General features: G+C 53.8%; 49 protein-coding genes and 1 pseudogene (1 of these 50 running past the window's edge). 3 read left to right on the forward strand and 47 right to left on the reverse strand.

Annotated elements, in window-relative coordinates; all coding sequences use genetic code 11:
- Positions 1-170 precede the first annotated feature (170 nt).
- The 23 genes from tssE to tssB all read right to left on the reverse strand — a co-directional run bounded on the left by tssE (position 171) and on the right by tssB (position 27858).
- Complete coding sequence (gene tssE, locus ACI2I2_RS19720) at positions 171-626, reverse strand: type VI secretion system baseplate subunit TssE (RefSeq protein WP_404659456.1); 456 nt, start codon at positions 624-626, stop codon at positions 171-173.
- Complete coding sequence (gene tssJ / locus ACI2I2_RS19725) at positions 616-1155, reverse strand: type VI secretion system lipoprotein TssJ (RefSeq protein ID WP_404659549.1); 540 nt, start codon at positions 1153-1155, stop codon at positions 616-618. Before tssJ ends, tssE begins: the two co-directional genes overlap by 11 nt.
- Positions 1136-2239 (reverse strand): type VI secretion system baseplate subunit TssG, encoded by a 1104-nt coding sequence (gene tssG, locus ACI2I2_RS19730; RefSeq protein WP_404659457.1) that lies wholly within the window; start codon positions 2237-2239, stop codon positions 1136-1138. The genes tssJ and tssG overlap by 20 nt, the downstream gene beginning before the upstream one ends.
- Positions 2194-3957: a type VI secretion system baseplate subunit TssF gene (gene tssF, locus ACI2I2_RS19735; protein WP_404659458.1), complete on the reverse strand. Its 1764-nt coding sequence runs from the start codon at positions 3955-3957 to the stop codon at positions 2194-2196. Before tssF ends, tssG begins: the two co-directional genes overlap by 46 nt.
- 53 nt (positions 3958-4010) lie before the next feature.
- Positions 4011-4385 (reverse strand): hypothetical protein, encoded by a 375-nt coding sequence (locus ACI2I2_RS19740; protein ID WP_404659460.1) that lies wholly within the window; start codon positions 4383-4385, stop codon positions 4011-4013.
- A 136-nt stretch (positions 4386-4521) separates the two neighbouring features.
- Positions 4522-4995, reverse strand: coding sequence for a hypothetical protein (locus ACI2I2_RS19745; RefSeq protein ID WP_404659462.1), 474 nt, complete (start codon positions 4993-4995; stop codon positions 4522-4524).
- A gap of 73 nt (positions 4996-5068) precedes the next feature.
- A complete protein-coding gene (gene tssA, locus ACI2I2_RS19750; RefSeq protein ID WP_404659464.1) occupies positions 5069-6667 on the reverse strand; it encodes a type VI secretion system protein TssA in 1599 nt (532 codons plus the stop codon).
- Entirely contained in the window at positions 6667-10086 is a 3420-nt protein-coding gene (locus ACI2I2_RS19755) for an ImcF-related family protein (protein ID WP_404659466.1), read from the reverse strand. Before ACI2I2_RS19755 ends, tssA begins: the two co-directional genes overlap by 1 nt.
- A complete protein-coding gene (locus ACI2I2_RS19760) occupies positions 10073-11227 on the reverse strand; it encodes a hypothetical protein (RefSeq protein ID WP_404659468.1) in 1155 nt (384 codons plus the stop codon). The genes ACI2I2_RS19755 and ACI2I2_RS19760 overlap by 14 nt, the downstream gene beginning before the upstream one ends.
- A gap of 3 nt (positions 11228-11230) precedes the next feature.
- On the reverse strand, positions 11231-11497 hold the full coding sequence (locus ACI2I2_RS19765; RefSeq protein WP_404659469.1) for a PAAR domain-containing protein: 267 nt from the start codon (positions 11495-11497) through the stop codon (positions 11231-11233).
- A 55-nt stretch (positions 11498-11552) separates the two neighbouring features.
- Positions 11553-11981 (reverse strand): hypothetical protein, encoded by a 429-nt coding sequence (locus tag ACI2I2_RS19770; RefSeq protein WP_404659470.1) that lies wholly within the window; start codon positions 11979-11981, stop codon positions 11553-11555.
- A gap of 170 nt (positions 11982-12151) precedes the next feature.
- Entirely contained in the window at positions 12152-12913 is a 762-nt protein-coding gene (locus ACI2I2_RS19775; protein WP_404659471.1) for a hypothetical protein, read from the reverse strand.
- Positions 12897-14807, reverse strand: coding sequence for a lipase family protein (locus ACI2I2_RS19780; RefSeq protein ID WP_404659473.1), 1911 nt, complete (start codon positions 14805-14807; stop codon positions 12897-12899). The genes ACI2I2_RS19775 and ACI2I2_RS19780 overlap by 17 nt, the downstream gene beginning before the upstream one ends.
- A gap of 14 nt (positions 14808-14821) precedes the next feature.
- Positions 14822-17356 carry a type VI secretion system Vgr family protein gene (locus tag ACI2I2_RS19785; RefSeq protein ID WP_404659475.1) on the reverse strand — a complete coding sequence of 845 codons (2535 nt, stop codon included), beginning with the start codon at positions 17354-17356 and terminating at the stop codon, positions 14822-14824.
- Between the two features lie 305 nt (positions 17357-17661).
- Positions 17662-18129: a putative T6SS immunity periplasmic lipoprotein gene (locus ACI2I2_RS19790; protein WP_404659477.1), complete on the reverse strand. Its 468-nt coding sequence runs from the start codon at positions 18127-18129 to the stop codon at positions 17662-17664.
- On the reverse strand, positions 18123-18695 hold the full coding sequence (locus ACI2I2_RS19795; protein WP_404659478.1) for a type IV secretion protein Rhs: 573 nt from the start codon (positions 18693-18695) through the stop codon (positions 18123-18125). The genes ACI2I2_RS19790 and ACI2I2_RS19795 overlap by 7 nt, the downstream gene beginning before the upstream one ends.
- Before the next feature lie 14 nt (positions 18696-18709).
- A complete protein-coding gene (gene tssH, locus ACI2I2_RS19800; RefSeq protein WP_404659479.1) occupies positions 18710-21382 on the reverse strand; it encodes a type VI secretion system ATPase TssH in 2673 nt (890 codons plus the stop codon).
- A 163-nt stretch (positions 21383-21545) separates the two neighbouring features.
- Positions 21546-22037 carry a type VI secretion system effector Hcp gene (hcp, locus tag ACI2I2_RS19805; protein ID WP_404659480.1) on the reverse strand — a complete coding sequence of 164 codons (492 nt, stop codon included), beginning with the start codon at positions 22035-22037 and terminating at the stop codon, positions 21546-21548.
- Between the two features lie 3 nt (positions 22038-22040).
- Entirely contained in the window at positions 22041-23762 is a 1722-nt protein-coding gene (locus tag ACI2I2_RS19810) for an OmpA family protein (protein ID WP_404659481.1), read from the reverse strand.
- A 3-nt stretch (positions 23763-23765) separates the two neighbouring features.
- Positions 23766-24419, reverse strand: a complete 654-nt coding sequence (gene tssL / locus ACI2I2_RS19815; protein WP_404659483.1) for a type VI secretion system protein TssL, short form — start codon at positions 24417-24419, stop codon at positions 23766-23768.
- Positions 24416-25753, reverse strand: a complete 1338-nt coding sequence (tssK, locus tag ACI2I2_RS19820) for a type VI secretion system baseplate subunit TssK (RefSeq protein WP_404659485.1) — start codon at positions 25751-25753, stop codon at positions 24416-24418. The genes tssL and tssK overlap by 4 nt, the downstream gene beginning before the upstream one ends.
- A gap of 18 nt (positions 25754-25771) precedes the next feature.
- On the reverse strand, positions 25772-27322 hold the full coding sequence (gene tssC, locus ACI2I2_RS19825) for a type VI secretion system contractile sheath large subunit (protein ID WP_404659486.1): 1551 nt from the start codon (positions 27320-27322) through the stop codon (positions 25772-25774).
- A 38-nt stretch (positions 27323-27360) separates the two neighbouring features.
- Positions 27361-27858: a type VI secretion system contractile sheath small subunit gene (gene tssB, locus ACI2I2_RS19830; RefSeq protein ID WP_404659487.1), complete on the reverse strand. Its 498-nt coding sequence runs from the start codon at positions 27856-27858 to the stop codon at positions 27361-27363.
- Between the two features lie 461 nt (positions 27859-28319).
- Here tssB and ACI2I2_RS19835 point away from each other — a divergent pair, with 461 nt between their 5' ends.
- Together ACI2I2_RS19835 and ACI2I2_RS19840 are read left to right on the forward strand one after the other, a co-directional pair.
- A complete protein-coding gene (locus ACI2I2_RS19835) occupies positions 28320-29444 on the forward strand; it encodes a hypothetical protein (RefSeq protein ID WP_404659489.1) in 1125 nt (374 codons plus the stop codon).
- A gap of 108 nt (positions 29445-29552) precedes the next feature.
- Entirely contained in the window at positions 29553-30158 is a 606-nt protein-coding gene (locus ACI2I2_RS19840; protein WP_404659490.1) for a DUF2913 family protein, read from the forward strand.
- Positions 30159-30216: 58 nt separating this feature from the next.
- On the opposite strand, the gene ACI2I2_RS19845 is transcribed toward ACI2I2_RS19840, so the two are convergent.
- The 4 genes and pseudogenes from ACI2I2_RS19845 to ACI2I2_RS19860 all read right to left on the reverse strand — a co-directional run bounded on the left by ACI2I2_RS19845 (position 30217) and on the right by ACI2I2_RS19860 (position 32221).
- Entirely contained in the window at positions 30217-30762 is a 546-nt protein-coding gene (locus tag ACI2I2_RS19845; protein WP_404659550.1) for a DUF2971 domain-containing protein, read from the reverse strand.
- Positions 30763-30825: 63 nt separating this feature from the next.
- A pseudogene (locus tag ACI2I2_RS19850) lies at positions 30826-31008 on the reverse strand (hypothetical protein); the annotation flags it as partial.
- Complete coding sequence (locus ACI2I2_RS19855; protein WP_404659491.1) at positions 31005-31595, reverse strand: hypothetical protein; 591 nt, start codon at positions 31593-31595, stop codon at positions 31005-31007. The pseudogene ACI2I2_RS19850 and the gene ACI2I2_RS19855, both read right to left, overlap by 4 nt.
- 14 nt (positions 31596-31609) lie before the next feature.
- A complete protein-coding gene (locus ACI2I2_RS19860; protein WP_404659492.1) occupies positions 31610-32221 on the reverse strand; it encodes a DNA-binding protein in 612 nt (203 codons plus the stop codon).
- A 1017-nt stretch (positions 32222-33238) separates the two neighbouring features.
- Between ACI2I2_RS19860 and ACI2I2_RS19865 the strand changes: the two genes are divergently transcribed.
- Positions 33239-33781, forward strand: a complete 543-nt coding sequence (locus ACI2I2_RS19865; protein ID WP_404659551.1) for a hypothetical protein — start codon at positions 33239-33241, stop codon at positions 33779-33781.
- Between the two features lie 109 nt (positions 33782-33890).
- Here ACI2I2_RS19865 and ACI2I2_RS19870 read toward each other — a convergent pair whose 3' ends face one another.
- The 20 genes from ACI2I2_RS19870 to traC form a co-directional block, all read right to left on the reverse strand.
- A complete protein-coding gene (locus tag ACI2I2_RS19870) occupies positions 33891-34676 on the reverse strand; it encodes a DsbA family protein (RefSeq protein WP_404659493.1) in 786 nt (261 codons plus the stop codon).
- A gap of 16 nt (positions 34677-34692) precedes the next feature.
- Complete coding sequence (gene traI / locus ACI2I2_RS19875; protein ID WP_404659494.1) at positions 34693-39969, reverse strand: conjugative transfer relaxase/helicase TraI; 5277 nt, start codon at positions 39967-39969, stop codon at positions 34693-34695.
- Complete coding sequence (traD, locus tag ACI2I2_RS19880; RefSeq protein WP_404659495.1) at positions 39966-42467, reverse strand: type IV conjugative transfer system coupling protein TraD; 2502 nt, start codon at positions 42465-42467, stop codon at positions 39966-39968. Before traD ends, traI begins: the two co-directional genes overlap by 4 nt.
- Positions 42468-42609: 142 nt before the next feature.
- Entirely contained in the window at positions 42610-43341 is a 732-nt protein-coding gene (traT, locus tag ACI2I2_RS19885) for a complement resistance protein TraT (RefSeq protein WP_404659496.1), read from the reverse strand.
- Between the two features lie 154 nt (positions 43342-43495).
- Entirely contained in the window at positions 43496-44269 is a 774-nt protein-coding gene (locus ACI2I2_RS19890) for a hypothetical protein (RefSeq protein WP_404659497.1), read from the reverse strand.
- A 4-nt stretch (positions 44270-44273) separates the two neighbouring features.
- Positions 44274-47357 carry a conjugal transfer mating-pair stabilization protein TraG gene (traG, locus tag ACI2I2_RS19895; protein ID WP_404659498.1) on the reverse strand — a complete coding sequence of 1028 codons (3084 nt, stop codon included), beginning with the start codon at positions 47355-47357 and terminating at the stop codon, positions 44274-44276.
- A complete protein-coding gene (gene traH / locus ACI2I2_RS19900; protein WP_404659499.1) occupies positions 47357-48730 on the reverse strand; it encodes a conjugal transfer pilus assembly protein TraH in 1374 nt (457 codons plus the stop codon). Before traH ends, traG begins: the two co-directional genes overlap by 1 nt.
- A 106-nt stretch (positions 48731-48836) precedes the next feature.
- Positions 48837-49448 carry a conjugal transfer protein TraF gene (traF, locus tag ACI2I2_RS19905; protein WP_404659500.1) on the reverse strand — a complete coding sequence of 204 codons (612 nt, stop codon included), beginning with the start codon at positions 49446-49448 and terminating at the stop codon, positions 48837-48839.
- Complete coding sequence (locus tag ACI2I2_RS19910; protein ID WP_404659502.1) at positions 49445-49663, reverse strand: hypothetical protein; 219 nt, start codon at positions 49661-49663, stop codon at positions 49445-49447. Before ACI2I2_RS19910 ends, traF (ACI2I2_RS19905) begins: the two co-directional genes overlap by 4 nt.
- A gap of 3 nt (positions 49664-49666) precedes the next feature.
- Positions 49667-50056, reverse strand: coding sequence for a hypothetical protein (locus ACI2I2_RS19915; protein WP_404659503.1), 390 nt, complete (start codon positions 50054-50056; stop codon positions 49667-49669).
- An 11-nt stretch (positions 50057-50067) separates the two neighbouring features.
- Positions 50068-50853 carry a type-F conjugative transfer system pilin assembly protein TraF gene (traF, locus tag ACI2I2_RS19920; RefSeq protein WP_404659505.1) on the reverse strand — a complete coding sequence of 262 codons (786 nt, stop codon included), beginning with the start codon at positions 50851-50853 and terminating at the stop codon, positions 50068-50070.
- A 2-nt stretch (positions 50854-50855) separates the two neighbouring features.
- Positions 50856-52733, reverse strand: coding sequence for a type-F conjugative transfer system mating-pair stabilization protein TraN (traN, locus tag ACI2I2_RS19925; RefSeq protein ID WP_404659506.1), 1878 nt, complete (start codon positions 52731-52733; stop codon positions 50856-50858).
- Positions 52730-53344 (reverse strand): type-F conjugative transfer system pilin assembly protein TrbC, encoded by a 615-nt coding sequence (gene trbC, locus ACI2I2_RS19930; RefSeq protein ID WP_404659508.1) that lies wholly within the window; start codon positions 53342-53344, stop codon positions 52730-52732. Before trbC ends, traN begins: the two co-directional genes overlap by 4 nt.
- A gap of 11 nt (positions 53345-53355) precedes the next feature.
- Positions 53356-54357 (reverse strand): conjugal transfer pilus assembly protein TraU, encoded by a 1002-nt coding sequence (traU, locus tag ACI2I2_RS19935; protein WP_404659509.1) that lies wholly within the window; start codon positions 54355-54357, stop codon positions 53356-53358.
- Between the two features lie 115 nt (positions 54358-54472).
- Entirely contained in the window at positions 54473-54679 is a 207-nt protein-coding gene (locus tag ACI2I2_RS19940; RefSeq protein ID WP_404659511.1) for a hypothetical protein, read from the reverse strand.
- A gap of 30 nt (positions 54680-54709) precedes the next feature.
- A complete protein-coding gene (locus ACI2I2_RS19945; RefSeq protein ID WP_404659512.1) occupies positions 54710-55669 on the reverse strand; it encodes a hypothetical protein in 960 nt (319 codons plus the stop codon).
- Positions 55670-55671: 2 nt separating this feature from the next.
- Positions 55672-56043: a hypothetical protein gene (locus ACI2I2_RS19950; protein ID WP_404659514.1), complete on the reverse strand. Its 372-nt coding sequence runs from the start codon at positions 56041-56043 to the stop codon at positions 55672-55674.
- Positions 56040-56672, reverse strand: coding sequence for a type-F conjugative transfer system protein TraW (traW, locus tag ACI2I2_RS19955; protein WP_404659515.1), 633 nt, complete (start codon positions 56670-56672; stop codon positions 56040-56042). The genes ACI2I2_RS19950 and traW overlap by 4 nt, the downstream gene beginning before the upstream one ends.
- Complete coding sequence (gene trbI, locus ACI2I2_RS19960) at positions 56669-57124, reverse strand: type-F conjugative transfer system protein TrbI (protein ID WP_404659516.1); 456 nt, start codon at positions 57122-57124, stop codon at positions 56669-56671. Before trbI ends, traW begins: the two co-directional genes overlap by 4 nt.
- Positions 57106-57671, reverse strand: partial view of a type IV secretion system protein TraC gene (gene traC, locus ACI2I2_RS19965; protein ID WP_404659518.1) — the 3' portion only. The gene runs 2056 nt beyond the window's last position; only the last 566 of its 2622 coding nucleotides appear in the window; its start codon lies beyond the right edge, outside the window; it ends in the stop codon at positions 57106-57108. Before traC ends, trbI begins: the two co-directional genes overlap by 19 nt.

Below are 57671 nucleotides of genomic sequence, written 5' to 3' on the forward strand. Positions count from 1 at the left end.
TGTCGGTAAAACGTGATTTTTTCATAGAGATCTCCCCGGTTCAGATTACGAGAAAATTCTACTTATCAACACCCCGGATTTTCGGGGGGATTACCCTTTGGGGGCGTTGATTCTGCAATTTTTTCAAAAACTGGGCTTTTGCCGACATGGTGTTATTCTCTGTCAGGAGGTCAGAGGCGGGTCTGAGCATCAAGATAATGCTGCTGTTTGAGGTGGCGGATCAGAACTCTTCCTTCCGGCATAAATTCCGTACCGTAGCGCACCAGCCCCACCCCTTTTAGCTCAGCATCGATGGCATAACGCAGCTCACCAGGAATTGTCTGCTCGAGCAGGACCACCTGAATACTTTTCAGCCGGGGTTCATATTTCAGCAGTACGCCAGCGAGAGTATCAATCAGAGAGTGCTCGGTACCGGGCAGTCCCTGAATGATGGTCGTCATATCTGGCAGACCATAGTTCGGCAGGTGAGCGAGCGTGCCGGCGCGACAGTTAAGGATGCGCTGCATATTATCCAGCACCGACAGGATCACCTGGTTTTCCTCACTCACCTGATGCAGGTCGAGACCGCCGCTAAAGTTGCCAAACAGGGTCTCGTACAGTGACGGACGTGGCGTATTATTCCTCATCTTTCAGCGCCTGCAGCGTCAGCCGGTTGTTGCCGGCCTCAATAACCCTCGCTTTATCCGGATCCAGGTCATCAAGTGAGAGCACAACCCGCCAGGTGTTGTTAACCTGATCCGGCGACATAAACATTCCCGCCACCGCCACATATTGCGCGTTTTCGTCCATCGGCATGTCCATTAATACCGCGCCGCCCGGCTGCAGGCGAAGATCTTTTTCAGCCAGCAGGTCCGCTTTTATGGCCTGACTGTCATTTGCAAACAGCGACGGGTAGTCCGTGCTGTCAAACGTCTTGCGGTCTTTCAACTGATAAACACGGACCACCGTGGACAGTGCCACACCGCCGGCATTTTTATTAATGGCTTCGCGAGCCCGGATATCCAGATGCAGGCTTTTCACCTGCTTGTAAAAAATTGATTTGGTCACGGCCACAGTGCCGTCGGTGACGCTCTGGGTCAGCCCGCAGCCGCTCAGCAGTATGGATAACCCCACAGCCAGCGTAGCCAGTGAAGTTTTAGTCGCGGTAATCGCCATGTTCATCCGTCTCCCTGCGATGAATATTTACCTGAACCCGCTCATAGCGGCCCAGGCTGATGGTTATGGTTTTGGGGTGTGCTGAAGTACTGGCCGGATTCAGTGGTCGCATCACAGCCGTACGTCCCAACTGCACGGCTCCCGCCCGGGCCTGGCTGCTCATTGTCGCATTGGGCAGAAAACGACGCTCCACGCATAATTGCAGACGCACGCTCAGACGTGAGCCGAGATACACATGCAGCAGTGCCATTAAATCGCCGTGCAGCTCGCCACCGGGCAACCAGCCCTGGACTTCTTCCGGGTCGGTTGTGGTAAGCTGCATCAGGACCTGGCTGTTCACGTCCGTGGTGTAGTTGCCCATCACCGGGCGATTTTTCAGGGTCACCGGCTGACTGACGCTCATGGTCAGTGGACTTTTGAGCGGAATACGACGTTTGTCGTGGTGCCAGATTTTTGCCCGGGTGTTGGGAGCCAGCAGGCGCACCAGTGAAGCCAGCCCCTCCGCGGTGCGTCCCGGTAACAGCATGACCGGCAGCAACGCGAGAAATCGGGAGACGGGGGCCGCTATATGCTCCGCACAACCCTCTGTACCGAGTCCCACCAGGCCCAGCAGGTACTGCGAGATATTGTCCTTCCCGCCTGCTTCAAACGACGCCGGCCAGTTATATTTCCGCCAGATAAGGTAATACTGGCTAATCAGCCGGTGGTTGAAGATATCCAGAAAATCTGCTGTTGCTTCATACCCTTCCCGACGCTGGGTAATGTCATCGATAAAGTGCGTGGGCAGCGGTGACTCCACACCATACAGCCCGGTAAAGGTAATGCGAATGGTGGGCGGCAGATGCGGATGTTCCGGGTGCTCAAAGCCTTTGATTTCTGAGGCCGGAAAGCCCATCCCCGGATGCGGGCGGAAACGTATCGGTTCATGACGCACCTGCCAGGTACTGCCCGTGACAGGTTTGTCGGGCTGACACTGTTCAAGAAGCTGGCAGAAACGGTAAAAATTAATCGTCGGCAGCCGGTCACCCAGCTGCGCTATCAGCCTGGCAGGCGCGGACTGTGGTTCTCTTTCCACCGGATGCATTTTCCTTCTGGCTGAACAATCAGCGTGAGCTGGTTAAACTGGTTCATGTCGGCATAGAGGGCAAAGAAGCGGTTCAGCATCTCACCGAACAGATGAATATCGCCCTCGCCCGTGAACCCGTTGCTGTCGAGGGTGACTTCGATATCGAGCCCCTGCAGCAGGAATCCCTGCTCAAAGCGTTGCAGACGATGGTGCTCTACCTGCGAAATGGCCTCCAGCCGACGGGTATTGAGTTCGTCTTCCTGCCAGTTATAGAGCGCCAGGGTGTTACGCAGCACCTCGGCGTTGTCCATCATGTTCAGAAAACGGGTCCCCAGATGGCCCAGCACCCGCCAGTGAAACTTATCTTCTGCTGGCGGATACACTGGCAACGTGGGTTTGCAGAGGTTACGCACCGTAAGGTGCGTGTCGACAACCTGCTCACAGCGGTCAAGCAGCGTACTGGTGAGCGCCCGGCGCGGAAGCTGGCCGTTGGTGCCGGTTATTTGCAGTGAGACCGCTTCACGCTCGAAAAGCCGGTCATCTTCCCACTGATGTCCACCCAGGATTAGCCAGGTATCATGCAACCCGGTGACACCCCTTTTCACACGGGTGTGGTAATAGCGTGGAGGCGCATGGCGTCGCATCATCCCCCCCTTGTGGCGGAAACTGCTGAACGGCACATACTCCGCATCCTGGGTGCGGTTAGAGCCGATGACCGAATCCACAGAGTAAATCTCGGTGTGGCCGTCCTGCAGCCGTTTGGGGCGTAACAGATATTCACTTTCCAGGCCTGAGATGGTCAGCGGGTCGGCTTCCAGCGTAAACAGGTTAATCACCGGCACGCAGTGCAGGCGAATATCGTCACTGGTGACCGGCAGGTCGGATGGCCAGGCGCTGCTGAACACCACTTCAATATCGAAATACTCCGCCCCTGCCGGCGGCGTGATACCCTCAAGGCCACTGAGGTGGACAAACATAAACTTGTCACGGAAGGTGAAGTATTCCAGCAGCAGCTGGTAGCCACTGAACGCCGTGTCCCCTTTCGGCCACAGGGTATCTTCATCACGAAAGCCGCCCGGCGAAAAATACCCGTCAAGCCGGATGCGGTCAGCCTGCCCGGGCAGGCGCATATACAGGGCCGCCTGACGCTTGGTCAGCATCAGATGCAACTGGCTGCTGACCGGGGCATCAGCCCCGAGATACAGACTCAGGCGACTGAGGTCGGCCTCTGACCAGTCCGCCTGGCTGCTGCAGGCAAAACGCATGCGCAACAGTGAGCGCCCGTCAGGCTCGGTGGTCATGGTGATACCTGAGATGTTCAGCGGATTAAGCATCATATCCCGGGTGGTGCGGTAGCGGCAGACGGTGTTCTTCGGCCCTACGGGTCGAGAGTAAACCTCAAGGCCCGCGGGCACCACTTCCGCCATTTTCATCGCATGCAGCGCCGGGGTGAAGGCAACGACAGAGAGCGACGGAATGGTCTGCAGATAGTGTGGCCAGAGCATACTGACCAGCCCTTCAGTCAGTTCCGGCAGGTCGTCATCAATTTTTTCGCGCAGACGTCCCATCGAGAAGGCAAACCCTTCAAACAGGCGCTCCACATAAGGGTCTGGGGTACCGGCCTTATCCAGGTCCAGCATCGCGGCCCGGTCCGGGTGAGTTTGCGCGAACTCTTTTGCAGCTTCACGCAGGTAGCGTAATTCCGCCTCGTAATGGCGCAGGGTTAAATCTTCCATGGTGTTCCAGGCAAGTGAGTTAAAGCAGGGGGACTGATCAGCGACTGCACAAATTAATCATGTGAAGCCGTGGCCAGTACATTTCCATCATTGTCGCGGTAAATAGCACCGCCATCTGCGTCGGCCAGGGTGGCGCTACCAAGAATGTCCCCGGACGGTCCCCTATAAATAATGTGCTTATCATTTTCGGCTGTTGATGTGCCTGCAAGATGCCCGTACTTGTTGCGGTAAGTCGTGCTGCCATCCTTTTCCTTTATCGAGGTCCCGAGTAACTGCCCGAATTCATTTGTGTAAGTGGTTTTTCCCCTTGAGTCGGTGGCCTCATCAATCCGGTGAAAACCGCCGTCCAGATAAAATACCGAAAATCCGTCAAATGAATGTGCCAGTGGAGCAAATAAAAAACAAACGACCAGAAGATATTTCAGCATAGTAGTGTGCCTTTTTGGTGATGCGCAGGTAGTGTAATTCCGTTTCGTAATGGCGTAGGATTAAATTTTCCATATCCCCCTCGTTCCAGAAGTAGCCCGGCCTGTGTCAAATATGTTTTATATTGATGATTTCACTTTATTCACCGTGATGTATTTCACGTGGAAAAGTTATTTCCAGCTCACATGGTTTTTCTGTGGCAAACAGAATCGTTCTGCCCTGGCGATCGCTTACCCCTGTATAGGTATCATTTGGCTGGCATTTATTGGTTATTTTGTAAGTGGTGAAAGGTTTCACCTTGCCGTCAAAGGAGGTGGTGGTAAAGCCTTCAGAATAATCATAGAAATGCCACATTGGCTCAACCGTATAATCGTTTTCGGTAATATGACCTGAAACAACAAACTCCCCCGTATCGCCATTGCTGTCCAGAACACCTATCGCAATATCTTTTTGCTCCTTCACCAGTCTGGCACCTTGAGGCAATTTTTTTATCTCGTGACCAGAAAAATCAATGCGATAATATTTAATATCGCTCCATCCCTTATGAACATTCACAGAGGAAGTACACCCTGATAAAAATAAAATAGCAGCAATAAAATAAATACACTTCATGAAATTATTCACCTTTTGATAATCGTTAGCTGTTTTCTTTCAATGGCAAAGATATAAAGCAGCCAATTCCTGATCAGGAAGCACACAGCACCGCTGCTCTTGATGGATCGACAGCAATCAGCCCGGCCAGCAATGCGTCCATTTTCGGGCTGAGACGTGTTTTATCTGCCTCGCTGCGCCCGGCTTTGATTCGGAGCAGTTTCAGGTGACGGGCTCTGACCTCAAACAACAGTTCCGGCTCCCAGTCCTTCAGGGTGACGCTGCCGGCCTGTTCGCCCAGTTCGGCAAACAGATGCACCGCCAGTTCATGCTTTCCGTACTGCTCAGCAATCCGTCCCATCAGCAGACGCAGCAGCCAGCGCTGGCGCGTCGTCGTGATACCGGGACGGTTTTGTAACCAGATCAGTGCCGTATCCAGGCCTTCACCATCAGCCAGCGCCACCGCTTCCGGCTCCAGGGCCAGAATGTCATCATCCTGCCCTGCAGGTTGTGCGGCGGGCGTGTCTTCGCCCCACCCGCCCACCGAATCCAGAACATGCTGGCGGATCCAGTTCAGGGTCACTTCATCTGCAAACGGTGTACCATCGCTGAACGCCAGGGTTTCGAGACCGGCCAGGCGGGTCAGCAGCCCTTTCAGGTCAGCGGCAATGATGTCGGCCAGCGTGTCCTGGCCGTTTTTCATCAAGGCCTGGTGGATATACCACTGCAAATCCAGCCACAGATGGTTGGCACCACGGGAAAAGGCGCTGTCTGCGGCCTCGAGTAACTCGGTCCAGCTCTGCTGTAGATACAGACGCTTGAGCAGCGAGCGCTGGTCTGCCCTTGGCGGTTCGATACGCGTACGATCCTGCTCATCCGGTGCCGGGATTTTTCGCAGCGTGTCATGACGCAGACTTTTCATCAGATGATGGGCAGGCAGCCAGCCTTCCGGCTGTTCACGCAGATAATCCGCCAGGGTGCGACCCTGGGTCAGCAAATCCTGCCCGGAGGTGATTCGCCCGATGGCCGGCGCATCGCTGTGACTGGCAGCCGAAGGTGTTTCGTTGGTACTGGCATTCTGCGGCACCACCGCATCCACGCCACCGGCTTTCATCAGCCGGTTTTCCAGCGCGCCGTACAGTGCATTCAGCTGCGGACGGGCATCATCCGCTTCATCATCGGTAAGTCCGGCAATCAGCAGCAGGGCACCAGCGGTGCGCTCCGCCTCTTCCCTGACCACTTCCGGATACAGGGAAAGGCTGTCGGTCATGCGTGAACCCGCCAGCCACTCCAGCGCCGCCTTACGGCTGCGGTCACGCTGCGGATGCAGTTGTGAACCAAAACGTTCCAGCAGACCGGCCAGCAGTTCAAGTCCGTCGGCAAGCCCCTTCTCACCCTCCCGGTGCAGCTTCGCCCAGCAGTAGTACGTTGCGACACGGATGTCTTTGGCGGTGGTGGTCAGCAGCTTTTCCGCCAGCCGGTAGATGAGTTCGGTGTCGGCCCCGGAGAGCTTATTGACCTCTTCACGCATCTGCTGGAAGTCATCGTCATAGCCCGGGTCATCACCTGCCGGGGTACTTACTGAAACAGACTGTAACCAGTTGTCCCACAGTGCAACACGTGCACGGGTGGCAGCCGTGAGTGGCTCTTTTTCTGCCTGACAGGCGTTGAGTAAGGATTCCAGCGTGCTCATTAATACACCTCCGCAGCGCCGGTATCACCCACAGCGGCCATGTCAGATGAAGCCCCGCCGGTACTGAAGATGGTTTCCGGCAAATGGAAATTACGCAGTTTCAGCAATACCAGAGGCCCCTCTCCCGCTTCGGTTCGCAGGGTATAGTTCAGCGCCCGGCCATCCTGGGCCTTCCAACTCAGACTGTAACTGCTGCCCACGCCCGGATAAGCCTTCACGCTGGCTTTATCAAGCAGACGGATCAGCCCCCAACTGCCGGGAATGTCCGCGTACTGGCGGGTGCCCGCCTGGGTGCTTATCCAGCTCAGATTGGCTCCCGGTGCTTCGGTATCCGCAGGCCAGGTGAAACGCTTCCATGTCGGTAACTGGTTGACGTAGGTCAGCTTCTGGCTGTCGATAATCATGTCGGTCTGCATCACACCGTCAGCCGTACCCGGGCGCAGTTCAAAACTCATTCCCGCATTGCCTTCGGTGAAAGCCACGTCTGAAATGTGACTCAGTGTATTGATGGCATTGAGAAATGCCGGGTTAAAGGCCAGCCCCTGTGAGTTGATGCTGTCCGGCACCCAGTGATTGCCTTCCTTGTGCAGGACACCTTTCAGGCGGGTCTGCAGGAATTGCGCAATTCGTCCGGAATCCGCGTTGAGGTATTTGGCGAGCAGCGGCAGGGAAACATCACTGCTGGCGTTATTAAACGGATAACGTCCGCCAAAGGCACTGTTCCACTCAGCCACCACCGCCTGCTGCCACTGGGCGTTAAGGCTGTCGGCTGCCGGGGTCAGCACCTGCTGCCAGGCCTGCTCCATCGGGTTCACAAACACCGTGCGTCCAAAGCCGCTCCACTCCTGCCCCAGCCCGGCAGCAATCAGGCTGCCGTAGTCGCGGGTTTCGGTGAGGTCCACGGCTTTGCCCTGGAACACGGTCTGGGCGATGGTCTGGGTCATGGCCTGCGGGTCGGCGGCATTGGTCACCTGCTGCAGGCGCAGACGCACCTGGGTCACGCGGGTCAGATACGACTGCAGGCTCATCTCCTGCGCCCCAGTGCGATTCTTGTCCATCAGCGCCAGCACCGGACCAAATGTCGCGTCCAGCGGACCGTGAACCCCAGCACTCTGGTCAATGGCATCCTTCTTGTCACCGCCCAGCAGGTTTTTCGCCGATTTCACCAGCGAGTCAGAAATCGCCTCGCCGGTCTGCCCGGTACGCCCCTGGGTGTTCAGGGTATTCATCAGTGCCACCAGAGGCGACTGGCGCACATCGGCCATCAGGGTCAGCTGGTCAATGGAATCCGAGAGCGTCGCGGCACGGTTCCAGCGCAGGCTGTTAAGAAATTCCAGCCACGCCCCGCCAAAGTCCGCAAAGTAGCGCTCCGTCAGCCGCTTTTTCAGCGCTTCCGGCGAGGTTTCATCCTGTGACTGCGTCTGACGCTTGCTGTCGGTCAGTACCCAGTCGAGCTCGTCGCGGCGCTCTTTTACCACTTTGTCAATTGCGGGCTGCACCGCCTGCTCCCAGGCCTGACGGGTGAACATCCCCGGCACGATGTCGGTGGTGTTGAACAGGCGGGAAGCATCGGTGTCCCCGGTCATGTCTTCGAGACGCATATCGACATACAGATGGGCTACCTGCGAGAGCATCTTCTGGTACAGGGTGGATTCGCTGTTGCGCATCCCCATCAGGCGAACCAGCAGGGAACGGGACTGGCTGACCATGCTTTCATCAGCACGGAATTTCCATTCAGGGTGCGCCATGAGCTGTGCACCGTAAAAGGCCAGCAGCGAGGGAGCCGCCCCCTGCCAGATGCCGTCTTTCACGCCATCACGCTTCGGCCAGTCCTGCATCAGCGCACGGCTGAACCAGGCGGCGTCCATATGCTCCGGGCGGGCTAGCATCAGGTACAGCTTCAACTGGTCATAGGTGGCTTTGGCCATCTGTTCGCGTAGCGGGCTGCCAGGTGGCAGGGCATTAAAGGTATTCAGCTGGCGTTGCAGATGCTCTGCTGCCGCATCACGCAGCAGCGGTTGTGCACTGTCCTGATAGCGGGGCCAGAGTGCTGCCAGGAGCGCGGTATTCTGGCTGAGACCGGCACGCTCATACCACGGCACACCATGCTCTTCACGATATTGCAGGCGGGCCAGAGTTTTCTGCAGTTCAGACAGCGCATGCAGGCGCGCGGCAAGAGACTGATTCGGTTGTGCGGCAAGGGCCGCCTGGGCATTGGCGCCATCAATCTGGCTGCGGTTACTGATATAGGACACGCCCATCCAGGCCGCCCAGGTGACCATCAGCAGCCCGGCAACGCAGGCCAGCACTTTGCCCCACGGAAGGCCCGGTTTATGCGGACGCAACGCGCCGGGCAGAGAACGCACCGAATCCGGCAGCACATCCCAGCGTCGGTCCATACCCCAGTGATGCGCAACGCTGCGTTCTGTGCCCGCGGAGGGCTGACTGAATACAACACCTGCCAGTGGCAGCGGCCGGTACGGATTGAGCATCACCGCCAGCGGCTCTGCCACACTCTGCGGTTCACGGATCAGCTGGTCGGCCAGCGCCAGCAGGAAATTGTGTTTAACGTCATTACTGGTCTGCTGAATCCCCTGTGTGGTCAGGCCCGGCGTCAGCGCGGACAGTTGTTCGGACAGTTGCTCAACACGACATTTTGCCGGCAGCAGGCACCCCGTAGCCTGGACTGCGCGCCCCTCCGGAGAACCTGCCCGAAGATGCAGGGACCAGACATACAGCGGGAGTTTCCAGCCCAGCGCCGACATACGGTCACTGACGGCCTGCGCCAGTGTGTCCATCGTACTGGCAGAGGGAACCGGTAGCGGCGGTGCTAAGCCAGGGGCAGCTAACTGGTCGAAGGCAGAGGTCACCCAGACCATACCGTCCACCGGGCGGCGGCGCAGTTTACGCAGTGCGGTCAGCCAGGCGCTGTCGGCAGGGGTATTCAGGTCACCGCCCCATAACAACAAGGTTCCCTGGTCTTCCTGCCAGAGCTGCCCGGTCAGACCCGGCGTCAGTTGCTCCACCTCGGCCACCGTTCCGGTGACAAGCAGGATACGGATTTTACGACCCCAGCGCCGACCGTAAAGATTGCGCATGGCCTGGCGAATGGTTGTCACCGTGACATTGCGGGGGGCGGTCTGCTTAACGCGACCTTCATTTCCAGGTAACTGGTTTTTCCGTTGAGCCTGAAAGCGGTGCCAGCGCTCCTGGATTGCCTGACGTATGATTGCGCCATGGCGAATGAAGAGAATTAAAATCATCGCCCCGGCAAATCCGAGCCATTTTGAACCCAGAGTATCAAGGCCAACCCTGTCGCCGTAATGCCAGATAACCCAGGCCACAGCAGCACTGATAAGGGTTGTCAGTCCAAAACGGCCCCAGTTACCACGCCATACGGAATCCTCAACTGCTTTCATTCTCGTTCCCTGTCGTCACGGTATTAATAAAACGCTGTCCTTCACTTTCAGATAACATCAGGCAGTCTGTTTTCAGAACCTGCACCGCATCGCTGGCAACTGCAGTCATAATCCAGGGGGAGAATGGCCCGCAGCGACCGGCGTAAGTCTCCAGCCAATGTAACTGTTCTGTTTTCCAGTGCCCCTGATATGGCTCGCTGGCCTGGAGGATTGTGGCAAATGACCGCCCCCAACGCACCTGGTCACCAATAATGTGCTGAGTGTTAATCGCCTGGCTCTGAGTGGAAAAGTAAAGATCGAAATCATTGAGGGGATCATCATCTTCCATGGACATAGGCCGGAGTAGACGAACATCGTGTTTTAATTCGTATTTAGTCGCGACATCATCCGTCGTCAGCAGCAGCGCAGCCAGCGCATCACTATAGCGCTCCCCTCCATGCATCTGCTGCACCAGAATAAGTTCTGCTGAAATTTCTGGGGTTTTTATTCGACGTTCAACAGCATCAAAAGAAAATTCACTCATCACCATAAGCGGAGGAAGCATTCGCTCAGTGGGCATCAGGTAGCGCCAACAATCTTCAAGGCTGGCCCTTAGCTCAGTTTCTTTATCAAGGGAATCTGTCAAAAGAATAACATTCAAATTGATATCAGGGGGGAGCCTCTCCAGGGCTGTTTTTACACCCTCAAGCTGTATCAGTGACGCGTTTTTCCCTTTGTCTAAGACAATCCGTTTTGCGAGCCCATTAAATTCCTGGAGCTCTGAATTTTTGGGAACAAACAAGGCTGCAGTCAGTTTTTCAGGCAAAATGACTTCACTGTGGATGACGGCAAGGTAGCGCCCTGCCCATTCAGTCCACTGCTGTTGAGAGTAGTCCGCTTCTTTCGATTCAAACTCATGCTTATCAACAGCATTGTTATAAAGCCAACTTCTCAGACAAATACAAATAAACCAGAAAAGAAGAGGCGAACCGGACAATATCCAAATGTTGTAGTCCTGGCCTGGCCCCAGAAATTGGTTGGCATGCAAAACAAAAATAAGCCCACCCGCTGTCATTGCGGCAAGGCCACCAATAAGCCATACGAGGAGAGAAGGCTCTTCTGGCATCGGAGCCACTGAAGATTTTTGACGCTCCCAGATCATTAATTATCCTATAGCGCAATCCGGCGCACTGGAGATTACCTGACAACCACATTCGCAACGACAACTATCCACGACCACCGCTTTTCCATCTGATGACCATTCAGGTGATCCTTCAATGATGGCATTAGTTCCATGTCCGTCTTTTGGGCAGCTAATCTTGTCTCCAACCAAAACGACCCTCTTATTATTGACAACCATGGTCGATGAGGCAGATATCACTTCCCCCCCATGAGTGGTATTATCACCGAGCAGCACAAAGCCTTTTGACATTTTAAACCTCATTATTTTCATGGAGAATAATAAAATAGCAAGTAGTCAGAATGATTTATCTCTCGCTTAAAATTTCACACCGTTTAATTTCGATATAGTGCCCAACCATCATGATAAATGGCGCAGATATCCACATCCAAAAACCCAAACCATAAGAGATTACAGGTCTCTCACGACCACCTGTATCTATAATAATACTTTTAACTCCCAGGAAGGAAATGGCCAATAAAAATGACACCAGAGACAATATAAACAATAAATTATTTTCCTTTCCCCTGATGACTCCAATCAGTGATGCAATATAAAATGGATTAGCTAACCAAGAAAATGATGCACCAGGATCAACAAAAAAACCGAACCCTCCAGTTATAAGTAAAGCAAGACCATCACTTGATCCTGTATCCGTGCTAAATGAAGGAAAATATAAAGCAGAGCAAAAGCACAACACTGATAGCCCGAAGAAAAATGATGAAAAGAATTTCATATGTCACCCTGAATTTAGAATAACAGAACAATCGCTTGGATTTAATTCTCTTTCTTTGTGTTACATGTTATAAATATAACAAACCAGAGTTCAACCTGAAATATCTCAGTATCTAGCAGTCACATGAAAAAATTTAACCTAACAGTCTAGGTGTTAATTATAAAAAATAATTAATCATTGTTTTTTGAAAGCAACTGAAGTTTTTTATAATTTGGGAAATATGGTCCATTATCGACGGTTCCGTCTGGATACAACACTGACATATACATCCCGACCTTTTGCACTTTCGGCTCTGTGGCGCGTAAAGTTTTTGAAGAATGAAGTCTTGGCTCAAAAACCACCTCTTTTGCTGATGTTGATTTATAAATCACATCTGGCGAGGACCTAATAATGGAATACTCTACCGGGCTACTGCTATCTCTGCGCTTTGTAATTAAAGGAAAGTAATCTCCCTTCAGTTTGACATTTCCATTAATAGCCTCGTACGATCCACTTAGCCGCTGAGGTGAATTATTATCAAATACAACAATTTCTTTAATTGGAATATTTTCACTCTTTTCATCGTTACCTGATGGGAGTACCTTCAAGCTAAACCCTAGAGTTACATTACTTAATTTCCAATTACACCGCCCACCACCATCACGTGGAATTTCTAGATTAAACATACTGTCGTCTGATGCATGATTGAAATCTTTCTTGACAAAATGATATCCTGGTTCTTTTACTACATCTCCATTGGAATTCTTACGGTTCTTCAAGCAAGTGCTTGAACGATACATAATTTCCAAAGGCAGTATTTTACTATCCGCTGGCATCTTTGCAACTACAGAAACCGTTTCACCATCAGGTGGAGGGTTTAATGACTCATCTTTATCACATCCTAACAAAAGAAAAGGTAAGATGAATGTCATATCCCTAATTAATATTTTCATATTCTTCCTTTGCCGTATTTTTAAATCTGACCAATGCAGTCACCCAACTACTCTCGGACTTCGATATCTCTAATGCTTTTGGTAACATATCTTGCAAAGATAGAAAGATTTTATTCCTTTCTACTTCATGTTTTGAGGTGTTTTCTGTTGATTTAGATGCATTGTCAACAGTACATGAAAATTTATCTCTATTCACTTTACGTTCCATTTGCCGCTCAGGATCTACCAACTCAATCAACTCATTTTTGATATAGGGCATGTATTTATTTGACATGGAGTGATTTGCTGGGTTTGTCCAAGAGTCAAGATCTGGATTACTATTTTTAGGAAAATAACGCCTCAAGCTTTCAGGAGACAAACATTTTACGAAATTATTTTGATCATCAGCTGTAGTGCAAAACATTTGCTCATTAAGTTCTGGGACAAGATAAAGTTTACATTTGTAAAATGAGACTTCCCTTATCGACATATATGGATTGCTAACATCCATACCTATAAGCGGCATTGGTCTTTTTGAATACTTAACAATAGACTGCTCAGCCTTAAAAAAACAGACAGTACTACCATGATGCCAATAAGGATCACCAAACTTTATCCCCGTGCCTTGAATTTCCATAGCCCAAACAGAGCCGATAAACCCATAGACGACACCGTAAGGTCCCCAAAGGTCATAGAGTTTATTATCTAACTCTAGTTCCGGTGGGACACTTGTTACTGAGTCTGAATCATTAACATGCCTATAATGAGAGATATTTTTAATATTATTAATAGTCGACGCTGTAAATACTCGCGGCATTCCATACGTATAAATTACTGGTTGATAATCACGCAATACGGTAGCATGAATTAGTGTTAATGCGCCGCCTAAACTATGCCCTGTGATAAACAACTCACGTCCATTCGACAAGCTCTGAATTTTCTTGAACTGGTCTCCGAATTTTTTTTCAACTAAGTTAAAAGCATCTAAAAAACCTTTGTGACAATGACCCGCAGGTACTATATCTGGGCATGGCACTGGCCTAAATGATCCATCGGCACTAAGATCTGCTAGTTTATCTGGCTCAGTTCCTCTCCAACCCACTAATATCTTAGTTAAATTGCTGACGAAGAAAAGCTGGGTTCCCCCTTCTCCAGAATCACCCTCAGTAGTGTCGAGGAATATTGGATTTACATAACGTTCTCTAAACGGAACATCGACAGAAATGGGTTCATAGAGCATGTCAGGAACTTTAGACAAATCTTGGCACTGGTCATTAAAAAACGATAATATTTTTTCTTTATCAGAATAAACAAACTCAGCTAAAAGCCCCAAATTAAATGCATTTACTATAGAATATTCGTTTGTATGATGAAGAAGTACATTCCATGCTCTGAAAGGGCATATTTTCACTATAACTCTCGCGTTAAAATACATATTCGAGATAGTCAGCCCTGAAAAATCAGGGTCTGGAAAATGAAACGCTGGTAATTCCTTGGCTTCCCAACCAGGAATTTGTGGAGCTTTATCGCACAATTGACCTATAACTACATAATAACAAATGCTATCGGTTTTCTTATCTACCGTGACCGGAGACATTTTCATTGAATAAGAATATGTTCTTTCAATGCTTAATGGGCGCTCCTCCATTTCATCGGTAAGCGGTTGAGCTTCGATGAAAAGCGTCAAATCAGGATGTAACAAATCATCAATCCGTAATACCCCTTCAGAATCAGTTACTCCACTATAAGGCTCAATGACTTTGTCACGGGTAGCCTCATTCTCAGCTCGCCATGGCATATTCGCTACTGCAGTGCCATTTTCATCAACAAGCTGGATTTCAATCCAGCATTTTCTTTGCGCAGGTGCCTGGGCTTTACCAAATGTCCCAACCGCTGATGTTCTTGACTCACTCATGATGACGATCCTTGTTATTCGCTGTCAGTAGTGTTGCTGAGAGGAAACTCAATCTTCATTGCTGATGGTGTCGCAGTATAAATCGGTATTGTATTGCCAAGTTTGTCCGTGGTACCTGTATAAACATCACCTTCGGCAGTTGTGACCTTATAATGAGTGTAGGGCATAATTTCGCCGGTCTCTTGATTCGTGATTGCAAATCCACCTTTAAATCCTTTAGGGAGATCCTGAGGTGAAATATTTAAATTAGCCGCACCCATTTTTTGTACATTAGCTGCTTTGAGAAGAATATTTCCAGGGCAGCCGAGTTCAATGTTTCCTCCACCAATTTTGATATATGCGCCATCACATACGAGAGTCAACTCCTGACTTGCATTCACAGTCACGTTACCGCTGTTACTGGTTATAGTTAAATCCTTTAATGCCTGGACATTAAGAGCATCCCCCTGGGCCTGCATATCGACCTTGCCCTTCCCTGCAAACAATTGCATTCCAGCCCCCTGTGCAAACAAACTGACTGTATTTGCGGCCGCAACGGTCACAGATTGAGCGGCACTTATGTCAGTATTGCGACCTGAGACAATTCCGACACTCTGGTTCCCAGATGCCACCCTTATAGCTTCGGGGCTTACAATGCCAATACCCTTAGGAGAATGCGCCAATATTCCCGGTTTTTGCAGCCCTGACAAAGCACTATTCAGGCTGGACTGACTGTCTGATTCTGCCGGTGTCGCTTTTGCTGACTCTACCGCCCGACTCAGGCTTTTTGCCAGGGCAAGCGCCTGCTCAAGTTGCTGCACAGCATCATGCATATCCAGCATAATACCTTGAGCAGAAGGCTGTGAATCAGCACTTAATAAAATACCCTTACCGCCACGTACGGCTACCCACTCATCAGTGCGCAGTTCAGCGCCTTCCCCTCTGATTACACGCTCATCATCCACATTATGGCCCAAATTGAGTTGCGTCTTGCCCCCATACTCGGTGCTGAGCTTCACATGCTCCTCACCCCGCTTATCCTCCATCCGGAGTTTGTTCAGACCTGCGGTCCTGACGACGTTACGCGTGCTGTTCAGTTCGGTGACGTGATCGACGTGGCGGGAGTCATGCAGGGCGTGCGCGATATACGGACGGTCAGGGTCACCTTCGTGGAACGCAATAGCGACTTCTGTACCCTGTATCAGCGGGAAGTGAAAACCGTACTTGTCGCCGCCGTAGGGTTTAGCCAGGCGCACCGGCATACTTTCCATGCCCTGACGTTTGTCGTCACGGTCGGCATCAAATTTGACGCGATACTGACCGGCTGCATTCTGCCAGGCGTAAATATCGTTGTCCTTGGCACTGGTCACACGTGCCATCAGGGTGCCACTGACAACCGGACGCTTTTTGGCGGCCGGCCGCCAACAGCGGTTCTCGTAATAAGGCATGCCTTCCCACATTACAACCAGTGCATCCCTGCGGCTGGCAATATAGCCCGTGCGGGTGATGATGACACCATTCTCAGTTTCTGGCGGCAAGGTTGGAACCACAACCCTTTCACTTATAGTCAGAACCTGTGCAGGAGAAAGAAAAGCATCATTACTACTGCCACTGATAGTCGTCTGCCCGGACAGAAAACGTTCATGCTCAAGGCGTGCCCAAAAGTTACCTGTTTCTGCTGACGGTGTAATTTTGTCACCACGTTCAAGGTGACGCGGGCGATAGTGATACACATCACCGTACGTTGTCCCCTCGCCTTCACCCCGGGTCATGTCCGCCGGTACAGAGGTCAGGATGTTCTGGGCTTCGCGGTGATTGTAATCACTGGCGATGACGGAGCGCTCAACCACGTTCTGTCGGACGTTAACACCCCACACCGAGTCTGCTGCATTGTCACTCATTCCTGACGGGCTGCTGAGCGGCAGGGTTTTGCCGAATGTCCAGGCGCTTTGCTTGTCCGCGAAGTGCACCACTTCAGTCTGGGTATCCGGCTGCAGGGTGAAGAAGTAAAATATCCCTACTTCAGAGAGCAGACGTTCAATAAACGCCAGATCACTTTCCTGATACTGGTTAATTTGTTCGCGTTTCGGATATTCGGCCTTAAGGGCGAATTCATATTCCCAGCCTTTCAGACCATGGTCCTGGAGGACCTCTGTCACGACTTCCGGCACCGACTTGTTGACAAAAAAGCGGTGGGTGCGGAATTGCTTGCGCAGCAGAGACAGAAACGGCTCAATAATAATCTGGTAACTCGCCTGGTCATTCGAGCCGCTGATACGCTTAAAATGCGTCACCACACCATGTACCACTTTCTGCCCGGTCAGGCCCATCAACGGACCGGTTCCCATGGTCAGCGTGGCAGGTTTGCTCAGCAACTGTGTAGCATCAATGTTCCTGTCCCCGCTGGTGAACAACACGGTATAGTGGTACAGCTCACTCATAAATTCTTTACCGCTGAATTCTTCAACATCCAGCGATGCCGTACAGGACGGAATATCCAGGCGATAGCGGTTCAATCCACCTTCAGTTACCGCAGACAGGGTGTTCTTAAGCGTATCTGTCAGACTCATGATATTGACTCCATGGGATAACCTGCAGTCCATGACTTTATTGCCGAAGGGCAAGTAACAGGTTTAATCAGGGGTACTCAGTGAGTACGAAAAAGAGTGATTACAGCGCCAGCCCCGAGGGCGCAGGCTAGGGTTTTAACCAGCAACACGGCCCTTTTCAAAATTGTTCATGCCGTGTTCGCCATCGCCGCTTATGGGGATAAAGCGCTTAACGAATGTGTAAAAACACGTATCAGGAAGAAACAGCACTCCCGCCATCATTAAAGTTAAAAAGATAAAAACCTTCATGACTTTATATCGGGATACTATTCTGAAACTTCAATTGAACCATAAGGTCTTGAGATTTCGCGGTCGGTCAAAGGAAAGTTATATACCTGGGTTTTATTAACACCTATTCCAACAACATAATTCCGGGGTTCATTTTTGTTGCTTGCTGAATGAAGCACAAATTCAACAATGTATTTATTACCATCAATGAAATAGTAGTAGGACGAAGGAATGCACAATGCACCATCAACAATCCTAAGGCCTGGCGAGAAGTTGAATTTTTTCTCTTTAGGCGGCGTTCCCCGAAGATTGATACCCATGTCTGCAGGCTGATAATCTCGCGCATCATTAATACTCATGCAAACGTCATTATCTTTCCTGCTCACCTGCGCAGTTTCATCCAGGCTCATTCTGTCGCCAGGCCCCGGGCACCCTGTAAGGACTACCGAAGACATACCTAATGAAATGATGAAGATAATTTTTCGAGAATAGCTCATGCTTACCATGGGAAGCCTCTCAGAGAATTTTTATACCCTTCGCGTATTGCAGCCTCAGACATGTCACCATCAAGCGTAATGTCGGGATATCTTTTATTTTCAAGGTGCCACCAGATTTCATAGCCAAATGTCTGTAAAACAAAATTGTCAGCAATAATCTGTGCCTGCTGCTCCATCGGATAGTCACTCAGCAAGCGGCCATCAAGCGTATAGTGATAACTAACAAACCAACTCACAAGACCCCGTCCAATAACATTCATCCCTTTTTCACGCTGCCAGACATGACTCATTTCGTGGATAAACATATGCTGAAGCGAATACAGCGATTGTGAAAAATCATCCCGGTACTGATTGATGAAGTATATTTCCCCATTGGGCGTCATTGCTGTATTCGCATCCTGCGCACTAAATGGCAGATAACTACCATGATGAATTTTCACCTCTTCGTAATCGATCCGGTTGCCGAATACCGTTCTGGCTAAGGCGACTTCCCCGGTGGTCAATTTTCTGACGGAATCATCGTCATGCTGTTTGTCGTTCTTCTTTTTCTTCTTGCTGGCATCATGAATGGTCATTCCCTGCCTCCGGATTAGCGTTCAGCCACGTCTGAAAATTCAAGCCCAATCCCTTCTTCATCGTTCCATTCCAGCGTCAGTGATTCTGGTTTCTGCTTCGCCGCCATATGCGTGAGCAGTTGCTGGCTCAGCACCGGCAGGATTTGTTGATTGAGCAGACTGTCGACATTGCGCGCGCCGGTATCCGGCAGCAGGCAGGCGGCAGTGAGCGTGTCATACAGGCTCTCCCCGATATGGGTGCTCAGGCCGTAGTGACGGTTCAGTCGCTTGCTCACCTGGTCGAGTTTCATTTCGACGATGGTGCGCATCGCTGATTCTGCCAGTGGGCGATAAATCACGGTCTGGAAACGCGCCAGCAACGCAGGCTGGAAGTGGTCACGCAGGATTGGGCGCAGCATTTCATGCAGGTCGGCTTCTGAGGCATCCGGCTGTTCATCCAGCAGCTGCATGATGTGGTCGCTGCCGAGGTTGGAAGTCATCAGGATGACGGTGTTGCGGAAGTCAATTTCGCGCCCTTCGCCGTCGCGCATAAAGCCGCGGTCGAAGACCTGATAGAACAGGTTCATCACGTCGCGGTGGGCTTTTTCCACCTCATCAAGCAGCACCACGCTATACGGACGTTTACGCACCGCTTCGGTCAGAATCCCGCCCTGGCCGTAACCGACGTAGCCCGGAGGAGAACCTTTCAGCTGGGAGACGGTGTGCGGCTCTTGGTATTCGGACAGGTTGATGGTGATGAGGGACTTCTCACCGCCGTACAACACATCGGCCAGCGCCAGCGCAGTCTCAGTTTTGCCGACCCCGCTCGGTCCGACCAGCAGGAACACGCCCTGCGGGCCGTTCTCTGACGTCAGCCCGGTTTTCGCCGCACGCAGTCGCTGGGCAATGGCGTTGAGAGACACATGCTGGCCAACCACGCGTTTGCCGATTTCGCCTTCCAGCGTCAGCAGTTCGGTCTGCTCGTCTTTCATCAGTGAGGAGAGCGGCACGCCGGTCCAGTCGGCAATTACGTTAGCGACGGTACGCGTATCCACATCCACCTGAATCAGCGCATCGTGTTGTTGCAGTGATTCCAGCTGATGCTGCAGCGCGATGGTCTCGGTCACCTGGCTGCTGTTCGTTGAGTGAGAAAGCTGACGGCTGGCCATCAGTTGTTCTGCCAGCTGTTTTTCATCAGTAAAGCGCGTCTCCTGCAGTTGCAGGTTGGTTTCAAGCTCAGTGCGCTGCAGTTCAATCATACTCAGGCGGTCACCGTGCTGGCTACTGCCCGCAGCGATATCTTCCAGCAGCGCCTGCTCTTCCAGTTCCAGCGCGGTCATCTGCGCTTTCAGGCGAGTGATGGCTTCCGGTACGGTATCGAGGCTCATACGCACGCGGGCTGCGGCCGTATCGAGTAAATCGACCGCTTTATCCGGCAACTGACGCCCGGTCAGATAACGGCGCGACAGCGTGACGGCCGCACGAACCGCATCGTCAGTGATGTGCACACCGTGGTGTCCGGCGTAGCGAGATTTCAGGCCCCTGAGCATCAGGCAGGCGGTGTCGTCGTCCGGCTCGTCCACTTTCACCATCTGGAAACGGCGTTCCAGCGCAGCGTCGCGCTCAAAATATTGCTTGTACTCGCTCCAGGTGGTGGCGGCGATGGTACGCAGTTCGCCACGAGCCAGCGCCGGTTTCAGCAGGTTGGCCGCATCCGCGCCCCCGGCCGAATTCCCTGCACCTATAATGGTGTGCGCTTCATCGATAAACAGCAGGACAGGCACCGGCGACTGCTGCACGGCATCGATGACATTTTTCAGGCGCTGTTCAAACTCCCCTTTCACGCCAGCGCCCGCCTGCAGCAGACCGAGGTCCAGCGTGCGCAGAATAACGGTTTTCAGGCTTTCCGGTACGTTGCCCTCACTGATACGCAGCGCCAGCCCTTCCACCAGGGCGGTTTTACCGACACCTGGCTCACCGACCAGAATCGGGTTGTTTTTACGCCGGCGCGAGAGAATATCGACCATCTGGCGGATTTCGGTGTCGCGACCAAACACCGGGTCAATTTTGCCCTCTTTCGCTTTGGCAGTGACATCAAGGGTAAATTTATCGAGCGCATTCTGCAGGGCCGGTGACAGTTCACCGTCCTTTATGGTGGTGTTGTCAGTGACCCCGACAGGGCGCCCGACCATTTCCACAGCGCCACCCGTGCGGGCCAGTTCCGCTTCCTGCTGCACTTCCGGACGTTCGTCCGACTGCGCATCCAGCAACGGACGCAGGCGCTCCAGCTGACTTTGTGCCAGGGTCAGCATCGGCCACAGGCCGTCACAACGCAGCAGTTTTGGTTTATCAACCAGCGCCATCAGCAGATGCACACCGCGAATGTGTTCCTCACCATTGAGAGAAGCCAGCAGCCAGGCTTCCTGCAGCAGGCTCTGCATGCTGTCAGAGAGTTGCGGACGACTGCGCACGGAACGCGGCAGATTGTCGAGCCACGCCAGCAGATCCTGCCAGAGCACATCCATATCCCATTCATAGCGGCGGGCCAGTACCGTCAGGTCACCCTCGCCCTGCTCCAGCAGTTTCAGCAGCCAGTGCTCAGGCTGAATTTCCGCATGCGCCCGGGTCTGGCACAGGGAAGCGGCACCTTCCAGTGCACGGGCGCAGTAAGGATTCAGGCGACGTAACAGAACGGCTGGATTTTCCATGAATTTCTTTCCCTCTCTTTTTGACACGCTACCGCCCCTGGCCGTTAACCGATGCCCATAAGGTCAGTACTGATAAAGTGTGTGACTGCTTTGCAGAACGTCCGCGAGGCAGGCGCTGTGAAAAGCAAAAAAGCGGACAGAGGGGGCTGTCCGCTTTGCGGTCTTACGCGGTGGCGCGTTCGTTCCAGGAATCGGAATGAATGATGTTGCCGTCTTTGTAAGTCCAGGTGATTTTTTCGTAACGCAGTTCGATCTGCTCAAGGTGATTGTGCTTCTCGAAAGCAGGATCCTTGATGTCGTGCATGACCGGGTTCACCTTCACCACTTTCACGTTCTCAAGTTTGGTGTTGAAGTACTCCACTTCCTGGCCCGCGTCGTCGATTTTGTACCACTTGAATTCCGCAGACTTGAGGGTCTGACCGGTGGTCACCGCCTTGTACAGGTAGGGGCTTGCGGAGTCGATTTCCTTGGTGAACAGGAACGGGGTGTGGATACGCGTACCGGTCAGCTTGCCGGTGTTGTTGTCAGTCGGGATGTACAGGTTGTGTTTCTGTGCCACTACTTCGATGCTGCCTTCACGATCCTGAACGTCCACAGACCCTTTAATGTCCGCGCCGCCGTCGTCTTTCAGCCAAAGATAAACAGGAATTGCCATGATTTACTCCATTACGTTTTTGTCAGCGTCATCATCCGATGACGCCTGGGTGTTGCCCGGTAGCTGGCAGACATCGGCCTGCGGTACCAGACTGATTTCGACACGACGGTTGAGCGCACGCCCCTCCGGGGTGTCGTTGGTGGCAACAGGACGGCTTTCGCCATAGCCCTGCACCGCAAAACAGCTTTCCGGCACATCACCGGTATCCCGCATCCAGTCACGCACCGCTTCTGCACGCTCACGGGACAGCGTCTGGTTCAGTTTCGGGTTACCGGTGTTATCGGTGTGTCCGCTGACCACAATCAGCCAGCCTGCTTTTGCTTTGATATCCATGAGGGAGTTGACCAGCATTTTGGTGGAGCCGGCTTTGAGGTCAGACTTGCCGGAATCAAACAGCGACATACTGTCGAGACGAATGGTCTTCGGACCCTGAACAATCTTTTTGATAACCGGTGGCGGTGGCGGCGGAGGTGCCCAGTCACTGACGGCCGCTTCCACCGGTGGCACCAGACGCAGGCCCTGATACAGCCCCAGACGGTAGCGCAGCGGTTCGCCACGGCGCGACCAGTCATCCAGCAAAGCGCCATCAGCCCGCAGGCGCTGCTGCGCCCGAAGTTTGGGGGCGACAGGCTGACCCGACAGGTGCTGATACTGCACTAGGTGGTCACTGATATTGCGGATGAGACGCTGGTTATTAAACCAGGAAGCCAGCATCGCCAGCGCCAGAAATGCCCCGCCCAGCAGACCGGCGTAACGCCAGAACACCATCCGGCCACTGACCCCCCGCCGACGTGGGAGTGCCGGTAACAGCAGTTCAGGAAGCGGCAAAGGCTCATCGGAAAGAGTCACATCCGGTGGCAGTGCCGTCAGTGCGGCAATATGCTGCTGCCAGAGGTTCTCCGGCAGACCGTTCACCGACACCATGCAGATGCCGAATGCGCAGGGTTTCATTGCAGGCAACTCACCGTGGCGTACCGACAGCAGGCTGATCACGGTGTCCTGTTGCCAGGCCAGTATGCTGTCAAGCCACAGACCCTGGCTGAGCCGCGACAGGCGTTCCCCCGCCTCCGGTTCACGGGTCCACTCCGTCAGTGACAAATTGCCCTCACCGGGCTGATGAACCTGCCAGCCGGCACGCTGACCTGTCGTGGTAAACCAGACGGGCTCTGCACCTGTGCAGGCAGCAGACTGCGACACCCAGGTCACCGTCCAGACAGGAGGAAGGCTGCCGAGCGCCGCACGGCACTGAACGATCCCGCGCTGCCAGCCCCGCAGCTGCTGGATGAAGTCATCAACAGAGGTATGCGTCTCTGGCAGAATCGCCAGCAACACCGACACCTGAGAAACCAGCGCCGGACGTACCTGACCCAGATGCTGCGTCAGTAACGGCAACTGCTCCGCGTCTTTTACCCACAGATACCAGCCCTGTCGGGTTTCACGATGGCGGGTCTGCGGCGGGAACAAAGCGGTGTTATCGCCGCAGACCAGAATGACAGAGCCCTGAAAATCCTCCGGCGGCAGGTTGTCGTCCACCGCTTCCCTGACGGCGTCCGTTCGGCTCTTCGTGGCCCGCCACTGGCGCCAGAGTAAAACCCCGGATACCAGGAGTATCAGCAGGCAGAGCACGACACGACTGGTCACCGACAGGGGCCAGAATCCCAGGACAAGCCACAGCGACAGCAGTGTCCCGAGAACCGTTAACAGACTCCGGTAAACATCACGCATCGCTTACCCCGGCCTGACGGTCTGGCTCACCAGGTCGGTGAGAGAAGAGGAAAGGAAGAACCACAGAACAGCCAGCACCACGGCACCGGCAATCCATGACAGCCAGTACCAGCGTCGGCCACTGCGCAGACGCGATGCCCTGACGATAACCGGGGCATCCTGAGCAAGCTCAAAGGCAGGTACTCTTTCCCCCAGCGCCCTGACGACATCCTCACGACGTTCATCATCTTCGGCCCGGTACTGGCCTACAAAACCCAGTTGCAGGGTCCGGTAGAGACAGGTCAGCACGGCGGTGTCCGGCGCGGTTTCTTTCAGCAGGTGACGAATGCGTTCCCAGAGTTCTTCTCCGGCATTCAGCGTGCCAAAAAAATGCGCCTGCAGCGGGTCACGACGCCAGGTCAGATAACCGTCATCCGTGCTTCCCCGATTCATGACACTCTCATCCAGCAGGGCACACAGGGCATACACCATATGGTCACGACTGATATCGCTGCAACCCGCACCGGTCAGTGCGGTACGTGCATCCTGAACCAGACGACAGGCGCGGCGGTAAAGCCCTTCCCCGTCTTTGACTTCCTGACCGCCCCGCAGCTGGCTGGCCATCAGCCAGCCGGGATAGAAAATACGCTCAATCTGGCTGAGTTCGGCTTTATTCATGTCCGCAGCACCGCAAAGAGTTCAAGTTTCACCTCCCCGAGCGAACGCGGGGTATAGAAGGTACAGCTTCCCATCTCCAGCATTTCCCGTGCGGCATCGGAACTAAGATCCAGTGAGAAATACTGGTTCTCCAGACGCAGCGGGATCGCCGCAGGTACATGGGTCAGCGGCTTGATGACCATGCCGCTTAACGCGACGTTCACCACGTCGGAGACATCGTCAAAGCTGCCGGCCTTGCACAGCTGCGGGAATTTAACTTGCAGCTCGTGGTTTGGCATATTCGAGCGTACAGAGAGATAGAAATCCGCCCCTTCGCGCAGACGCGCATCGTGCAGGGAGCCTTTCCAGATCTGATCGTCATGCTCAAGCGCAATGCTGACCACCCGTGATGGCAGGCTCGCTTCCAGCAGTTTATCCAGCAGCGTCAGCAGCGGCGGGAAGACCGCTTCCGGCGCATCATGACGGTACGCCGGAATATCTCCGGCATCGTGCTCCAGTGAAAAGGTCAGCAGGCTGCCGGCAAGGCGTGCCAGTTCGCGGTACAGCAGTTCCGGATGACGGGAAGGAGTCTGCAGGAGTTCGCTCAGCACCGGTTCAGCGCTGTTCAGGGCATTGAGCAACCAGAACAGGGACACATCCGCGACGGCAAAGTCGGCCATCCGTTCGTTGCTTTCACGACGCATTGCCATCAGACGGCGGCGACGGGCCTGCAGACGGACCAGCAACTCTGCCGTTTCCGTAACCAGACGCGGGCTGGCAGACACCGCAAGCATCGGCGGAATAAAGGACGTATCACGGATCCATTGTCCCTGGGCATTACGCACCAGGCGCGCAACCGGACAAGTCAGATATGCGGTATTCTCCTGCGTGGACAGACGCAGCGTGATGGCATTACGCAGGATGGCAAGCTCTCCGCTTTCGTGACCCGCCAACTCCTGAACCGTGACCCGCTCCATTTTCCAGCGACGCGGGCGTTCGCTGTCCTGTCCATTATCCAGGTTCCCCCCGCCGGCATTCAGCAGGGGGAGCGCCACCATCACTTCCACGGCGTCGCTTCCCGAGGCTGACGACAGGTCGCAGACCGGCGGGAGAGTATCGGCAAGGTCAGTATCAACCAGCGTACCGTCCTGAAAACACACCACCAGACGGGTGGCATTCAGGCGGGACAACGCCAGAGCCGCATCGTCAAACTCTGCCACCGCAAACCCCCAGGGATGAGAAATCCCCATCCGGGCTACCGAACCGGTGACATGTTCTCCCCAGCGGGCCTGCTGCTGGAACTGTTGCGGGGCCAGCGCGGCCCCGTCTTCCCAAAGTGGGCGAAAAATTTTCATCCCTGATTACCCCTCGCCTTAGGATTTGGCTTTCGGCATCTGGGAAACCAGTGACAGGTTGACGTCCATGCCTTCCACCTGGAAGTGAGGTACCGCATACAGGCGAACGCGGAAGAAGCCCGGGTTGTCTTCGATGTCTTCCACCATCACTTTGGCATCACGCAGCGGGTGTGAAGCCTGAAGTTCGTCACCCGGGTCGGTCATTTCAGTGACCAGACCTTTCACCCAGGTGTTGAGCTCGAGCTCCAGCAGGCGGCGGTCCTTGGTGGTGCCGATGTTTTCACGCTGTATCAGCTTCAGGTAGTGCGCAATACGGGATAGCAGGAAGATGTACGGCAGACGGGCGTTGATGCGGCTGTTGGCCGTCGCATCCGCGGTGTCGTAAAGCGCCGGTTTCTGGGTGGAGTTAGCTGAGAAGAAACAGGAGTAATCGCGGTTCTTGTAGTACGACAGCGGAATAAAGCCGAGGTTGGCAAACTCAAACTCACGGGTCTCCGGGATCATCACCTCGCTCGGGATCTTCACCTGGTTGCCGGTACCGAGATCGTACAGATGGATAGGCAGGTCCTGAACGGCACCGCCGGCCTGTGGGCCACGGATTTGCACGCACCAGCCGTTGTTGATAAAACTTTTTACCATGTTGGCCGCAAAGGCAAACGAAGCATTGGTCCACAGGTATTTGTCGTGGTCCGGGCCTTTCACTTCTTCGATGTAGTTGAAGCTGCGTACCGGCACGGTATCCGGACCATACGGCAGGCGGCCAAGAACACGTGGCATCACCAGGCCCATATAGCGGCTATCTTCGCTTTCCCTGAACGATTTCCATTTGATGTACTCGGCGCGATCAAAGTAGTTGCCAATGTCTTTGATGGCGGCCACCTGCTCCATATTTTCTTTCAAAAAGAACGCCGGACCGGCAGAACCGATAAATGGCATGTGGGCAGCAGCAGAAACTTTTGAAATATTACGCATCAGCGCGACGTCCTGCGCAGACGCATCAAACTCATACGCAGAGATGATGGCAGCAATCGGCTCCCCACCCGGGGTGTCGTATTCTGCGATGTAGGTCTGTCGGTACAGCCCGCTCTGGATAATTTCCGGGGCATCCTCGAAGTCCTGTCGCAGCTCTTCTTTCGATAAATCCAGCAACTCCACCTTGAGATTTTGTCTAAAATCTGTCTTGTCAATAAGCGATTTGAGTCCACGCCAGACGGATTCAATTTTCTGGAACGCGTCGTTGTGCATGATCTCATCAAGCTGACGGCTAATCTGAAAATCCAGCTCACCGATATGCTGATCCAGCAGCGTTTTATCTAACTTCTCCACTTTCTGACCAGACTTCTGCAGGCACTGCATAAAGACCTGCACGGCTGCGGTCACGCGGGCATTCGCCGACGTTTCTGCCATGGCGGTGTTGTCTTCAAAATTATTCAGTTCACCAATGCTTGCGACCGGATCCAGATTAATTTTATCGAACAGTGAGGCATATACCCCACCCTGCGGCAGCGTTTTTCCAATTGTCGCACCTGCACCCTGCGCCTGTGTTTCGTTATTGACTGACATAAGCATTCTTTCCAGTTATTCCGTTAAAGGTTCCAGTAATTCAATTAATCCTGGGACGGGGCAAGTGCGTTGAGTTCACTACGCAGCTCTTCACTTAAAGCGGGATCTTTGAGGATTTTTTCCAGCTCTTTCTTGAACGTGACATTGTCCAGAAGGTTTGATTTGAGGTCGCGCAATAAATTGCGCATGGCGAGCATGGCTTTTAACTGGGGGACCTGACGGGCAACGGCTTCGGGCTCGAAGTCTTTCATTTTCTGGAAACTCAGGTGAATATTTTCTTCTGAGTCATCGCCGGCAAGCGTATTCCTGACGGTGACATTGATTTCGGGATTCAGCTCACCTAATACAGCGTCAAAATTGTTTTTATTAATATTGATTTTTTCTCTCTCTGCCAGCGTGCCGGTAGCTTTACCATTACTGAAGTCACCGGTAGTCAAAAGCTTAAGAGGAAGCTCTACTTTCTTTTGCGCCCCGCCGGTATGCAGGTCGAGCGAAATATTAACACGTGCCTTGGGGATTTCCCCCTGGAAGCTTTGAGACATCCGGTTATTCTCCTTGAGGTGTTATTGGGCATCCTGCCAGATGAACGAGAGTGCGAAATATAACGGCAGGCCGTTCATTATTGCGCTGTATATTCAGGTTGTAAACAGGACAAAACCGATATTCTTAATTACCGCAAGGCCGTCTGTTAACGCTATCCCCACGCAGCCCACGAACGACGCGGCATTGTGCCCTTCTCTTACTGCAATATATGAATAACCCGACTTTGCATTTCAAGAAATTCATAATTAAAAGTGGGGTGTTCAACGAGTTAAGAAGGTCCATTATCAGACTGTTCAGGCATGCTTAAATGTTTTTGTAGTCAGTTAATTTATATTTTTTGTGAATACTCTTTAATGAATCATTCACGGTTGTGATTGTATTAATTTATATCAGGATAATTCCGACATGAATGCGATGGGTAAATGTTTTAACATGTTCGCTGCTCATGACTGGCACTAACATGGAAGACACTATGGTAAACGCGCCTTACGGCGCACGAAACCACCGGACGCGCTGGACGATTGCGGAAATGGATTATGTAGAAGACCACTACCGCACCCGAACTCCAGAAGAGATCGCCGCGCACCTGGGCAGGACCGCGACCGCCATCAAACAAATGGCGGGTAAACTCCAGTGCTCAGAAGACACATCACGTCACTGGAGCGAGGCCGAAAAAGAGATTCTGCATCGTCATTACAGCAGTCCCACCCCGATGCAGACGATTTTTAGCCTGTTACCGGAGCGAAGCCCGACTGCCGTGATGGCGATGGCCGGAAAACTGGGATTATCACGCCCGGACAATGACTGGACGGAAGCTGAGCTCCGTTGTCTTTATGAACATTACCCGAAAGAAGGTCAGGCGGTTCTCCGGCGATTACCCGCCAAATCAGATGAGGCCATCCGCGAAAAAGCGCGTGCGCTGGGCATTGTCTCACCCGGGCATCCCCGTGCCCGTGAATGGGATGAAAAGGAGTGGCAGACGCTGAGTCAGCACCTGCACCTGCGACCAGTGGATTTACTCCCCCTGTTTCCGGACCGCAGCCTGTCATCCATTAAAAACGCCCTCACTCGCCTGAAGCGCGCCCGTGGCCAGGGCAGACTACCGGCAGTACGCGCCGGCAACAAACAAGTGACCACAACCTGGAGCGAGGCTGAGAAAGACATTCTCACGCGCTGGTACGAAACCAGTAAGAGCATGGATGATATTCTGGCGATGTTGCCCGGCAGACCCCGCTCATCCGTGTTCAGCCTGGCGGGGAAAATGGGCTTGTCCCGCCCCCTCAGTGACTGGTCTGATGCTGAACTGCAGATCCTGCGGGATTTTTATCCCACGGAAGGCAGTGCCGTTGCCCGGCGCCTACCCGGCCGCCAGAGGAGGACTGCAGGTCAGAAGGCCATTCAGCTCGGCTTGCGCATGGCAGTCAGCACACCACGGCAGTCGTGGTCAGAAGAAGAAAAGGCTCAACTCGACGCGAACAAGCATCTTTCTTTCCCGGAGCTACAGCAGATGTTTCCTGATCGCTCAGCGTCCTCGCTGAAAAATGCACTTAACCGGATAAAGAAGCGTCAGAGAGACAGATCGTAGTAAGTCCTGTTGTATCCCGATTATTGTATGATTCGCGCAACACCGCCGCGTTAACCGGCAGGGTTACGGGTATAATCTACATCATCATTACCGAATCACTGGAAAAGCATGGCCGATACGTCCCATCAGACCGCCGCAACCGCCCACATGGCATGGTGTGCGCTGGTCGCTCTCCATACCGCCCGACACGATGGCCTGGTCAGTTCCGAGGCGCAGAAGAACCTGTTTTTGACCCGGTGGCTTGCCGAAGCAAAACGCACTCGCCGCTTTCCCCGCGAGGTTGCACGCGACATTGACTGGCTGCTGAAACAGGGGCGCACATTGGGTGTGCAGGCTAAGCTGCCGTTTAAGCTCAATTTTCTCTGGAAAGCGACCACCGGGAGTCTGGAAGACCAGCCTGACCTTTACCGGCTGAGCCATGCACTGGATACGGCCCGCGAATATCACTGGGTCTATCAGGTGCTCTCTGATGAGCAGTGGCAGGGACGACGGCAGCTGGTGCTGAACCCGGAAGTGAATGGCGTCTACGTGCTGAAATCGTCGCTGGATGCCGCTTTTGACGATGCCGGCAGGCAGACCTTACCCGTCCGAGTTCGCATCACCGGGAGCGTACCCGGTTTTCAGGCTTTGCTGTCCAGCTGCGGCTGGAGGGCCACAGCAGAGGAAAGCGATAGCTATCTGCTGACCGTTGAGCATTTTCCATCAGTTGGGTAACCCGCTTCCTGGCAACATATCTCAACAGTACGGCTGATTTTTTGGCTCCGGGTGTCTGTTATCCTCTGAACGGGATTTCCGACAACGTAATTGGGATGTTTTTGTATTCATGACTTTCTAATAATATTGATATCCCCTGCTTCATCAGACTGGCATTACGGCAGGGCCCAATTTTAATCCCTTCAAGAGGAAGCTGTCCGGTTGCCCTCACAATCTTGTAAGGTACCAGCCCATTGGCATTAATACGGAACTGTACTTTATCCAGCGGCTGGTCCTGTATAATTGCGATCCGAAACTCTTGTTCCTCCGCAAAACCCTCATTTTTGAAGAATGGCGGCAGGCTGTGCGCAAGTTTAGCGGCCATACTCATGTGGAACAAATCGTTGTTTTCGGAGCCCATTTTAGCCGTACGATCCCTGAAAAATTGCAGAATTTCTGCGCTAGCTTCGACAGTGGAATTTTCTTTGGTGTAAATAACCGGATTACTGAACACCAGATACTGTTCAAGCGCGAGAGTCTGAATCAGCTCATCACTATCAAATTCTAAACATACCCCCTGGGCATTGCCGTAGCCACGCCACTGACTCAGCAAATCAGGTTGCAAACAGAATGAAATATTATAAACATGCGGAGCCCGATGCCCCTTAAAATGTGCCAGGGAGCCTCTTATAAACTGCAGGATCTCAGGTGGAAGCTCTCCATCAAGATATTGAAGAGTATTTTCGATACATTTAAGTCCATGTATCAACTCATTGCTGTCATTGAGAAAGGAAAAGTGCGTCGCCCAGAGTGAGCCTGATTCAATGATGCCCTTCAGACCGTGAAGATCGGTGTAATGATAAATTTTCATTTCCCGTCTCCCGATACGTTCGTTCGAGTCTGGGGCGAATCAGCAAGGAACGGGAACAGCTTAAGGGCCGCTTCCCTGTGTTCCGCGATGGACTGTTCCCATGCCTGCCATTCTGGATCCCCAGCCAGAAAACTTTCCGCAGTGTCACTTAACCAGGCTGAGAGTTCCTCCCCACCGTTGAGGTCAACCTGGCGGGTTATTACCGGGTCCTTATGCTTCATGATATTGCGCAGAAGTGTCCCTAGAGGGCCTCCTGACTCGACACCTTCAGCTGGGATGTATTCCGGGTATTCTGGAAACTGATCCAGCGTCAGATCGATATATTCCCCATCCAGTAGCACGATAACGTGCCCGTGAACGGTAGAGTTTTCGGCTTCATGAAAGCCAGCATTCCCTTCCATAAATATGATGCAGGGGTGGCATCTCTCAGTAGCCATCAGATACTGCGCCAGTGTGTTGCTGGCCAGATCGCAGCTGCCGCGCGGGAAATTCTTCAGTTCTTCTTTCCAGCGCCGAAAATGACGGCACTCATTTGCACGCTCACCGGCACCCAGCTCCAGTGCCTGACGAAATGCACGGATACGCAAAGCTCTTTCCGGTCTCATTTCTTCACCTTGCTGTCTGCCCGGGCCAGGGTCAGCAGCTCCGCCTGCAGGGCGCGGTTTTCTTCCCGGGCACCCTTCAGCTCCGCCTTCGTGTCCTGCAGCTGTGCCGCCTGGTGTTCACCGGTGGCGGTCAGGCGTGCAATCTGTTCCCTTAACGGCACTACATCGGTCCGCAGCTGGCGAACCTCTTCCAGCAGACGCTCCCGTTCAGTCTGTACTTCCCGCAGCACCGCCAGCTCGCTCTCCAGCGTGGCCACCTGCGCCAGCGCCGCATCCCGTTCCTGGTCAGCTTGTCCGATATCGGCGTCGGCCTGTTCGCGCGCCGCCAGGGTCTCCGCCTCGGCCTGCCTGACCGCCGCCTGCCACAGCAGCCCCAGCTGGCCGGTCAGCAGTTGCGTGAGCTCTGGCGGCAGCGCCGGTGTCTGTTCAGCGGCCAGCGCACGCTGACGGGCCCGGAAGTCCCGCATCACCGGTGATATATGGGACAGCGAGCCGCCGCCGAGATGCTGACGGACCTGTTCGTTGGTCGGGTTCAGGGTGCCGGCAGCGATGAGGGCGGCCGCGGCGTCTTCAATACGGCGGACGGTGTCCGGGGAGAGTGTGCTCATGAAAAGGGCTCCGATCATTTTTGCGATGACCTCATCGTACGCCCGGGGAAAAAAATACACAATACACTTAATACATATCGTACATGCAGTACAGAACATACATACAGGCTTTCTATTTTCCCGGTCAGATCCGAAAACCCCTGGTTCCGGATCTTCCTGAACCGCATCGCCGCACTGCGGCGAACAAACACAACATGTGCCACTCTTTCAGCTGATTTTTCATCTGTATGTTGTGTTTCACCCCTGCCCTGTGACCCGGCGCGCAGCGGCCGAAGAGGGGCTTTGCTTATTACGTGACAGTGGTACACTTCCGGAAATTCCTCATATGCCAGAAAACCGGATCATGTCGCGATACCCGTCAGGTAATTTACTGGCGGGGTTATATGTTCAGATAGATGATGATTTCGGCAGGGAAAATAATCCGAATGACAGCTTTATATGTCAGCGGGTGATTGTTGCGGAATGGGATTATTAATCTTTAGGGGAAGCTGTGAGCCACAATTTTGAGCAAGTCATTTTTGGGTTACAACGAGTACATAAACAACTCTGGTTTTCTACAAAGGCAGAGCTCAGCGATCAGCCTGATTTCTACCGTCTGAGTCATGCACCGGATACCGCACGGGAATATCACTGGATCTACCAGGTGCTGATAGACGAGTAGTGGCAGGGTCGCAGACGGAAGAAGTTAACCCCGGGAGTGAACGGCATTTATGTGCTCAAGTATTCTCTGGATGCAGCCTTTGATGACACAGGCAGCCAGCAGTTACCGGTCAGGGCCCGTGTCACTGGAAGTATCTGTGGGCTGAGGGCATTACTGGAAAGCAGTGTCTGGAATATGCTCCCGGCAGATGACGATCAGGAGAATGCGGTCACGGTTTCACTGACGGCAACAGGATATGGAGAGGAGCAGGCAAGGCAATCACAGAGGGCCTGATGTTTTCCGGGACAATGCCCGCCATTTGCTAGCCTGAAAAGAGGTGCCCTCCGGGTAATTGCCCGGAAACACCATTAATGCTAATGCACGCGTACATTAGCATTAATGGTGAGAGGCTCATGGCAGAGGATTATGCCCAATCAGTTCGCCAGGCAGCGGGATACTTCAACCGTTATTATCGCTACCCCGTGGAAAGACTGGCTGCGGATTATCAGGATGAAATCAGAAAGTACAGCGATGACCGCTGGGAAGCGCCGCAGCGCGCGGCCCGTCTGAGTGCGGCGGTTAAAAACTATAAAACCTCGCAAATGCTGATTTTCATCTTCGATATCGGTATTGAGAAAGGTATGGATCTTACCCCTCTGGCTGTGAAGCGACTGTGTAACAGTCTGTTCGGCAGAACGGAGAGCCAGTCAATTATCGTTGATGTCTTTGGTCAGAGAGGCCGTTCTCACCGCAGTAGCGACAGTACAATCAAAGTTATCGACGAAGTTGCCTCAAAATACCGGTACTCCGCCGGAATTTACTGGTCTGCGACACTAAAGGACATCGAGCAGGTTAAACGGGAATACCGGAAAAATGTCAGGCGCGACAATCAACACAACGAAAAAGCAGAAGATAAATGAAGCTGGCAGCATGAAGTAGCCTGTCTTTAACAAAAACGCCGGAAGCGGGGTAACTGAAATTTATCCCGTTTCCGGCGTCGGCCAACGGCGTTCGCCGGCGGCAGCTCTTTTATTGACCGGCTTTGTCGATTGCAGCCAGCAACACCTCGGCAGACACTGAACCTGGAATGACGGTAATGTTTTTTGGTGCCGCATTCTCCAGTGGCATCACAATCAGACCCGGGGTGCCAGTCAGGCCGAGAGAGCGGGCGAGCGTATAATTGTTCTCCAGCGCAGCGTCAGAACTTTCATCACGAACGACTTTGTTCCCCACCGCAGCAACGGTCGCCTGGTTTATATCATTTTCCGTCAGTGCCCCCTCAATATGGTCGGTATGGTAAAGGGTATTGTGATAGGTCAGGTAGGCATCAGCCCCTTTTGCTTTCCACACCGACAGACCACGCTCAGCGGCCTGAAGTGAGGCTTTGTAGCTGCCGGCAAAAATCGGCCATTCTTTGAAGATGTACTTCACCGACGGGCGGCGTTTCATCACATCGTCAAGGACAGGTGCCATATGGCTGCAGTGAACACACTGATAGTCAAAGAATTCGATGACCGCAACGTGGGCATCTTTTGGACCTGCCGCTGGCGTATCCGGATCGTTAACCAGCGCGTCCTGATTCTCCATGACCTTCACGGCAAAAATGTGCTGTTGCCGTTCGCGCTGCTGCATCTGAAGTTTTTCGCTGACCTGAACCAGTACGTCAGGGTGCGCCAGCATATAGTCTGCCGCAATTTCACCAATTCGCGCCTCCTGTTCCGGACTGAAAACAGGCTGAGTGGCTGCGGTTGACACCGAAGAAATAATGCCAGCGCACACTGTCAGGACGAATCCTGATAAGCATGTTTTGTTCATAATGGGATTCCTGGGATTAACGTTCTTTCTGAATCGTTCTGGAAATGGATTGTTCGTCCTGCTCCGGCAATCGCCCGTGCTCAGAAGGCGGCATACTTGCAGCCTTCTCTGTGGCTGTGCGCTCAGCAAGCTCACCCGCCGCACGCGAAGCCTGCTGGAGTTCATCGGAGTGCCGGGAGCGCACAGCGGACTGGGGATCCCATCCGGAACCCGCGTCGCTGGCCGCCCGTTGTTCTTCCTGATTGTCGTTATCCTGCCCGCCTGCCTGGCGTATCAGGCTGACATCGGGTTCCCTCACCTGATTAGCTTTGTCAGGCTCACTGATAAGGGATATCCGCTCCTCAGGTAAAACCAGAGCAGATCTGGGGATGTTTTCCTCAGGGCGGGTTTCAGATTCAGGGCGGATTTGCGCGGCGGCCTCTCTGAGGGCCGCAGACTGCTCCCGAACCTGGTTGATGCTACGCAACACACTGTTATCACTACCCTCTTCCACTACCGGGATCCGAATATCTGGCTGCAACCCGGCCACTCCTGACGCGATGCGAACGTCCTGAGCGACTTCAGTTCCCCGGGTCAGCTTCATTAACGATGATGAGGGACTTTCTTCTCCGGTCTTCCAGACAACACCATCCTGGGGATGCAGACGAAGCGCATCCAGCGCCTGCTCAAGGGTGCTGACAACCCGGGTATCACCATTTCGGCTTCGCTGGAGAATAGCGCCCTGAGCCCCCTGCGTTGCCACCATCCGTACTTCACCCTGAGTCAGACGACCACTGTCGGAGGAAAGCAGTGATACCAGTGCCAGCCCGGCATTTTTGCCATTGTGGTCAAACAGCCGCAGAGCAACGGCCGGATCCGGATGCCGCCGGGTTGCCGGGATAATTTTCATCTCCAGCGCATCACCTGGCAGATCCTGATGTTTTATCCAGGCCCGTCCGATGGCCGTTCGCCCCGGATGTTGGCCCATTTCCCATATGGCTTTCGCCTGCTGACGCTGGGTTTCGGGTTTCAGCGCATCATGGGCGGTCTTCAACTCGCGTTCCGGGGTCCTGATGGCATCGAGCCATTTACTGAGGCCATCGGTATAGATCTGAACATGCTCTTTCGCCCTTGAAACGGTAATATAGAAAGCCCGAAGCGTTGCCAGCATCCGCCTTCCCCCCTCCGTGCCTTCCAGGGCAAGAACAAATTGACTGCCTGCGCCCTGCGCACCATGACCGGTAATCGCCCACCCGTAATCAAGATGCTGTTCTGCGCGGACGGAAGCGGGCTGGATTACGCGTTTTCCCTGCTCTCCCTGCAACAGCAGCTCACCGTTCTCCCTGACTTCACTGACGGTGAATTTCGCATTCGCGGCCTGCCCAAGATCGCGCGCGGTAGCAGTAAAACGCAGCATATCGCCCGCTCTGACTTCCAGGGTATTGCGACGAAACAGCTGCACGTCGCCGCTAATCAGCTCTATGGGGGAATACAGTCCCGGCTTCCCGTCTTCATCCCTGACGGTGATAAGTGAACCGTTGTGATCAACTGCAATCACATCCTGGTACCGGTCACCACGTCTGACGACCATACCGGCTTCCCAGGGGGCCAATTTGTTGAACTCATGTCGGGTATGGCTGATACCTTCCAGCACCGGCACAGTGACCGACTGTTGACCCAGCTCGCCGCGGGCCGACAGCCCTTCCCGAATGGCCTGGTTTACCGCCTGCCTGTCGGCATTCAGCTGTGTAATGATCAGCGTCCGGGCACGAACCTCTGGCGTTCTGCCCAGCCAGTCACTCGCGATATCCTGCACGGGGGTAGGAGTTTCCATAATGGAGCTGACGGGCTGGAATGCCCCGACCTCACGTTCAACCTTGCCAGGGCTCATGGATGAAATCCGGCTCAGTGCCGCATCAACACGGTTATCGATGATGTCATGAACCGCATTTTTCAGCTGCAGATCGCGCTGGCGGACAATTTCCTTCATGATCACCACATCCAGCGGGCTCCGCTCCTGGATCAGACGAAACGGCGCACCGGAATCCACCGCTTCAAACTGGTCCTTGTCTCCCATAATGACGGCACGTCCACCGCCCTCCTGAATCGCCTGATACAGCGCGGCAGTATCCTGGTTGCCGCTCATCGAGGATTCATCAATCAAAAACAGTTTTCCCCGGTAATCGGGCCGCTCCCCTCCGGCAACACGCTGATCATGTTCAACAATAAATGATTTGATCGTCTGGGAGACAAGTCCGACATCCGACATTTCTTTCACCGCCTGGTGGGTGGGCGCCAGCCCATTGAGCTCAGTACGCGAACCGGCTGGCAGGGTTGCAAGTGCGTCCCTGACCGCCATCACCTGAGTGGTTTTCCCCACCCCGGCCGATCCCTGAATGCCCATAAACTGATCGGTGGAGCTCAGTACCAGTCTGGTCGCCATCTTCTGCCCGTCCGTCAGCCCTTCCAGCAGCGTGTCATCAATCGCTTGCATCAATGGCAACAGAGTATTTTTCCCCTGCTCCACCATCCGGATAATGGCTTTTTCCATCTCCCAGGTTTCACGGGCAACGAGCCGGGTTTCCCCGTTCACATTGACAGAAAGGAGCCCGCCGGTGCGTATTTCTTTGGCGATTTCCGCCTGGATTTCCCCGATATTGTTGTGATACCCGCTCGCGGCATCGGTCAATTTCAGTTCACTGAAGCTGACCTCACGCTGATCACCAAGGGCCCGGGATAAGGCCAGCGAAGCCCCTGCCCGGACACCTGCCTGCAGGGACGCTATCGCTTCAGAGGCTTCATCTTTCCCACTCAGGCGACGAACCAGCTGAACAGGAGAACTGTTATTCTGCATACGTTGCAGGCGGGCTTCAGTACGCTCAGTGGTTTCAGCGGTATACACTTCTGCCCGATTGCCGGACTGCGCCAGCGAATTCATGGTTTGAGCGGTAATATCACGCGTATTGAGTGCCGCCAGTACCACACCTGAATCGTTGTCGCGGCCACCCGGAGAGGCCACGTATCCATGCGCAATATAAAGTGGTCTGTCCAGTGGCAATATCACGGATTGCCCCCGATGCTCCACAGTCAGCCCCTGCTCAGATACTGCCGTCACCGTCAGACGCTCTTTCGCTTTCAGGCCCACTGATTTGTCAGCGGCGAGCGCAATCAGCAACTCTCCACGGCTGACTCCCATTTCCCCTTGTTCGTACAAACGCCAGTCCTTTGTGATATCACTCAGTTTCTGACGAACCACCACCCCATCCTGATCAACCAAAGAGAGCATGCGCGTATCATCATGAACACGATCGATCACATAGTGCCGGGTTTCCTTTGCATGACTCCGATCTTCCAGAACCTGCCCAGCACGGTACGAGCCGGCCATTCTTCGGGATTTATTGTCCAGCCAGACCGGGGTACGCGTTTCGACGGTCACCTCATCACGCTGCAACACACCGGCATTGTGCATCGCTTCGCGGATGATGCTGGTGAGCTGTTTTTGTTCACGCTGGCCCACCACGACGGCTGTCACCGTTTCCTGTCCGCTATGAAGTTCCACAAACCGGGTCGCCAGCGATTCGTAACGGATCCGCTTATCGGTGATGCTTACGACCGAGGTTTCCAGACCTGAAACTGGCGTGCTGAGTTGAGTACGGCTGACACCACCCGATTCCAGCACCGACATGGCGTTGCCATTCGCCTGGCGGCCGGCACTGTCGAGGAAAATAAGTTGCGCATTTTTCTCCCGGGCTTCACCGACCAGAACCAGTGTTTCCTTGAGACTAAGGCGTTCAGCCCCTTCGATAATCAGTGTACTGTGCGGTTTCAGAGAAAACGTTCCACTCAGCACCTGGGGCCGGTTAATCAACCGCTCTTTCAGCGACGCCGATTTGGCCAGCGACACCGTTCGTTCAGCAGAGCTTGCCAGAACCCGCACGTCACGTCCCCGCTCGGTGCTGACATCGGTGAGGGACTGCACCAAATCCCGGATCCCTGCCAACCCGGAAGGCGCACTGATAAGCATCAGTGGGTCGGCTTCAATATTTTTGAGCATCGGGGGGACAGGTTGCGCGGCGCGCGAGAAACTGACCACCAGACCAGACTGCAGGTATTCCCTGCTCAGCGCCTGGATGGAGAGTTCATCCAGCAGATGGATACGAGAGGTAAAAACCCCTTTTTCCCGATCCAGGGGGACAATGATCCCTTCTTTCATCGCCGTATCGATACTCTGCTTCAGCGTTTGCGGATCGGGTAAACGGTCACTGAATTCCGTGGTGGCCAGCATCAGTTCCCCCCAGGTAAACCGGGTTTTACTGTCGCTGAGCCAGGAGACCGCCTTCATGACGGCATCACTGACATCAGCCCGCTCATCATGCCCGGGCTCCTGCGCCGGGAGATCCCGGTCTCTGGCCCGTTGTGCCGCCGTCTGCATATAACCCTGCAGATCGAACCCTTTATCCTGCATTTGCCGGATCCAGCGTTCCATCAGTCTCAGACGGGACGGGTCGACTTTCGCCTGCCGGGTATCTTTTGCCGCCACATCCCGGCTGCGCAACGTGGCGTCTGCCCCCACCGCACCGGCAATGTCCCTGCCACGGGAGGAATATTCTTCCCTGACCTCTTCAGGAACACCTTTTATCTCCCACATCCCATGCGGACCGACCTCTTCCACCTCATGGCCGAGGGCTTCGACACGCTCGCGAAGCGCGCTACGGTAGAGTTTCCCTAGCGTCACCTGCATTTTCATGACGTTTTCGATAAAACCCGCATTATGGATATAGTCCGTAGCCAGCGCTTTCCATTTCCCGCCTGACTCGGTCATATTGGCCACGAGCAGGTGGGTATGCAGCTGCGGATCGAGATTTCGGGAGGTATCGTGGGTAAATGCCGCTGCCACCATTTTCCCGGTGGTGACAATCGACGTCACACCATCGAGCGTATCGCGGGCTGAAATCAGCTTTTCGACGTACCCGGCGGCAATACGCACCGCCTGATTATGCGCCTCGAGGATGGCTTTATCACCGCCCACCAGGGCGAGTACAGACACACTTTTGGGTGCGGAAAACGTCAGATCATGGCCCGGGCGATGGACATGTTTCCCGTCGACTTCCCGGCCAAGACGTTCCCCGTTATCGAGAAACCCGTACAGCACAGCCGTCAGATTATCAGCCCGGACATCGCCCTGCAGACCCAGGGCTTTCGCGCCTTCTCCCAGCCACAGGCTTTGCAGGTTTCCAAGAAAATAGTAGTTGTCGGCATTCATATAATAGCCGGCAGCATCACCGGCCGATGCAACAGGGGCAACGGACATCATCGTTCGTGTTCTCCGTCTGAATGATCAAAATGGTGGTCGCCATGGCCGGCGTTATCCGGATGACGGTCAATGAGGATGTTTTCTTCGTCTTCGGCCATGCTGCGGGTCGCCCTGTGATAAGCGTTACCGTGCATTTCATCGTCCGGTTTGTCGTGCAGACCCGGCATTGTCAGCTGTATGCCACCATCAGGCATACTCTCCACAATCACATCGAGGTTCGGCGCCTCCCCGGCAACACTCTCTTCATCCACGGGTGGGTCCGACGCCGGCGGTTTTCGGCTGTTCAGCATCGCCAGGGCATCACGGGGTATGGAGGCAACGGACATTTCTGCATGCGGGGCATGACGCGACGCCAGCGTACGCAAACGGACGATATTACTGCCCATTCTCTCCTCAGCATTGGCCGGGGTAACCACCGGGGTTTCATTGGCCGGGACGGTTTCTGGCGTAACAGAAACAGGGGCTGCAGGTGCTGTTTTGTTTGCGGTGGGAGCTACTGTGGGTTGACGAACCGTGGCTGTCGTTGGCGAGGCAGTCGGGGAATGAGCCACGACCGGCACTTGCACGTCTCTTTTTGCCGTTGCAGGTGCGGAAGCAACGGATCTGCTCTGCGTTTTACCTGCTAAGGCATCATCATCCACCTTCTCCAGGTGTTCATCACCAATCGGGAAAAGCAGACCCGCAGCACTGGCTGCCCGTTCATTGGACTGAATCACCTTCTCCAGCTCCGGGCTCAGGACATCGCGAATATTCCGCTCGATAAGACCTGCGTGACGCTTTCTCTGTTTCCGATACTTCAGTTTCAGCCGGACAACCGGATATTCTCCCGGCAGGCGAACATAAAAGTTCAGGTTTGGAAGACGCATGATCTGCTCGTAATCCACGATCGGATCATTGACTTCGTCCTTACCCAGGGAGACCCCATCCCGCACCTGATCGAGGCCATAGCTGTTTTGCTCGCGAATTTTGCGCTTGCGTTGATGGCCAAGCTCTTCTTCCACCACTCTGGCCATCTCGGCACTGGGTGAACGGCCATACATGCGGGTATTCAGCAGATCGAACAGGCTTTTCGCCAGCTCCTGACCATACACATAGGTCAGTTGCGCCTTATTCTGTGCCCCCAGAACAAAACAGCCACCAAACTTACGCCCTTCGGCAATCGTCTCTGGCAGGTCGGGAATACGCTGGAGGCTGGGGACTTCGTCATAGATAAACCACACACGGCGATCGCTGTTCTCGCCCATACTCTGCAACATCAGCGTGGCAAGCGACACCCACATAGAAATGAGCGGCCGGACGCTCTTGCGATGGCGTGCGGTAGTGGAAATAAAGAGCCAGCTGTTGCTGTGTTGTTCCTGGGTCATCCATTCCCGGATGGTAAAGGGCGCGCGGGTGCCATCGTCCAGTCCCTGCAGGTAACGCAGCGCTTTCGCATAGTTGGTCACAACCGAACGTATCGAAATGGCCGTCTTCTCGATTTTCTCTTCGACCAGGTTGGCCGACGGCGTGTTCGCCAGGTATTCACGCAGGCTTTTCATGTTGAGAGACAAGAGTGTTTTGAGGAATTTCTCGATGCTGCGCTCAGGGTCGGTCGACATGCGAATAGCCAGATCAGCCCAAATGGTGCGCGAACTGGACACCCAAAACGGATCGGATTCTCCTTCGACCGGGATCAGGCTGGCGGCACAGTTGTCATAGTCCACCGCATCGACGCATTCCCCCCAGAGCTGCCAGTTAGCGCAACGTTCGTCATGGGGGTTCAGGATAAAATCCGTTGCGGGTTTGTAGTGCGTTTCAGTGAAAGTACAGCCGGAATCATAGATAATGGCGCGATCCCCGCGCCTGCGTATGTAATCAAGCAACCAGCGGATCAGCGTCGATTTACCAACACCGATGGTGCCGTGGATCAGGAAGTTCATAACCTCCGCATGCCTGACCATATGCAGGTCACCCACCCGAAGGTCTGACAATTCGGCATTACGACGCAGCGCCCGGTTAACCTCTTTTGGCTGATCGGTCAGCGTCATCCCGGAAAGGTATTCGTCCTCACTTTCCTTCTTACCAACCCGCGTCACATACCAGGCGATGGACAGAAACGCCACCAGGCAGGATCCACCGCAGGTCACAGCCGCCCACTGCGCATTTTCTGCCAGCCGCTGCCCCATAACCTGCATATAAGGGTCAGTCAGGATCTGCTGTAGCGTCATTTTCAGGATGACTGTCGTGTTGGCCTGGGCATAAAAGTAGTGGATGTCATAAACACGCCCCTTCCCCGGGGGAATAAGGGCGGTAAAACTTTCATTCAGTTTCGCCAGCCAGAACCAGGTTCCGTTATCCAGAGTTTCTGCTGGTGTGAAGTAAAAGAACATCGTTCCGCTGAGCCCAAGGAACAGCAGGAAAACCCAGTACCCGATCCAGTTATTCACCTGAAAAAACATGCGCCAGCGATAAGCGGTCATCTGACCGCCTTGTGTAAGGAATTTTCCTGCAAAGCTCATAAAAATTATCCGGCAAGAAGCCCATCGCTGGAGAGGATCAGCAATGCGCTTAAGTGATTATCGGGAGGAGAGCAGCCGCCGGATGGCAGGCCAGGGAGAAGGATGAAGAGCGGTTGTGGACAAAACCACAACCACCCGGGTGTTACATAATGCCGGCGATAGACTTAGCCAACTGGGCTTCGAGCACGGGTTTAGCCTCATCAAACTTGAGATTAACTTTGTTGGCATTCGAGACCACGCGGGTCTGGTACTTCGCCCGGTCGCCCTGCTCACTACTGGTCTGCAATTTGATGCCCGATGTCCCCTGCTTTAACGCCGAAACGTTGTCCGTCGTGACGGTGGCTTTGCTGCGTTGGGAAATTTGCAGATCGGTCACCATGGTATAATTCACATCTTCCACCATCGCATCGGCTGCCATTCCAATAAGCCCTGTCGCCAGTCCCACACCGAGCGTTGCGTCAGCTGATGATGAATTGTAGGCAGTGATCCCGGCCCCTAATGCCGCCCCGGTCATGCCCCCTTCATAACCGGTTTTCAGTAACCCCTGGGCATCACGAAGGTTCATTTTTTCTGCTTTCAGCACGTTTGCCTGCACCCAGTAATAAGCACTGTCAGGGGAACTGGTCACCTGATAGCCTTTAGCCGTCAGTGCATTTGATATTTCAGACTGCAGACCTGACATATCCTGATCGGACGTATTACGGACTTGCAGGAATACAGTCTTTTCATTAGAAGGTTCAAGCCAGACGGTTTCGCTCATTTGCGTATTAACATCGAGATTGCGCTTACTTATCGCGGTGGACATTGCACCACAACCAGAGAGAATAAATACAGATGTCATTACGCCTGCCACTGCAAAGGTATTCAGTTTCATTTGTTTTATCCTGTAATCGCCAATAACTGTCCTGATTAATGGAAACCATTAACCTGATTGTTATCGGCTAAGCGATCGGAATATTCAGTGTTTTAATTCGAACCAGACTTGAACTGCAGGAAAGCAGAAAGGGGAAAAGACTCCCCTTATAAGATTAATAACCGCGGTTAGGATCGTACGAACTGTGTCCGCCCGAGTAATCACTGGAGGTCGTTCCCAAGCAATTCCCCCCTACATCAATACCAGACATCCCGCCATTCATCGGAAGCCCCGATGCCGGGTTCACTGAAATACCGGTATCAATGTTCGTGCTGCCCCATGTATTTCCACCCACATCCAGCCCGGAGATGCCATTATACATAGGCAAGCCTGATGAGGGATTCGTCAGCGTGTCCGTACTCTGCCCACTGTTTCCGATCATCGCAATAGAACCGTATGCCACCACAGGGAAAGAGCCTGATGAAAGATCAACAACCCGCACCGTTTTATCTGATGCATAACGCAGAGCATCGTCGTCAGACAATCGATACGCCACGCCGTTCGATATCTGATAGACATCTCCCGTATTAGTATCGCGGGCAATGAAGCCTCTTTGTGAGAGAGAAACAGCCATCAGCAAGAATGCAGTAATTGTATATAACGCGACACCGATTACTAACAAATTGTCTTTACTCTCGCCAATTTCATAACCGGCCACAGCCAAGCAAACCATAAATATAAATGACAACGAAAATAAAAACCTCCTTTTTACATTGACAGTTTTTTTAACCACTGCCACGAAATAAATGGAATAACAAACGCTACCAAAAAACGAGTACAGCAATCCATAAATGAAGAAGTCACCTCCTACCCGAAACTGCATAGCAGCCAGGTAACCACAATATATAATTAATGGAATGAAGCTGATGGTTAAATCTGCTTTTTTCATTTAATCACTCTCCGGAAGCTTTTTTCCGCAATGCTTTCAGTTGTTCGCTCATATTGCCAGTATCAGGTTCACTTAACGTCTCAGCTTTACCTGTTTGATCACGTTCTTCGTTTTGTCGTCCGACAATAAAACTGCTTTTTGCACTATGGTTTTCATCTTTAAGAATATCACTGGATGTCTGAACAGTGGAACGGTTTTTGTCGATATTTTCAGCAGATTCATGGATTTTATGTTCATTCGCAGATCTTTGTGCTGCTACCAGTTTAGGGAGATCACTACCGGAACCAAAACCCTCTTCGCTTTTCTGCTTCAACGCATTCTGATGATGCGCAAAATCATCATTCATAGCCTTTCCGGGTACAGGATTACCATAGGGGTGAATACCCTTTTCTCCAGGCGCAACAAGAGAACCACGGCTTGCAGAATGTCCGATACCACTGCCTTGTTCGCCCGAATGCAGCCCACGTTTTACCGAAGATTCGTCATGCGAAGCCCCTGAATACGCTCTCGGCGAGTTATTAGAGTAGCCGTTGTAAGTCTGAGTTGAAGGACTTTCACCCGGTGAGGATGAGGATACGCCAGGAGTAAAGACATCATGGGTGCCACCGGTATGCAGATCGCTACGACTCTGGCCGTAATCGCTCATGATCTCGGGTTTGAGCCTTTCATCCACAAACTCAACGGCAGCTTCCCGCGCTGACGGCGCACTGGTCAGCATGGTCTGGGCCTTATCACCGTATTTATTGGCGGCCCAGTTAACAAATTCCTGGGTGTAGTTAGTATCCAGACTGGCACTCTGGTTTTGAGCAAGCGTAGCCATCCGACTGTATTCACTACTTTGCGTGGTGCTGGTCGTATACTGGTGGTACTGACTTTTGGCATAACTGAGAGTAGCAGCAAACTGCTGCACATCGCTGGTTGCAGCGTTATCGGTATGGTTCGCACCGTCTGTTACGCGACTGCTGGTAACCATGTCCATCCCCTGCCGGAAGTCATGAATCGCCTGGCTACTATTATCATGACGAAAGTCCATTGTATTACCGTGTGTGTCCTGGGTTCCGTGAGAGCTTCCGGTTGACTCGCGCAGTTCACCTCCCACATGTCCTTCTGCAGAAAAGCTAAGACCTGTCGTCCATTTTCCAAGTTTACCAGCGAATTGATCCCCCGAGTCCCACTTCCCTTGAGCTGATACCCCCATATTCGCGGAGCCCTGGCTACTGATATCCATCAGTTTGTTATACGCCTGCTGGGTGGAAATGTTATTGGCTTTGGCATAACTCTCTGCCGCTGACATCATCATGCTGGCCCCGCGCGTCGTGTTTGTCCCCAGGCTGTTCTCACTACCGCTAATCAGGCTGTCATTACTGCCCGTCTGGTGCGAAAGCTGATTCAGCTGAGACCAGCCGCTGCTGACGCTGTGGTTATAACCATCCAGCGCAGTCTGCGCCTGAACCTGAGACTGTCTGGCCGATTCCTGAAACCCACTGCTCGCGAGCTGACTCAGCTTCATGCTCACCGGCAGATTCGACATCGCCCCGGAGCCGTCGATAACATTCTGCCCGCTGGCCGTTACCGTTCGGGTCGACCCGTTGTCTGCCTGCCAGGTTTGCTGCCCCTCCCGCTGTACCAGGTTGCTGTCAAATTTATTCTGACCGAGGTTGTCCATCGACATATTATTGAACGACCAGTTGCCATCAGCGGTCGTACCGGAAACCCCTGCAGAGCTGAAGGCCATAGAGCTGAGCACGCTGCCGGCCACCTGAGACCCCATTGCCGACGCTCCCTTGGTGAGGTAGAACGACAAGACAGGTATGGAAAGCGACAGATAACCTGCCAGGTTCGCCACATCCGAGTGCTGTAAGGCCACCTGATCTCTGTTTGCCAGAACCAGTAGAGTTCCTCCTGTTTTGGTCTGTAACCAGAACGTCGAAGCAAAATTAAGAATGGCGAACATCAGTGGCCACATCTGAAAATACAAAAAACCACACACATACAGCTTCAGGGTGTTTAACCCGAAAATACTGTGATTGCTCGCCGCCAGTGCGATAACCAGCGGAAACAGGCAGACCAGGATCAGCATGAGCAGGGACTGAGCAAAAGGCAGGGTTCGTGTCGCGAGCGTGCTCCCCGCGGCCCATGCCAGACGTTGTTTGGTCGCTGAACTTTCGGAGGCCAGATTCACCAGGTTTGCCGTATCAGATGAACGTGCAGCAAAACCCGATATCCCCTGACGAATAGCCGAATTAGTGATGTTGTTTTTCATGATCTGCGATGCACTCAGGCCGCCGGCATAGAAATAGCCATAGCTGTCGCCCATCGCATTGGCCAGCAGAGTGGTGGCATTGACCCGGTTACCAAATATTTTCGAGGCAAGCCATGTCGCCGTCGCGCTGCCAGGCTGTGCATCCGTGTTCGCCAGCGCTTTAATGTCCGTTGCTGCATTTTGGCAGGTTTCAAACTGGCGCACACCGCCGGCTGTTTTGTAGATCCCGCGCAGCGGGCTGGGATTACTGGTGATAAGCCCCAGCGGATCAGTCGTGTTGAGCAGCTGGTTCACCGTGTATTTGTTGTTCAGCAAAATATCGCCGATCACACAGTTCTCAACATAGTCCGGGAGCATCTGCGCCAGATCCGGATTCTGAGTACGAAAATCGCTGGTTTCCGCCACTATCTGAGAACCAAACAGCATCCCCGTTTTGGTGTAGGTGACAGAGTCAGGCCTTGCCATCACATAGTCATACAGTACCGCCATGTGATACCCCACGGACGTCGATAAATGCGCTATGGACGCCAGCCCCACCGGTACATTGTCCACCACATACACCGACGCCCTGTCTGTGACGTCAATGATCTGCACGCTGCGTTTCGGAACCAGCAGCACGGAAGTGATTAGCATAAAGATGGCCAGCCAGTTCACGAAGACCATCGGGTTTCGGGATTTCATAAAGGTCAGCGCCATACCCAGCACCGCAAAAGTGCCTGCCATCCGTAGCAGGGTTCCCCAGGTACTTGTTCCGAGGAGGGTGACAACGGCGTTGAAGGCCTGTCGCCACATATCACCGCCATAAATCGTGTAGACCTCAAGCATCAGGGTGTCCCCCAGTGATAATTGCTCTGATATGAGCCGGAAATAATGGTGCTGACCTGCTGCTGCAGGTACTGCATATTACGGTCGATGCCATCGAGCGCATTCTGATCCGCTGCTGACTGCAGCTTCATATCCGCAAGCAGGCCCTGGGCATGTATCACGTTATCGCGCAGCTGGTTTGCAGCTTCTTCGGGAAAATTCTTCCCGGACAAGGACAAGCTCGCCTGCTTCACCAGCTCCTGCAGATACTGGATCATCAGATCCTGGGCGATGAAATCCGCCACCTGTATGAGATAGGTACCGCTCATGCCCATACTCTGGGCGTTGGTGAGGTACTTGAGCACAGGGACCGACGTGGTGTTCACAAATCCCTTCTCCTGATCGGTAAGCGCCCTATCGTCGGTCAGCTTGCTCTGCATCGACAGCATCAGGTTTTTGACCAGCGTCACCAGTGCGTTGCTTTCGATGATGTTAATGTTGGTGACCACCGGTCCAAGACACAGTGTCGCCTCGTCACAGCCGTAAACCCGGGCGCTCCCTCCCCGCATCAGCACTTTTACCAGGTCGCGGTTATCAACCAGCGGTGTCAGAATGGTGACACTCCCGTCCTTGTTGAAGATGATCGAGCCGACCGTGCTCATCACCAGTTCTTTCAGCTCGCGGTTGCTGTCAAAAAGATGGTTCCGCCCGAGCGCATCCCAGATCAGGTTTTTATTCTTCAGAACCTGGTCTTTCTCCTGACCGTTCGCCCGACCGGTCACGCTGTCGCTCTGCCCACCAACGGTACAGCCCTGGCGGGACGCCGCCCAGTCAGCAAACACATTCTGCTCCCCGGCAATGTCCTGGCAGATCTTCTGCTGGGAGACCTGTGTCACCGGCCACAGTCCACCAATGATGCCCTGAGCCGCCTGGCAGGAACTCATGTTCGTCGAGTTAATATCAGTGGCAAGTTTTTGCAGGAAGTCTTTGGCCTGTTTCAGCTCCGGAACCATGGTCTGCAGCGCAAGATCAAAGGCATAACCTGCCGCATTGCTCATGATTTGCTTAACGAAGCGCTGAATTTCAGCACCGCTTATCATGGAAAATGCCCCCAGGTAGGCGTCTATCCCACCACAACCGGCGTTCAGCGAGGGCACCTGCATGGAGATTAACTGGACATTTTTCACCGGGTTGCGCAGATAGACCGAGCCGCCCGTGAAGTATCCCGCCGCCTGTCCCTGCCAGGCTTGTGCCTGAGTGACATTTCCGCTGTAACCCAGGCTGCCGAAAAATCCATTCAGGTCACCATTCACATCCGCCCGGGCGGAGGTCTCGGCCAGGCCTGTCAGAAAGATGGCCCCCACCGCTATAAGTGTTTTCAAAACCCCTGGCATTACCCCTCCTTTACCTGCAGAGGCAGAACAACATTGAGCGTCAGCCAGCCGTGTTCGGAATGCAGTGATGCATACATGTGTGTATTCATGATGATATCCGGTTGTGTTACTGAGGGGTGACCTGGGTGCTGGCCGGTAAGGGCGGAAGGTCGCGAGGATCCAGCTGGTCAAGATCAGCCTGGATGAGGCTGGCATATCGCCCTTCCAGGACAGGAATATCCATGACACCCTGCGTGAGCGGGTAGGCTTTCAGAGTGGTGACGTTCACCATAAAGGCCGTCGGTGTGGCAATGGGTAATCCGTTGCCAAAAAATGTCACTATCTCGTCAGCAATGGGAACCGTGGAGCGCGGATCCGATTTTCGCGGGATCAATGGCACCGGAAATGACGGGTCTCCCCCACCATCCAGGGAGTAAGCCCAGACTTTGATGCCATGCTGGTCGGCCCAGCCTTTCAGTTGCGGATCGAACTTAGCGCTGTACTGACAGTGTGCCTGCATAAACAACACCACAGCGTACTGTGCCATATCAGCTACCCTGCCGTCCGGTAACAGCATCTTATAGCCCTGCTTTTCCACGGGTGCATCTGGCTGTGGAATGGTAGCGGTCTGACTCCCTTTCCCGGCCTCCAGTGCGGCAATCTGATCGCGCAAGGTCGGACCAGCGTGCACGCCGGCACTGACCAGCAAAAGACCCGCAAACAACCCTGTTGTCTTCATGACTGATGCTCCTCCGGTTGAGGAACATCAGCCTCTTTCAGCACTGGCCGACACAGACGACGGAGCACCAACAACAGTGCACACAGCCATAATCCATACCCGATCCATTTTACCGCAGCCTGAGACACCGTCACAGACAGCTCCATCGCTTCACTGAGGCACTTCAGCACCATGCCCCAGAAAAACAGGCCGAGTGGCAGACTTAAGGATTTCATGGCTTACCTCTCCTCAGATCGAAACAGCTTTCTGATTACCCAACCCGTCATTCCGATTAAGACGATGACCAGATACTGGCGGCGAATAGCGAAGTCAGTGTCAATAATCCACGCTCTGGCATCTATCGCTTCAGGCTCGCAACGCACAGGTTTACCGGGTTGTGAAATGGCCGGAAGATCAACTGGTGGTGCTTCATTGGTACGTTTACAGCTCATAACCTGTGTCGGGGAAGCCCCGTCAAGCAGGGTGCGGGCCGTCGAAATAAACAGTCCGGCAGGTGAGCTCATCAGCAGGGTCAGCAAAAACAGACCAACCAGAATACTGGCGGGGAACGTGATAAAACTGAACGTCACAGCCCGGTAAACCGGCGGTACATAACGGAGCGTTTTCATCGTTGGATCCTTCAGAAGTTGGGTTTGAAGCCGGTAGCCACATCGAGGAAGCGTTTTGCCAGGTCATCCTGAGTCATGAAGCCGTAAGCCAGCGCGCGATAATCCCTTGTTTTGGGTGAAACGAGGTACAGCGCGGGATACGCTCTGACGTTCATCGCCCGGCTCTGGCCCGTATCCTGACGAGTGTCAGGTACAGAGGGTGCCATCTGACCGTCAATCGAGACCGGAATAAGCGAGAGGTGATTGAGTTTTGCGAAGTCCGCCACCACCCCCGCCATCTGCACATCAACAGGATCAGCCCCCCGGTAGAAGTAAAACAGCCCGTATTTCTGAGCCAGTTCTCCAATTGCGGTCTGTCGCTGCTGCTGATCCCGCGTCTGAACATACGAAGCCATGCTGTTGTAATGCGGATATTCGAGGTTGTAATCCAGTTCAGGATGCCGCAGTTGTGCGGCGGCAAAGGACTGGCTGAACATTGACCCCCTGTCGGTCCAGAACTTCTGCCAGCGCAGGTAGGTCGCCGTGTTTTCCGCCGTGGGATACAAAATCGCACGATTCAGCGCCTCCATCGTATAGCCACGCAGAACCTTTGCCTGTTCAACGGCCGACAGTTTGCTCAAATCGGGCACGGCTGGTGATGGCGCGTCAGGTGACCGTGCAGCCACAGGTGGCGCGGGTTTCGTTACAGGTTCGTTGTACCAGTGCCAGCCTGTAAACGGGCTGGCTGACGGGACAATATCGTCGGCATACACCGGCAGACAAAGTAAAATGGCGAGTGTGGCAAAAAGAGGTTTCATTCTTACCCTCCGCTTTTCTGTTGCTGCTGAACCTGTGCTGCAATCCTGTCCTTAACCTGCTTCACCATGACGTCCGTATTCGGGACTTTCTGGTTATTCATCAGGTCTTCGTAAAAATCGGAGAAGTTGATTTTGTCGAAGTCGATCTTCTGCAACTCAGGGACGGTTATCCCCCGACAACTCGGATTGTCGCCAGAGCCAAAACTGACGCCTAACTGGTCACGTCGACCTTGTTCCTGAATGATGCGGGCGAGTTTCCCCTGAAAGACACAGTAAACCTGGCTTTTCTGCAGGCAAACGCCGATTACCGCGTGATCGCACCGTTCGCCAACACTGACCGTCACCTTTTTGGCCTTTGCTTTCCCCAGAGCCAGTTCGTCGCTGTTGCATTTGGACAATCCAACATCCGATCCCCAGCCGGAGTCTTTACAACAGTTGGAAAAACCCGCGGCAGCCTTACGACAGCTCATATCTTCGCCGGTGAAGGCGGTCACATTGACCGCATCCTGATTGGCCGCAACGTCATCTCCTGCCGAGGCCAGCCCCGCCAGCTTCGATACCGCGACATCGAAACCGTTGTCTCCGGCGCCGTTGGCGTCATCACAGGATCCCGACTGGCAAAAATAGGTTCCTCCGCACATCAGCCCGCCAGAAGAATAGGTTTTCTGACACTGCCAGGTGTAGGTCATATGCGTACACTGCCCGTCGGTCGACTCGCTGCAGGTCTGCTTTGACACGGTACATTGCGGATTACTGGTCAGAGAGCTACAGGTGCCCGCCGACGAGGTGGGCACCGTATAATCGTCTTCATACTGCCAGCAGTCGCTGTACACCGTGTAATTCTGGCCATTTTGCGTAACGGTACGGTTTCCGCCAGGCACTGTACAGACGGAGCCTGTTGCCTTGCCCTGGGACTTATTGAACGGGCAGGATTCAGACCAGGAAACTTCAGGAACCCAGTGGCTCTCCTGCGCCTGCACCGTTATCGTCATGGTTAACGCCGCTTCAGTTCCCGGGCTTTTGAACCAGTTATAGGTTTTTTGTGCGTAATCCCGGCAACGGGAGGCACTCGCTGGCAAGCAGTTATCGTTATAAATCGAACCAACCGGGGACTCTCTGCCCTGAATTAGCTCGTATCCGGCGGCCTGCGGCAACGGCCATGAAATATCATTTGCCGGGTCGGGGTTTTCATCTATTCCCCAGAAATTAATCACAAAGTTCATTAATTTGTCGTCAAAGTGTAATTGCAATGACGCGTTGATAATCGGCCCCGTATAGGGCGATGTGAATGAAAAATAGACGGTCCGGTTGAGGTCATAGGATAAATTCCAGTCGCCGTTGGTGATGGTGATGGTTTTCAGTACGGTTGAGCTTTCCATATGTCCACTCGGCGTCGCCGTGCGGGTGCAGGCTTCCACCGACGACACATCTTTATCGCAGGTGTAATTCTCAAAGGTCGATTTCGACACCGAGACCGATGTGCACTGACTGTTTGTCCCGTCCACAATACTACCAGCACTGCTTTCGGCATTTTTGCCGGTGGTAATAAACGTGGCATTGGGATCGATCGTCGGGGGTGGATTGGTGGTACCTGAACTGATCACCTCCTGCCCGGCATCGTTCGTCTGCAGATTCGTTTGCCCTTTGTCGGCAATGCCACCATCCCCCCCCTGCACACCACCGTAATAGCTGCTTTGTGGGGGATTGCTGGTATACCCCGGAATGGTACTGGTCACCGTGCCGGTATTACTGAGGCTCCCGGTCCCCTGAGTGGCGTTACCCTTTCCGAAGCTGGCGCCGGCGTTATAAGCATCCTGATTGTCATCGGAAAATGCCTGCAGCGACACCAGGCACACAAGGGTAGGCAATACCCATTTCATCGCGATGCCTCCAGCAATTCCCGTGCAACAGACTGACATTCCCCCTGCTCAGCCACTTTCTGCAGCATATCGTGAAGGGGCAGACTCCCCTTAATCACGTCAAAATGCCCGGGACACGTGACCACCAGGGCCGGTACAGCCGTAATGCCATACTGCTGAAAAAGCGTCGGATCTATCTGAACACCAATGTCTTTCTTCTTTTTGGTGAGCTCAAACACCCGCGAAGCGGTTTTGCGCAGATCGTTATCGATCCAGCCACGGATGGTGGCCGGGACGCCAAAATGACGGGCATCATCCAGCATCGGCAGCAACCCCGCCTCGGGGATCCCAAGGCTGACAAAATAGATAGCAGGAAACGCGTGCGCGCCACTGTCAGCCCCCTGAGAGCGACGCACATCATCAGAATAGTGGGGAACCAGGGACTGTTGCGCGGGAGGAAGATTGATCATCTGGTCTTTCAGACTGTCTTTGAACTCTGCCAGCGCCTGCTGCTGTTGCTTCATCCAGATCCTGTCCTGTGGCGTAATGGACATCGGCTCACCTGCCCGAAGGGCAGGCATCGTGACGCACAGACCGCTGAAAATCAGGGTCGTGACCAGGGCTCGTTTCATGGGGAAAATCCTTACGTATAGACGCAGTTACGTTTACGCCAGAGGAGATAACCAAAGTTCTTTTTCGATGTCGGTGTGCTGTGGGTGGTACCCCAAATCTGTGTGCTGGCACCGAACGCATGGCAGCTGCTGGTCTCGGGATACATATTGACCATCTGGTATCGCCATCGCTCTTTGGGGATGATCGGTGAGGGATATTCGTAGCAGACCGCGAGATCTGCCCCGACCGTGTTCATCACCAGACCTTCACGGTGCAGCTTGAAGGCCATGCGCTCGGAGACCAGAAGCGAGGATTCCAGCGGTGAAAATTCCCCGCTGGTATAGCCCGTCAGGGGATAAATCGATCCCTGCGCGCCCGCACACCAGAACAGTGGCGATAGCGGCAGACCGGCAGAACTCGATGCAGCATCAGCTGCGCAGGCCGCCTGGGCAATCAGGTTGCCAAACAACGTCGCTTCGGGGTTGATAATCATCGACAGCGTGCTGTCATTCCACAGCGGATCCACTTCCGATAAATAGCTGATATCCATATCCCCGCCCTGAAAACACCCCGCGCTGGTGATGATATTCAGCCAGTAAATCAGCGGGTATTTGTACCAGTGAACATGGTAGAAGGTGCCCGCAGCAGGCCTGTCACTCTGCCCCGCCGTGCCGGTGCCTGTGCGCCCGAGATTTATCTTAAATCCCCCCATGTTCACCATGACGCCAGGCTCCCGCGTCACATCTGACATTGAGGTGGGCTCCCAGTAACCAATCGCCAGCCCCATACGGTAGAAAATGCCATAGGGGCAAATCTGGATGGGCGACGCCGGATTGGTGGTATCCGGTTGAGGGCCATTGGCCAGACGGATACTGCCAAGCGACATCGGAAACAGGCATTTCCAGCACACATCCGAAATGGGGTTCACCCACCGACCATCACCTGCATTACTGGTATCCGCTGCAGCGGGTCGGGAGAGAAAAAGCAGCGGTAAAAACAGGGCAACAGTCAGTACCAGCATGCAACGACGCATCGTGCCTCCTGAAAAAAGCGCACGGCCGCCATCGCCCTGGTGACATCAGAGAGAATCATCGTGAAATCCTTAAGGGAGAGCCTGCGCGGACGCGCGGGCATCAGAAAAAAGAAGGTCAGTGAGCAGCAGCGTCCAGAATCACCTGATATCTGTCACTTTTTTCCATCCGGTACAGGGCAAGGATCCCTGCACGAATGAGAATGGAAGGCTTGACCAGCGGATTTTCCTGCAACATCTCTTCCATTCTGGCCACGGCATTATCATCGAAGCGGCTGCTGCGAATGGTCGTTCGCTTCCCCTTTTTAGCTGTCGTATTTTTCATCGCATGGCCTTGTTTAAAGTAGGGTTCACATCAGTCATCTGTTGCAGGCGAACTCACGAAGAAGGCGTAACCGGCATCATCATCGTATTGCGCCCCCTGGTGTTCGCCTGCACCAATACGCTCCGCTGCCTGTTCAATCCCGGCGGCCAGAAATGCCTGTGTGGTGTGACGGGTGCCCTGCGCCCTGACAATAAAATACCGGGAGGGTGATAAGTATGACGGCAGAGCGTGCCCGGAAGCGATATCAGCAGGGAGCGCCGTCCCGGCCGCATCAGGAAACCAGCCGGGTGCGTGGTCGCACAGCATCCGCGTCACATCGTAGCGCAATGTGTCATCAACCGTTTTCGATTGCCGTGAACCGGCAAGGGTGTCGGGGAAAGGATCGTCGCGAACCATTCTGGCAAGCTCTGACAGGCAGCGAACCGCATCCCGGGTGACTGAGGGCGCAACCATCCGGACGATAATTTCCACCTGGCGCAACGGGTAAGCCTGGGCAGCCCAGGCAGATCGCGGGGCAATAATCCATCCCTGACTGGCACACCCTTTGAGCAAAATATCCAGCCACTGTCCGGAAAAACCGTCCTCTTCACTCAACGCGGCCTTTTCTGCGATGGTGCTGTCACGCTGTTGTGGTGCCAGATATTTATCGCGCGCCATAAACACATGCCGGGCGATACGTTTGCGGACACCGCGGGGCAAAACAACCTGATGTTCAGGCGCACGGGAGAGCTCATAGCCTTCCTGGTGCAACGCGTTTTCCAGTGCCGCCAGCATATGACGGTAATAATCGGTATTGGCAAACTGATGCACCGCACAAGCATCCTCCGGGCAGCCAAAGAACGGTAAAGGCTGAGAGGCTGGTTCCGACTGTGGCAACGTCGACATATTTGCCTGAACCAGGGTTCTGATAATGGAACCGGCAGACAACCCCACGGCAATGCCGCCAATGAGGATAAACGCCACAAGACCGGCATAATCAACGTAACTCATGGCTATTGCACCTCGTCCTGCGACAGTTGTATGGCCCGAAAAATAGCATCGATGACACTCTCCTTCCGTATCCGGCGTTTCGACGCGGTTTCCTGTTCCAGCATTTTCGAGTGGATAGCATTCACGAGAAAGGTGGGAAAGCGTTCATCCCTGACATCCGGCTTGCTTAACGCGATACCGCTGACGCGGCCCCAGTAGATCCAGGCGGACGTCACATAAAACGGATCCCAGCCATTGAGCTCCGGATACAGCGATTTAAGGATCTGCGCTGTCCCTCGCGGAGACTTTGCCGGGACTTTCGGCGAACGAGCCGGACACTGTGGACGGTATGCTGCCAGTTCGGGGAAAAGGTCACCCAGGGTGGTGGCGGTCATTTCTTCTCTCCTGTTACAGGGATTTCTTCAATTTTGAGTTGTCGGTCATCACGGGTGACGCGGACAGGGGTATGTTCGAAACCGAACTTTGTGGTCAGCACTCCCGCCTGATCGAAGAAGATTTGTTCATCGAGTGCGTCGCTCGTCTCTTTGATATTCCCGTTGACCAGAATGATTTTAAAGTCGGTCTTGCCGGCAATCTGACGGCGTATCCAGCGGATTTGGTCCGGATTATCGCCATCGATAAAGTAGAGCGTCTGGTGATACGGGACCCTGTCCAGCGGGTTGACGCGATCCCCCTTACGCGCGATGACGTTCCCCTGCAGGTCCGTCACGGTTTCAGCAACGGTGAAGGTGGGATCCAGCAGGGACGCACGATAGTCAACAGCAGGGGTCAGGCCGGGCACCGCGGGCGGACGAACGGCATGTCGTTTCACCCGAGCGATGGCTTCACGCTTCAGTCGGGCCATCTCCCCGCTCTCTTCCATTGATTTCATCCGGTCCTGGATGAACGTCAGCAGATCCGGTTCAGACGGTGGCCAGAGTTGTCCCCACGTTCCCAGGTCTTTTGCCTGCAGCCCAAAGGCCAGTATTCCCAGTAGCAGCGCCAGTGGCGTGCGGCACTTCACTGGCCACCTGCCTGCATGCGCTGTGCAATATCATTGCGGATGTCCAGGGTGATATCGGGCTGGCTGCTCACCACGGCGGCCGCCACCAGAATGACGGCATGGTGGTTCGCCTGCCAGGCTTGCAGGCTGTCCGTCATGGCACGGTTAAATCGCATCATCAGGCGCTTCGACTGATTCTCCGGCAGCTTTTGCACCAGCGCCTGCTGAATAAACAGATCCATCGTGCCTTTCATATCAAACACAACCACCTCCGGCGCGACCGTTCTGGCCGTCAGCCATGCCGTGCCCACCACAATGACCGCCAGCATGACACTGAGCAGACCATGACGCAGAAGGGGGGACGCCAGATACCCGGGCCGAAGGCTTTCTTTAACCGTGTCAGGGGTGTCGGACGTCACCTTCCCGGTTGCATTGTCGGTGTTATCGGGCTCACTCATGCGGCTTTCACCCATTCTTCAAGCTCCTTAAGCTCAGGGCCAAAATCTTTCTCTGCCAGCAGATACGCGGCTTCCTCCGGGGTCGCCCCCTGTTTTTGTGCATCCTGCATAAACTCGAAATCGACACCTTTCGAACTGAACATCGCGCGGGTGACAGGATCCACAAACAGACGATGGAAGGAACTGACCTCTCCGACGTTGATCAGCAACGAGCTGAAGCCGGTATCGATAGCCTTCTGGAAGTATTTGATGACCTCCTTTTCGGTATCATTGAATTGCTCAGGGTTCTCGGCCAGGTAGGTTTTGAAAGCTTTGGCATCCTGCAGCAGCGTGATTTTGGTCCCGCTGTTGTTCCAGGCCGCCTCGGCCTCTTTGCTGGCCGTAAAGTCTTTGATGCCCTGCGTGATGGTGACAAAGGCACCACGGTGACGGCGCACCGTGCGATAGCCGGTTTCGATAAACTTCGCCGCCTGCGGGTTCGAGCCGCCGAGCAGACGCCAGGCTTCATCAATGATGCACACCTTCTTCAGGCTGCGCGGGCTGTGGTACATCTTTTGCTGAA

Origin of the sequence: Scandinavium sp. NPDC088450, from assembly GCF_044900545.1 — a bacterium.
Lineage (GTDB): Bacteria > Pseudomonadota > Gammaproteobacteria > Enterobacterales > Enterobacteriaceae > Scandinavium.

Coding starts and splice junctions, on each gene's coding strand:
- tssE (WP_404659456.1), bottom strand. CDS start 626: ATGAGGAATAATACGCCACGTCCGTCACTGTACGAGACCCTGTTTGGC.
- tssJ (WP_404659549.1), bottom strand. CDS start 1,155: ATGGCGATTACCGCGACTAAAACTTCACTGGCTACGCTGGCTGTGGGG.
- tssG (WP_404659457.1), bottom strand. CDS start 2,239: ATGCATCCGGTGGAAAGAGAACCACAGTCCGCGCCTGCCAGGCTGATA.
- tssF (WP_404659458.1), bottom strand. CDS start 3,957: ATGGAAGATTTAACCCTGCGCCATTACGAGGCGGAATTACGCTACCTG.
- ACI2I2_RS19740 (WP_404659460.1), bottom strand. CDS start 4,385: ATGCTGAAATATCTTCTGGTCGTTTGTTTTTTATTTGCTCCACTGGCA.
- ACI2I2_RS19745 (WP_404659462.1), bottom strand. CDS start 4,995: ATGAAGTGTATTTATTTTATTGCTGCTATTTTATTTTTATCAGGGTGT.
- tssA (WP_404659464.1), bottom strand. CDS start 6,667: ATGAGCACGCTGGAATCCTTACTCAACGCCTGTCAGGCAGAAAAAGAG.
- ACI2I2_RS19755 (WP_404659466.1), bottom strand. CDS start 10,086: ATGAAAGCAGTTGAGGATTCCGTATGGCGTGGTAACTGGGGCCGTTTT.
- ACI2I2_RS19760 (WP_404659468.1), bottom strand. CDS start 11,227: ATGATCTGGGAGCGTCAAAAATCTTCAGTGGCTCCGATGCCAGAAGAG.
- ACI2I2_RS19765 (WP_404659469.1), bottom strand. CDS start 11,497: ATGTCAAAAGGCTTTGTGCTGCTCGGTGATAATACCACTCATGGGGGG.
- ACI2I2_RS19770 (WP_404659470.1), bottom strand. CDS start 11,981: ATGAAATTCTTTTCATCATTTTTCTTCGGGCTATCAGTGTTGTGCTTT.
- ACI2I2_RS19775 (WP_404659471.1), bottom strand. CDS start 12,913: ATGAAAATATTAATTAGGGATATGACATTCATCTTACCTTTTCTTTTG.
- ACI2I2_RS19780 (WP_404659473.1), bottom strand. CDS start 14,807: ATGAGTGAGTCAAGAACATCAGCGGTTGGGACATTTGGTAAAGCCCAG.
- ACI2I2_RS19785 (WP_404659475.1), bottom strand. CDS start 17,356: ATGAGTCTGACAGATACGCTTAAGAACACCCTGTCTGCGGTAACTGAA.
- ACI2I2_RS19790 (WP_404659477.1), bottom strand. CDS start 18,129: ATGGTAAGCATGAGCTATTCTCGAAAAATTATCTTCATCATTTCATTA.
- ACI2I2_RS19795 (WP_404659478.1), bottom strand. CDS start 18,695: ATGACCATTCATGATGCCAGCAAGAAGAAAAAGAAGAACGACAAACAG.
- tssH (WP_404659479.1), bottom strand. CDS start 21,382: ATGGAAAATCCAGCCGTTCTGTTACGTCGCCTGAATCCTTACTGCGCC.
- hcp (WP_404659480.1), bottom strand. CDS start 22,037: ATGGCAATTCCTGTTTATCTTTGGCTGAAAGACGACGGCGGCGCGGAC.
- ACI2I2_RS19810 (WP_404659481.1), bottom strand. CDS start 23,762: ATGCGTGATGTTTACCGGAGTCTGTTAACGGTTCTCGGGACACTGCTG.
- tssL (WP_404659483.1), bottom strand. CDS start 24,419: ATGAATAAAGCCGAACTCAGCCAGATTGAGCGTATTTTCTATCCCGGC.
- tssK (WP_404659485.1), bottom strand. CDS start 25,753: ATGAAAATTTTTCGCCCACTTTGGGAAGACGGGGCCGCGCTGGCCCCG.
- tssC (WP_404659486.1), bottom strand. CDS start 27,322: ATGCTTATGTCAGTCAATAACGAAACACAGGCGCAGGGTGCAGGTGCG.
- tssB (WP_404659487.1), bottom strand. CDS start 27,858: ATGTCTCAAAGCTTCCAGGGGGAAATCCCCAAGGCACGTGTTAATATT.
- ACI2I2_RS19835 (WP_404659489.1), top strand. CDS start 28,320: ATGGAAGACACTATGGTAAACGCGCCTTACGGCGCACGAAACCACCGG.
- ACI2I2_RS19840 (WP_404659490.1), top strand. CDS start 29,553: ATGGCCGATACGTCCCATCAGACCGCCGCAACCGCCCACATGGCATGG.
- ACI2I2_RS19860 (WP_404659492.1), bottom strand. CDS start 32,221: ATGAGCACACTCTCCCCGGACACCGTCCGCCGTATTGAAGACGCCGCG.
- ACI2I2_RS19865 (WP_404659551.1), top strand. CDS start 33,239: ATGCACGCGTACATTAGCATTAATGGTGAGAGGCTCATGGCAGAGGAT.
- ACI2I2_RS19870 (WP_404659493.1), bottom strand. CDS start 34,676: ATGAACAAAACATGCTTATCAGGATTCGTCCTGACAGTGTGCGCTGGC.
- traI (WP_404659494.1), bottom strand. CDS start 39,969: ATGATGTCCGTTGCCCCTGTTGCATCGGCCGGTGATGCTGCCGGCTAT.
- traD (WP_404659495.1), bottom strand. CDS start 42,467: ATGAGCTTTGCAGGAAAATTCCTTACACAAGGCGGTCAGATGACCGCT.
- traT (WP_404659496.1), bottom strand. CDS start 43,341: ATGAAACTGAATACCTTTGCAGTGGCAGGCGTAATGACATCTGTATTT.
- ACI2I2_RS19890 (WP_404659497.1), bottom strand. CDS start 44,269: ATGAAAAAAGCAGATTTAACCATCAGCTTCATTCCATTAATTATATAT.
- traG (WP_404659498.1), bottom strand. CDS start 47,357: ATGCTTGAGGTCTACACGATTTATGGCGGTGATATGTGGCGACAGGCC.
- traH (WP_404659499.1), bottom strand. CDS start 48,730: ATGCCAGGGGTTTTGAAAACACTTATAGCGGTGGGGGCCATCTTTCTG.
- traF (WP_404659500.1), bottom strand. CDS start 49,448: ATGAAGACAACAGGGTTGTTTGCGGGTCTTTTGCTGGTCAGTGCCGGC.
- ACI2I2_RS19910 (WP_404659502.1), bottom strand. CDS start 49,663: ATGAAATCCTTAAGTCTGCCACTCGGCCTGTTTTTCTGGGGCATGGTG.
- ACI2I2_RS19915 (WP_404659503.1), bottom strand. CDS start 50,056: ATGAAAACGCTCCGTTATGTACCGCCGGTTTACCGGGCTGTGACGTTC.
- traF (WP_404659505.1), bottom strand. CDS start 50,853: ATGAAACCTCTTTTTGCCACACTCGCCATTTTACTTTGTCTGCCGGTG.
- traN (WP_404659506.1), bottom strand. CDS start 52,733: ATGAAATGGGTATTGCCTACCCTTGTGTGCCTGGTGTCGCTGCAGGCA.
- trbC (WP_404659508.1), bottom strand. CDS start 53,344: ATGAAACGAGCCCTGGTCACGACCCTGATTTTCAGCGGTCTGTGCGTC.
- traU (WP_404659509.1), bottom strand. CDS start 54,357: ATGCGTCGTTGCATGCTGGTACTGACTGTTGCCCTGTTTTTACCGCTG.
- ACI2I2_RS19940 (WP_404659511.1), bottom strand. CDS start 54,679: ATGAAAAATACGACAGCTAAAAAGGGGAAGCGAACGACCATTCGCAGC.
- ACI2I2_RS19945 (WP_404659512.1), bottom strand. CDS start 55,669: ATGAGTTACGTTGATTATGCCGGTCTTGTGGCGTTTATCCTCATTGGC.
- ACI2I2_RS19950 (WP_404659514.1), bottom strand. CDS start 56,043: ATGACCGCCACCACCCTGGGTGACCTTTTCCCCGAACTGGCAGCATAC.
- trbI (WP_404659516.1), bottom strand. CDS start 57,124: ATGGGTGAAAGCCGCATGAGTGAGCCCGATAACACCGACAATGCAACC.